Below are 57,671 nucleotides of genomic sequence, written 5' to 3' on the forward strand. Positions count from 1 at the left end.
CGAACAGCGACGATGCCTTTGATGGTTTGGCCCCCCAAACGGTATCCGTCGACAACGCGGACGACGATATAGCCGGGTTCACCATTGTGGAGGAGGGCGGTGCCACGGCCACCTCGGAGACGGGCACTACCGACACTTTCACGGTAGTCTTGGACACGCAGCCAGCGACAGACGTTGTTTTTGATATCTCTTCAGGAGATACCACCGAGGGAACGGTTTCACCTATAACCTTAACCTTTACAGCAGCCAATTGGGACACCCCACAGGCCGTTACAGTAACAGGGGTTGATGATTTTATTATAGATCAAACCGTAACTTACAATGTGTTAGTCAGTGTAAATAATGGTTCTAGTGACGACGCTTTCGATGGGTTGTCTGATAATGTTTCAGTTGAAAACACCGATGACGATATTGCCGGGTTTACCATAGTAGAGTCCGCAGGGAATACAGCAACCTCTGAGACAGGAACTACAGATAACTTTACGGTTGTGTTGAATAGGCAGCCTCCAATTAACGATGTGGTTTTGGATATTGTATCCGGAGATACTGGGGAGGCCACTGTATCACCATCTTCCCTTACATTCACAACAGGAAATTGGGATACACCACAAGAAGTGACTGTTACAGGTGTGGACGATGCCATTGTCGATGGTTCTCAAGCTTTTGATGTAACGGTAAGTGTTGATGTGCTGAACAGTGCGCTATCTTATATAGGTGTTTCACCACAACAAGTTTCTGTGGTAAACGCAGATAATGACAGTGCTTCGGTTACCATTGCAGATGCCAGCGGAAATGAAGATGATGGCCCCATTACAGTTTCTGCAACGTTAAACAACGAAGTCGCAGGTGGGTTTACAGTTAATGTTTCTTCAGCTGATGATACAGCGACAACCGCTAGTTCTGATTATACATCGGTCACCGAAACGTTAACATTTGCAGGGAATGTGGGCGAAGTACAGACTTTTGATGTTATTCCAACTGCTGATGCATTAATCGAAGTGGACGAAACCTTGGAAGTTTCAATGTCTGGTTTAGGTGGTACATCCTTTACTATTGATATTTCTGATACAGCTACCGTTACAATAATCAATGATGATTCCTGTGCCGCAGGCACGGATGCACCTGTTCTTAACGACACTGGCACCCAATTTTGTGTTGAAGCCTTCAATGATTTCACCCAAGACTTGAACGACTATGTAGATGTCACAGCACAACTGGTATGGAGTACCAATCCGGATACCAGTCAAACAGGCGATCATTTAGGATCCAGTGTGATTACGGGCAGCCAAGTGATCAATCAAAACACCTATTACGGATTTTACTACGATAGTTTAAACGATTGTGCAAGCCCAACGGTTGAAGTAATTCTATCGGTAAACGAAGAACCCAATCCTGGAACCACGACCGGGGTGTCTCGTTGTGCTGATTCCAATAATGGTAATACTATTCTTGATTTGGATGATCGATTATCAATAGATGCTGACCCGGGATTATGGACTTTGACCGATCCACAGCCTGGTTCTTCCATTACAATTGATGGTAGTAACATTGTCAATTTTGATGGCCAACCCGAAGGAGATTATATTTTTACTTATACGGCAACGGCACAAGGAACTTGTGCAGACCAAGCAGTGGAATTGGTGGTTACTGTTGACGATTGTTCCGGTCCTTGCGATGCTGGAGATACGGCTCCTACCTTTAACGGAGACGATACCACCATAGAATTTTGCGACGAAGTAAACACCGATTTGAACGGATTTGTTTCCAGTACTGCTCCGGCAGGGACAACCCTCATTTGGAGCACTAGTTCACAACCTTCGGAAACAGGGGCGCATCTAAATAGTGGCGATGTGGTGGAGCCGGGAACTTATTACGGTTTTTACTACGATGATGCGAACGATTGCGGTAGCCCTGTATTGGCCATTACCTTGGTACGTAACTTTACCCCGACCATTGACACAACCACCGGTGATTCCAGTTGTGGTTCGGCTGCCTTGACCTTAACGGCAAGTGCATCGGTAGTGGACGATAGTACAATTAGCTATAGATGGTATGATGCTCCAACAGGAGGAAACATTGTTGGTACAAGTGCTACATATACAACAAACACTTTGACCGAAACAACCTCTTTTTATGTTGCAGCTTCCGCCAACGGATGTGAATCCGAAAGAGTGGAAGTAGTTGCCACCATTACCGATACTCCAAACACAGGCACTGCAGCAAATACCACTGCCTGTAATGTAGCAGGTAACGGAGGACCCAATGTAATAGATCTGGATAATACCCTTACGGGAGCAGACCCTGGGACTTGGACCATAATTACGGACCCATCCAATGGGGATTTAAGCATTGGTTCAGAAAACAATGTGGATTTTGAAGGGTTGCCATCTGGTGTTTATGTGTTTGAATATACGACTACGGCAGAAGCTCCTTGCACACCAACATCGGTGCAAGTGACCATTTCGGTAAGTGATTGTACCGTGGATACTGACGGTGATGGTCTTACCGATGGAGAAGAAATTACCCTGGGCACCGACCCCAATGATCCCGATACGGATGGCGATGGCCTGACTGATGGCGAAGAAGTATTGGTAACGGATGATCCAGATACCGATGCCGTACCTGAAAATGCAACCGATCCTTTGGATGCTTGTGATCCTTTCTTGACCCCGGAATGTAATCCGGTGGATATAGATTTGGCGATTACTAAAGAAGTGAACGAAACGGAAGTGTTGTTGAACTCCAATATCACCTTTACCATTACTGTGGAAAATACCACCATGGATAGGGTGTTGGATATTGTGGTGAGCGACCTTTTGGGCAATGGGTTTGAATATGAATCCAGTACTCCTTCCAAAGGAAGTTATGATGAAACCACAGGAGAATGGATCATTGATGAACTTGATGCTGAAGAGGTGGTTAGCCTCGAGATTTCGGTATCAGTAAATGAATCTGGAACCTTGGAAAATACAGCGAGTCTTTTGTCCTCCTTTCCTAATGATGGATTTCCGGAAAACAATGCCGATACAGCGGAGGTCGTGGTTAACCGAAGCGGATGTGAAGACCCAGGAACCATTTGCACCATCTTTTCTCCCAATGGAGACGGACGCAACGATACATTGACCCTTGTGGACCACACAAGTTATCCAAATAATTCGTTCGAAGTTTTCGATCGCTACGGCAACAGTGTTTTCCAAATGAACGGGTACGACAGTTCGTGGGACGGAACAGGTAAGAACGGAGATTTGCCCAAAGGCACCTATTTCTATATTCTGGATCTTAATGGAGATGGAACGGATGTGGTAAAAGGGTGGATTCAAATTGTAAGGAACAACTAAGATGCCAAATAAAAAAACTTTGCCTATATATAGAATTTTGTTTCTTGGGTTGCTAATGACCGTGGGCTTTGCCCATGCCCAAAAAGAACCACAATATACCCAGTACATGTACAATATCGGTAGTTTTAACCCTGCCTACGTGGGTACTGTGGAGAGCCCGGAAATTATTGGATTGTACCGTGCACAATGGGTAGATATTCCGGGGGCGCCTACCACCATTCGCGGGGGTGCCAACATTCCTTTCAACAATGAGAAAATGGGATTGGGCATCAATATTGTGAACGATGTACTTGGACCATCCACACAAACCTATTTTGATGTTGCCTATTCCTACCAAATTCAATTGTCAGAAGAAACCAAGCTGTCCTTTGGAATTAATGCAGGAGGTTCGTCCTTGAATATTGATTATTCCAAAGGTACTTTTGAAGACCCATCGGACGGTTCCATCTTAGGAGGGAATTATAGTAATTTCTATCCGACTGTGGGTGCAGGACTTTTTATGTACCACAAAGAAGAATGGTATTTAGGGGCTTCTGTTCCCAATTTTTTGACTGATGAACTTTATAATGACGAAGTAGCCACCATTGTGGAAGATTATATGCAATTAAATGTTATTGGTGGATATGTGTTCGAGTTAGGTGAGCAAACCAAGTTTAAACCTGCCTTTTTGGTGAATTATCTACAGGGCTCTCCGGTAACGGTAAATCTATCCGCCAATTTTCAGTTTATCGATGCATTGACCGTTGGAGCTTCCTACAGATTGGATAATGCCGTAAGTGGACTGGCTGGATTTCAGATCTCCAATGGAATGTTTATCGGATATTCCTACGATTACAATACCAACAATTTAGGAGAGTTCAGTGGTGGTTCTCACGAGGCCATTCTAAAATTTTATATAGGAAGAGGCGGTTTTGGTTCTGGAAAGAATAAATCAAAGAACAAAAAATCAAATAATAAAGGAAAACAGATAGATTCCCCAAGATTTTTCTAACATGAACCAAACAAAAAAAATACATATAGCACTTTGGACAGCCTTACTGGCCGTGGTTTTCTGTTTCGCCCAAAAAAAGAAATCCGAAGGAGATGTTTTCTTTTTTCAATACGAATATCAAAAAGCGATCAATGCATACGAAAAGGAACTTTCTGAAGGTATTTTGACCAAACAACAATTCCTGAACCTTGCGGACGCCTATTTTGAAACCAACAGTTACGATAAGGCCTCGGAGGCCTATATGAAGATTTATGATCAGGACACTTTGATGGATTCGCACCATTACAATAAAATGTTGCAGAGCCTATCAAAAAGTCCGAATTTCGAAGGTAAAGGAGATTTTTTAGCCAATGTATCATCAAGTTTTCCAAAGGAACTTATGGAGAACATGGAGTTCAACAATCAGTTGTTGGAAAATGGTGCGGATAAGAATCAGTTGGATTATGAAATCTTTAATTTGGACGGGAATAGTCCCCAAACGGATTTTGCCCCCAGTTTTTACAATAATAAGCTGTTGTTTTCCAGCGGGCGTCAAGTCAACAAAAAATTACGCTACGAACCTGGCAACGAGGGATATTTCAATATTTATGAGGCTGATATCCAACCAACGGGCCAAATCGCCGCTTTGCAAACTTTTCAGGAATTGCAGGAGACGGATTATCACGAGGCTACACCTTCCTATTCGTCCAAACTAAATGGGGTGTTTTATGTGTTGTCCAACACCCAAGATGGGGAACTTGCCTTTGATGAAAATGGTAAAAACGCCCTGGCCATTGCAAAACAAACCATTGGAGGTTCCTACCAATTGTTGCTAAAGGATTTGAGTACCTCCTTTTATTATCCATTTTATGATGATACCAGCGGGAAACTCTACTTTTCTGCCGATTTTGAAGATGGCTACGGAGGAACGGATATTTATTTTGTGTACACGAACAACGGACAGGTAATGTCCGCCCCGATCAATTTAGGACCACGAATCAATTCGTCGGGCAACGAGATTGCCCCCTATATTTTCGAGAACAGCTTTTATTTTGCTTCGGATGTGTTTTATGGTCTCGGAGGAATGGATATTTACAAATCCAATATTGAAGGAGAAGGCTTTGGAATCCCTATTAATTTGGGAGCGCCCATTAATACCGAATTCGATGATTTTGGTTTGATCATTAGAAATGATGGAGATGGCCTCTTGGGGTATTTTGCATCGAACCGTGAAGGGGGTAAGGGAAAGGATGATATTTATGGCTTTAAGGTAGACGAAAAACCGGGGCTTAAAACCATTACCTTTAAAGGTACCGTTGTGAATGCGAGCAGTGCGTCCGAAATAGTTCCCAATACAAAAGTAAGTCTTTGGGATATGAACGGGGAAATGTTGGCCGAGACTACTTCGGATGAGGAAGGTCAATATAGGCTTGAAATCCCATACGAATCCGAGTTGATTCTGGATGCTACAAAAGAACGTTATTCAAGATATATTAAAAAATTCAGCCAAGATGAGCTGGATGCCTCACAAAACGGCACTTTTGATGTACCCATCTCTTTTTACAATGATTTAGTGGAAGAACGTGAAGGCCAGAAGGTGGTGAAGATGGACGATTTTTATTTTAAGACCAGTTCCACACAACTAACGGATGATATCAAAAACGAGCTTGCCAAAGTCATTGATTTTGTAAAAGCTTTTCCCCGTGCCCAACTCAGAATTGAAACGTATACGGACAGTAGGGGAGGGAGCAGTACCAATTTTCGACTGACCCAAGCCCGCTCCGATGCCATTAAAAAATACTTGGTGGAACAAGGGGTACCTGCAACCAATATTTTGTATTCCGTAGGTTATGGAGAGGATAAAATCTTGAACAATTGCACCAATGGCGTATTCTGTTTGGAAACACTGCACAAAAAAAACCAGCGTTCTTTGATTGTGGTCCTTAATGATAATGTGCTGTTTGATTAAACTATATTAAACCTTTTTCTATTTTGGAGGAATCATAGGCCAAAAGCCGTCAATTCGAGTAAAATTCCAAAGGAATTTTGTATCGAGAATAGGTTTTTGACTTGAAATTCTGGTTCTCGACCTGCCTGCTGGCAGGCAGGTACGATTTATCTTTGGTTTCGACTTTAGTTTATCCTGAGCATAGTCGAAGGGCTCAACCACCAAAAAATCACTCGAACTGACAGATTTCAATCATAATGCAGAATGGGTTATAGCAACAGCATCCAACAATAATAGAGCGCAAACAGTGAAAGGAAAATCATTCCGCAATAGGTAAGGATTTTAAGACCCATTTTTGGTCGATGCACCTTGGGAACATCTTTCCCGGTAACTGTCTTTAAATTCATCCACCCCAACAATGGAGCAAAAACAAAGGACACAAAAGTGGCCAGTGCCACGAGTTTGCCCATATTGGCACTGAACAGACTTATCACGATCCAATTGATCCAGGCCATTACAATAACCATCAGGGCGTAAGCATGTTTTTTGTTGTAGATGTTTTTCTTTGGATATAGTTTTTGTAGCACATCCAAGCTCACCCTGGAGACAGCATCGTGAGCCGTCATACAGGTGCTGAACATGGTGGCAAAGGCAGCTATCGCAATAAAAAAGTAGGCCCAACTTCCGATATGGGTTGTAAAGAGGTTTACCAACTGATCGGCAAAAACCACCCCGTTGCCACTGAGTTCTGTTCCCGTACCATACAGGGTCATCCAACCGATTATCATAAAGAATACAGCCAAAACGCCCGTTAAAATATAACCTACATTAAATTCTTGCAGGGCCAGTTTAAGCGAGGGTTTGTTTTTCATGGTCTTTAGGTTTTCCATGCTCCAAAGACTCACCCAGCCCGATGCCTCTACGGCCGTGGGCATCCATCCGACCAAGCCGATCAAAAACAAAATACCGACCTCATTAAAAATTTCGGGTCTCTGGTACGATTCGGTATTGGGTACGGGACCTTTTTGCAGCACCATCACCGTTGTGACCAATAAGGCAACAAAAAGAATAGATATCACTGCTTTCAGCGAGTGTTCCAAAAATTGGTATTTTCCTATGATCAACAGTAGGCTAATAAAAAGAAAGAGGCCAAATGAGATGGCCCCAGCTCCAACGGAGGTCACATCAAACAAATTCATAAACAAACCAGCCGTTACTACATAAAGCGCCGCTAAAATGGTAAAGGTGGAAATCAGGGTGATCAAGGCATATATCCACAAATAGGTTTTGCCCAAGTTGGCATAGCCCTGAACCAGGCTTTTTTCCGTAACTGTGGTATATCTGATGCCAAATTCGAAAAATGGGTACTTGAGCAGGTTCGCCAAAATAATGGGAATCACCATCACCCATCCGTATTGTGCCCCTGCCTTTGTGGATAGCACCAAATGTGAGGTGCCAATGGCCATACTGGCAAACAATAGTCCAGGGCCGAGTGCTTTTAACAGTGCCTTCATGAAGCTTGTTTGTTAATTTTCAGGCAGGAAGATATGTTTTTTTACTGAAAAATCTACAGATGATATGCAACACGGCTATGCGGAAATAGATTAAAGGGAAATGTCAGTTCGAGTTTTTCCTTTAGGAAAAATACCTGCCGGCAGGCAGGTCGAGAACAAATTTATTGTTGATGAAAAACCTATGTTCAATACTATTTTTTAAATATCCGCTATGCGTCAAAAAATTGACAACGTCACCCCCTGAACCTGTTTCAGGGTCACATAAGGATGCTCATATTCAGTGGGATGAGATACTGAAACAAGTTCAGTATGACACCAAAAATATTTACTCCTTCCCCAAAAGTGATTTTTGGAACAATTTAAAGATACGGGTGTACTCGTCCGTCCAACTGCTGGGCTCCACAAAACCGTGCCGCTCCACAGGATAAACAGCCATTTCCCAATTTTCTTTGCCGAGCTCTATCAAACGTTGCGATAGCCGAACCATATCCTGAAAATGCACATTGTCATCCACCATACCGTGCAGAATCAACAAGTCGCCTTGTAAACCATCGGCAAAATAGATGGGCGAACTGCGTTTGTACGCCAAACTATCCGTTGCCGGTGTATTCAAGATTCTAGCGGTATAGCCATGGTTGTATGAGGCCCAGTCGCCAACGGAACGTATCGCCCCTCCGGCACTAAAAGTCTCGGGAGCATTGAACATTCCCATTAAGGTAATAAATCCCCCGTAGGAACCACCGTAAACACCGATTTTATCTGCATCAATATCGTGTTCATCCATCAACATTTTGGCACCGTCCACTTGGTCGGATAAATCCTTGCCTCCCATATGACGGTAAATACCCGTGCGCCAATCTCTACCGTAACCAGCACTGCCACGGTAATCAATATCAAGAACGGTATAGCCATTGTCTACCAAAAGGTTGTGGAACATATACTCTCTAAAATAGGAACTCCACCACTTGTGCGCATTCTGAAGGTAACCTGCGCCGTGCACAAAAATCACAGCGGCCTTGTTTTTAACCGAAGCTTCGGGTTGATACAATCTGGCGTGGACTTCTGCGCCATCGGATGCGTTGAAGGTGATAATTTCCGGATCCTTCCAATCGTAGGCATTAAAGTCATCAGTATTGGAATTGGTAATTTGCTCTACTTTGGGGGTTCCACTAGTCTCAATAGGATTATCTTTAATGAACAATTCCGTAGGTTTGTTGGAGTAGGAGTAGAGTATTGCCATTTTATCCTCGCTTGGGGATAGCACCACGTCATTTCTACCGATCATGTCGGTCAATTTTTCCCATTTGCCACCTTTGAGTGGCATGCTATAAAATTGACGGTCACCAGGATGTGTTTTGTTGGAAGTAAAATACCATCTACTCTTATCCTTGGATAGAGCAACATCATAAATTTCAAATGCTCCGGAGGTCAAGGCTTTGACTTTTTTGTTGTTGATGTCCATGGTGTACAAATGGGAATACCCTGTTTTTTCAGACATAAACCAAATTTTCTTGTCATCGGGCATCCATCCCAAATCTCCCCCTCGGTAGCGGCCTATGCCTGGCCCTCCAATCCAAGCCTCATCATGTTGACGGTCCAATTGTTCCACAGTCCCGGTTTTAGGGTCCAGTAGCACAATCCATCTGTCCTTATAATCATTGGCCTGAATATCCAAAATGGCTTTACTGCCATCCGTGTTCCAAGTTGGACCATTGATATAACCGATGCGATCATCATTTTCATAGATTTTGTCCGGGTAGTCTTTGGTGTATTCTGGCACGTAATCCAATCCTTCCAGATTATCCAAAACCACGGGATAATTTTTACGGTTGTCCACATCATAAACAAACATTTCGTATTGTGTGGGTTCATCACCTACCTTGGAACGGGTATTTTGGTCTTCCGTATAGCCGGATTCCGTAACAAAATGAGGGACTATGGTTCCTTTGGTATCCGGTCTGTCCATCAGTATGTAGGTAACGTATGATCCAGAAGGATCCATTTCAAGGCCGATAACTTGTTTCCCGCCCGTTTCAATTTCCAAAGGTTCCAAGGCCTCCAGTTTTTTACTGATCTGCTCGCCAGCATCCTTTTTTGCCTTGCGCTCTTGCAATACATCAAAAATATCCAACTGATCTTGGTAGAGCCATTCATCCTTGGAATCGCGCTGCGGCTCACCGTTTTTGGATTTTACAAAGTGAGTTTTCTGTTCTATCAACCCCGAATCTATTTTCCAAGTATAAAGCGCTCCATCTTTCACAAAGGCAATGCTTTTTCCATCATCGGTAAAATGTGGATTGCTTTCCCTTTCTTGCGTTTTGGTTATGGGTCTGGATTGATAGGTGTCCGTCTCCAGCAGGAAGATATCTCCATTTTTGGAATATACGGCTTCCGTTTTTGCCTGGTTGTATGTTAATCTAGGTGAGGGAAGTGCGTTGGCCTCCAAAAAGCCCACTTTTTCAATGTTTTTACTGGCAACGGAGTAAGCATATAGCGAATCGCTCATTGTATTGTTCGGATTCCAATCAAAGTACAAGGTTTTTCCATCGGTGGACCAATAGGGGCTGCCCGGCCTATGCCCGACAAAGTCATCTCCCTGCATAATATCTTTGATTTTTAAGGTAGAGATGTTTCCCTTTTGAGCAAACAAAGTGTTCAAAGTGATAAGAAAAAGTACGAATGGCGTAAAAAATCTTCCCATAATTATCCCGAGGTTTAGGGGGTTCGTTCTTCAAATATCGGGTATTTTGATGAGTTTATATTATCAACTATTAAAATGAAAATTTGATAAAACTTCCTGTTTTTATTCATGGAAAAAGTATCTTTAAAACGCACTAGGTGCACAAAATATCAATTTATCCCTTTTCGATTATAGGGTAATGAGTTGATTTAAAGCAAAATAAAACTAAACCAAACTTATATCCATGCAGATTATAGAGAATTCCACGGTCTACGATGCCATTATTGTGGGCTCTGGAGCAGGTGGCGGTATGGCCGCCAAAGTGCTTTCGGAGTCTGGGTTAAAAGTAGCCGTAGTCGAGGCCGGTCCTTTTTATGATCCGGCCATGCCGGAACACCAGACCCAGTTGAAATGGCCCTACGAGAGCCCAAGGAGAGGTAAAAGCACAAAGTTCCGACCCTTTGGGGATTTTGATGCCGCTTACGGTGGTTGGGACATCGAAGGTGAGCCCTATACCCAAAAAAATGGGACCAAGTTTGAATGGTTCCGATCGAGGATGCTGGGTGGGCGTACCAACCACTGGGGAAGGATTTCACTCCGCTTTGGACCAAAGGACTTTAAGCATAAAGATGAGGACGGCCACGGCGACAACTGGCCTATCAGTTATGATGATGTGAAGCCATATTACGATAAGGTGGACAAGATGATCGGGGTTTTCGGCACCAACGAAGGCCTGCCCAATGATCCAGACGGGTTCTTTTTACCACCACCAAAGCCAAGGCTTCACGAGTTATTCTACATCAAAGGGGCGCGGAAGAGCAATATTCCGGTGTATCCCTCTCGGATGTCGATGCTCACCAAAAAAATAAACAACGATCGCGGTGTGTGCTTCTACTGTGGGCAATGTAATCGAGCCTGTCAGGTATATGCCGATTTCTCGTCAGGCACCTGTTTGATTTTCCCAGCGCAGAAAAATGGGGGCCAGATCGACCTTTTCGTGAACTGTATGGTTCGTGAAGTCACCACGGACGATGAAGGAAAGGCCACGGGCGTATCCTACATCAACAAGGAAGATAGAAAAGAATATAAGCTGAAGGGAAAAGTGGTGGTACTGGGAGCCTCTGCCTGTAGTTCGGCGCGAATCCTGTTGAACTCCAAGAGCAAGCAGCATCCCAACGGATTGGGCAATAGCAGCGACATTGTGGGCAGGTACCTGCACGATTCCACTGGAGCGGACAGGGCTGCTTTTATCCCTGATTTGATGAACCGCAAAGTATCCTATAACGAAGATGGAGTAGGAGGTATGCATGTGTATTCTCCTTGGTGGGGCGATAACTCCAAGTTGGATTTTCCAAGAGGTTACCATATTGAAGTATGGGGAGGTATGGGAATGCCCAGTTATGGATTTGGCTTTAACGTGAATGAGTTCAACAAGTTCTTTGGCACCAAAGTGGGCGGTTATGGCGATGTGCTCAGAAGCGATGCCAAAAAATACTATGGGGCCGTTGTTGGAATGGCGGGCCGAGGTGAATCCATCGCCCGAAAAGAGAATTACTGCGAGATAGACCCGACCACGGTAGACGAGTTCGGTATCCCCGTGCTGCGGTTCAACTACAAATGGAGCCAGTACGAAATCAACCAGGCCAAACATATGCAGGATACCTTTGAGGAAATCTTGGTTAATATGGGTGGTGAGTTTATGGGTGAAAAACCAGGTAAAGACATCAATTATGGTTTGCACAACCCTGGAAACATTATCCACGAGGTTGGAACAACTAGAATGGGAGATGACCCCAGGACATCCGTAACGAACAAATACCAGCAATTGCACGATGTTGACAATGTGTTCATCGTGGATGCTGGACCTTTCGTATCGCAGGCGGACAAGAACTGTACCTGGACAATTTTGGCACTCTCCATGAGGGCCTCGGAATATATTGTGGAGCAACTGAAACAACAAAACATTTAAGGACATGGACAGAAGAAAAAGTTTAAAATCGATAGTACTGGGTTCCGTGGCCGGTGGATTGGCCATACACGGATGCAAACCCGCTACGGAAGGGACGGAACTGGTGGAGGCACCGAAGATCACCTATCCTGGGCGGGTTCCTTTGGAATCTGAACTGATCAACGAACTACAGGACGAACAGTTTCTGAATTCCCATGAAGTGGAAACATTGACCGTTCTCTGCGACCTTATATTGCCCCCTTCAGAGGAATACAAAGGAGCATCCGATGCCGATGTGGTAGGCTTTATCGAGTTTATGTCCAAGGACGAGGAGACCTTACAGCCCGATATCCGTGGTGGTATTATGTGGCTGGACCACAAGAGCAACACGGAGTACGGAATGGAGTTTATAAAAGCTACCGAAGAACAGCAGAAGGCCATTTTGGACGGGATTGCTTATTACGACCCCGAGACTCCAAGCAATGAACGCCCCTTTGAGGTGAATTTCTTCTCTCTGGTTCGCAACCTTACTATGACTGGCTTTTATACTTCAAAAATTGGAATCGAGGAAATCGGTTATAAAGGCAACCAGCCCAATGTTTGGGATGGGGTCCCGGAAGATGTTTTGGAACAGCACGGCGTATCTTACGACGAGGAATGGCTGGCCAAATGTGTGGATCAAAGCAAACGAGGCGTAATTGCCGAATGGGATGAGGACGGAAACCTGCTCACGTAGGCTTAAAAAGTTGAATGTGAAAAGCCCATACTTTTGATATGGGCTTTTTTATTGGAGTTTAAAATGAAGTAAACCCTCAACCTATTTATTGTATTTCTTCCAAAAGGTATACATCTACCTCACCCATTACGGTAAGTTCATGTCCCGAATCGTTTTGGTCATCAGTTACCATAAACGAATAAGAAAAGGTAAGGTGGTTGGTCCCGGCATCAAAAGCCATGTCGGTGAACTCAAAATCGGAGACCCCTGCTCCGCCCGATTCAAAATAATCATTCATCACAAAGAATTTATTGTCTTCCCCAATTACGGTATAATCATTAAGTGTCATTGAGGCATTCAGAAATTCTTCATTTTCTTCACCTAAGTTGGCAAACGACAAGTAAAAGATCACAGCATTTGCATTATAAATATTCTCAGGAGCTGATATAAAACGTATCATCTTAAATCCATAAACCGTATTGTCGGGCAGTTGCTGGATAGTGACAGTGTTGAATCCTTCCTGAAATACTTCCCCGCCTAAGGGAGTGAACTTAAATGTAGAGGAATCTTCAAGGGCTACGCCGTCTGGTCTTGTGCCCTGTAAGTTCATGGTAATAAAACCATATTGTGTCATTTCATCAAAACCCTCGCCATCGGCCCCATCCTGACCATTTTGTCCATCGGCCCCATCTTGTCCGTTTATTCCATCGGCCCCATCAATGCCGTTTATACCATCTGTTCCGTCTTCTCCAGTGCAGGAAATTATGGAGATACTCAAGGCCAATAAGGCCAAACCGAATAATTTAGTGATTTTCATAGTTTTTTTAAAAATTATAGTTTAATAAGGTGTAAATGTATTGGTTATGGTAGTTTGAAGAGGGTAATGATTGACCTGTACCATGTTTCAATTGATGAATGGGTCTTTTGGGTTGACTTAAAATAAGCTGCAAGAGCAAATGGTCGAAAAAGTGTAAATATTATTTTTGTCAATATGATTATTTCAGCACATCAACCTAATGAAACTCTGGGGGCTATTTTTAAGGAATGTTATTACCTTCAATTGGATGCCAACGTCGAGCCTAGGCGTATTCCGGTCATTGATGATTGCTGTTATGACCTCGTGTTTTTTAAGGAGGCCTCGGGTGCTTTTTATTTTGGCGAGGACTCACGGAAAGTTGCTATTCGCAGCAAGGTTTTTACCATTCACCTTGTAACACCGCCCTATCGAATTGAAGCAGCGGATTCGCTTACTTTTTTCACTGTAAAGTTACAGCCTTGGGCCAACGCTCACTTCTTTTCATCTTTGCAAAAGTCGGGTGTTGTTGATATTGCTGATGTGCAGTTGCTGTCTTTTCATGAAAAAGTTTTTGAAACCGAAGGGGTGCCGGATAAGTTTTCGTTGGCCGAGCAATTTATGACGGACAAAATGGTTGAATTGACACCCTCGATGGAACTGGTGCGGGAACTATGCAATTATATTTATGAAAAACAAGGAAAAGTAACGGTGAACCAACTGAGTGAAGATTTCAACAAATCCAGACAGTATTTGGGGAAAGTCTTTAAAAAAGAAGTGATGTATCCACTTAAGAAATTCATTATCACGGTGCGCATATTGGACTTGGTCAGGTTCAGGGCCAAAAATCCCGATGTCTCCCTAACACAACTTAGCTACGATTATGGGTATTTTGATCAAGCGCATTTTATCAACGACTTTAAAAAGGTGTGTGGGGTAAAACCATTACAGTTTTTCAATAATTTGCCCGAGTTTCTGCTGCGCCATGCATGAGTTTCCATTTTTACAATTATTTCAAAGGAGAATAGGCCTTCTTTGCACAAACTAATTGATTATGCGGAATTATTTGATTGTTTTGATGGTGCTTCTGTCCACAAGCTGCCTTGAGGACAGGAAAAGGGATGTGCAGCTTTCATCGAAAATGGAAGCGGTAAAGGATTCTGTGGACACCTATTTTACCAAACTTACGGAGTTGCAAGAATTCAACGGGGTTGTGCTTGCTTATCAAAAAGATACCTTGCTCCTAAAAAAAGCCTATAATTTGAATGATGACCCCCAAAGTTCAACTTACATTACCGATAGCACACAGTTTGATATCCATTCCGTTTCCAAATTGATGACCTATTATTTAGTGGCCAAATTGGAGCAGGAAAAGAAGCTTTCCGTAGAACAAACCTTAATCAATTATTTTGAAGATTTTCCCAAGGGGAAAGCGATTACGTTACAAATGTTGTTGGAACATCGTTCTGGGCTGCCCAGGGAATTGTCGGGTTTAGGAGAGCAGGAATACGATTTAACTTCAGATGAAATTGTTGATCTGGCCAAAAAAGAGAATCTTTTGTTTGCACCAGGGACCAATGCCCAGTATTCCAACGTAGGCTATGAGATATTGTACAACATTGTTTCCAAAGCCTATGATAAAGCATTTGCGCAATGTGTAGTGGATGAAATTTTTGACCCCTTGGACATGGATTCCAGCGGGGCGCATTTTTTTGTTAAGCAGGACAGGGTGAAAAATATGGCCCAAAATCATGTGCTTAAAGACAGTCTGGTATGGAAGGTAGACAATATTCAGCAAGATGAATTCCGAACGGCACGGCTGTTTTCAACCGTTGATGATTTAAAAAAGTTTCTCGACCATATAAAACAGGAGCCTTATGCGTCATATTTAAAGAACGAGGAAGGAATCATTGCTAAAGATGGTGGGTCCAAAGGTGTCCGCGCCCAAGTTTATAGTGATTTGGAGAACGACTTTGATTTTGTACTCTTGACCAATTATGATGAAATGCCCTTTTTTGATACGATTGATGATATGGTGCGGCTTTTAAAATCCGAACCAGTGGAATATCCGAAGGAAATCAACAGAAAAGCCATCACCTTGGATACAGAAGTGCTTCAGCGGTATGAGGGTTCTTATATGTTTGCCGATTTTGATGGATTGGTGTTGGAGGTAAAGGCCAAAGACAATCATCTTGTCATTTTTCAAGAAGGAGAAAAAATAGGGGAGCTACAAGCAGAAACTCCGACCGTATTTTTTGAAAACCCAAAGGCGGCCGAATCTTTTGAGTTCATTAAAAATGAATCTGGCACTTACGATGCATTGATGGGTTGGAAAGGTATAGTTGTGGAGGGAAAGCGGAATTAAATTGGTGGATAGAAAGTAAAAAGCCCTTAAAAAAGGGCTTTTTGTTGTACTCGAGGCGGGACTTGAACCCGCACGGGCAATAATGCCCACAGGATTTTAAGTCCGGCGTGTCTACCAATTCCACCACTCGAGCAGGACTTTTATGTAAAAAAAAACTCCACCCGTGGTGACTGAGCGGAGTCGAAGTCGAGCGAAAAACGGGATTCGAACCCGCGACCTCCACCTTGGCAAGGTGATGCTCTACCAGCTGAGCTATTTTCGCATTTTAAAGAACGCTGCACTTTGCCCAAGCGCGGATGCAAATTTATAATATTTCTTTTAAAATGAAAGAATTTTTTTAGGAAGAAGCCTTTTTCTTTTTGCCCAAGAGTCGTTTAATCTCGTTAAGCTTCATCAATGCCTCTACAGGGGTCAGTGTATCAATGTCCAAGTGCAATATTTCTTCTTTGATTTCTTCTAACAAAGGATCGTCCAAATTGAAAAAACTTAGCTGCATTTCATTTTGGGAGGCCTGTAACTTGTCGCTTACCTCCTCGCTGGAGTGCGATTTTTCCAATTTTTTAAGGATTTTGTTCGCTTTTTGAATCACCTGTTGCGGCATACCTGCCATTTTAGCCACATGGATTCCAAAACTGTGTTCGCTGCCACCCGGCACCAACTTGCGCAAGAAAATAACATTGTTCTCCAATTCCTTTACGGAAACATTGTAGTTTTTGATTCGGCCAAAGGTATTGGTCATATCATTGAGCTCGTGGTAGTGCGTAGCGAACAATGTCTTTGCCTTGGCAGGGTGTTCGTGCAGATATTCGGAAATGGCCCATGCAATAGAAATACCATCATAAGTGCTGGTACCACGGCCAATCTCGTCCAATAAAACTAAGCTGCGCTCCGAGAGGTTGTTCAAAATGGAAGCCGTTTCGTTCATTTCAACCATAAAGGTCGATTCGCCCATCGAAATATTATCACTGGCCCCGACACGCGTGAATATTTTGTCCACGACACCCAAATTAGCTTCCGATGCGGGCACAAAGCTTCCCATCTGCGCTAGCAATACAATAAGTGCGGTTTGCCGTAACAAAGCCGATTTACCACTCATGTTCGGGCCCGTGATCATGATGATTTGCTGTTCTTCACGATTGAGCAGCACATCGTTCGTTACATAGGCATCACCAATGGGCAATTGCTTTTCAATAACGGGGTGCCTTCCTTCTTTAATGTCAATATCGGTGGAATCATTAACCACAGGCGCCACATAGTTGTTCTCTTGGGCCAGTTGGGCAAAACCGCAAAGGCAGTCCAATTGTGCGATAAGTTGAGCGTTCAACTGAACGGGAGCAATGTATTCCTGCATCCAGACCAACAATTGCTCAAACAGTTGTTGTTCCAGTTGGTAAATACGTTCTTCAGCGCCTAGAATCTTGGATTCGTATTCCTTTAGCTCCTCTGTAATGTAGCGTTCCGCATTGACTAGGGTCTGTTTGCGTGTCCAACTTTGGGGGACTTTGTCCTTGTGCGTGTTTCGAACCTCAATGTAGTAGCCAAAAACGTTATTGGATGCAATTTTTAGCGAAGTGATGCCCGTTTCCCTGGTTTCGCGCTCCAGCATTTTGTCCAGATAGTCCTTACCGGAAAAAGCAAGGCCGCGTAATTCATCCAGTTCTTCGGAATAGCCTTTTGCAATGGTATTGCCTTTGGCTATGTTCACTGGGGCCTCTTCGTTGAGCATTTCTTTGATTTTTGAGCGTAGTGCTTCACAATCGTTCAAACGTTCCCCAATATTTTTGAGGGAATCGTTGGTGCTGTTTTGGGCCAATTGTTTGATGGGAACCACCGCTTCAAGGGAATTTTTGAGTTGAACCACTTCTTTGGGGTTGATTTTACCTGTGGCCAATTTAGAGATCAATCGCTCCAAATCCCCCATTTGTTTGATATGGCCCTGAATCTTGTTCAGTTGTTCATCTTCATCTTTTAAATAAGCGACCACTTGATGCCGTTGCTGTATTTTTTCCACATTTTTTAAGGGAAGTGCCAACCATCTTTTCAGCAGTCGGCCTCCCATTGGGGAAATCGTCTTGTCTATAATGTCCAATAAAGTCACCGCATTCTGGTGCGAAGAATTATAGAGTTCAAGATTCCGTATGGTAAAACGGTCCATCCACACGTATTCCTCCTCGGCAATACGCTGTATTTTGTTGATGTGCTGTAATCGACTATGTTGCGTTTCGGACAGATAGTGCAGTACTGCACCCGAAGCAATAATCCCGTGGTTGAGATGGTCGATGCCAAAACCCTTTAGGGTTGTTGTCCCAAAATGATGGTTTAGGCTCTCCTGTGCATAATCTTCTTGAAAAATCCAATCCTCCAAAAAGAAACTATGAAATTGATTGCCAAAACATTCCACAAAATCCTTTTTATGGTTTTTGGAGATCAAGACCTCATTTGGCGAAAAATTTTGAAGCAATTTATCCACCTGTTCAACCGATCCTTGCGAAGTCAGGTATTCCCCTGTGGAAATATCCAAAAAGGAAACTCCCAATTTGTTGCGTCCAAAATGTACCGCGCACAAAAAATTGTTGCTCTTGGCGTTTAGGATATCATCGTTTAGGGCGACACCTGGCGTTACCAATTCTGTCACCCCTCGTTTTACAATGCTTTTGGTCTGTTTGGGGTCTTCCAATTGGTCGCAAATGGCTACACGCTGTCCAGCTTTCACCAATTTAGGTAAATAGGTGTTCAGGGAATGGTGGGGAAACCCTGCCAATTCGGTTTTATCCCCTCCATTGTTTCTGTGGGTAAGGATAATGCCCAATATTTTGGCAGCCTTTACCGCATCTTCCCCAAAGGTCTCGTAAAAGTCGCCCACACGGAACAGCAACAAGGCATCAGGGTGTTTCACCTTAATGGTATTGTACTGCTGCATCAACGGAGTTACTTTCTTCTTCTTGGCTGCCAAAGCGATTTAATTCTGTTACTTTTGCCCTGTTCGGGTAGGGGTTTATTAAAAGACTCGATGTCATATCGAGCGCAGTCGAGATGTTTTTGTTGAACTTTCTACTGTGCCCAAGGTGACAAAAACTATTGCTAAGAGTTTTGTCAAACAAACGCCTTAACGTTTATCTGTTGTTGAAACGAATATATTGTTTTCATCAGCCATCAAAAATTTTTGTTGATATTTTCACCCCAATGTTTAAAAAATGAGTCGAAAACTGAAAAATAGTGAGCTGGACCGATTGGATGTGACCGGTTTTAAGGATGCGGAAAAATCTCCTATCATCATCATTTTGGACAATGTTCGTAGCTTGAACAATATTGGTTCCGTATTCCGAACGGCCGATGCATTTTTAATTCAGAAAATCTATCTCTGCGGCATTACGGCAACCCCACCCCACAAGGACATTCGAAAAACAGCTTTGGGTGCTACCGAAAGTGTGGATTGGGAATATCGCAAGGATACTCTGGAATTGGTGGATGAGCTAAAACAAAGCGATGTGAAAATAGTTTCGGTGGAACAGGCCGAAAATGCCGTAATGCTCAATGAATATAGAGTGGATTCGGAAGAAACCACTGCTTTGATCTTTGGAAACGAGGTGAAAGGGGTTTCCCAAGACGTTGTGAATGCTAGTGATACCGTCTTGGAAATTCCACAGTTCGGAACCAAACATTCCTTGAATATTTCGGTAAGCACTGGCGTAGTGGTGTGGGACATTTGGTCTAAACAAAATGCCCTAAAATAAAAAGGCCCTGAAAAACAGGGCCATATGTAAAGTCTGAGTTAGTTAGTTTCTCGAATTGAGGCTGCTAATAAAATAAAACCATTCGTTATATGCAAACATTTTCCAAAAATTCTCTTAAATGTTTAACGAAAGTATATGGTCTTCCAGCTTTTCCAAAATGAATTCGTAATCGGCCGGGTTGTGCACGAAATCCAGTTCACCCATATCAATAATTATATTGTTCTGATTGGGGTTGCCCTTAATAAAATCAAGGTACCCCCTGTTAATTTTTTCTAGGTAGGCAGGATCGATGTTCTGTTCATAATCACGCCCTCTTTTTTTTATGTTTGCCAACAACCGTTCGGTATTTTGATAGAGAAAGAGGTAAATTTCAGGTTTCCTAACCTCCTTGTACATAAAACTAAAGACCTTTCGGTATAGATTGTACTCCTCTTTTTGCAAGGTAACCTTAGCGAAAATCAATGATTTAAAGATGTCGTAATCACTAACCATAAAATTTTTGAAAAGGTCAAATTGCGAGGTGTCGTCCATAAATTGTTGGTACCTATCCGCCAAAAAGGACATTTCCAAAGGAAACGCATAGCGTGCCTGGTCCTCATAAAACTTGGGGAGAAAAGGATTGTCCGCAAAACGTTCCAATACTAGTTTGGCATTAAAGTCGTTGGCGATCATTTTGGACAAGGTGGTTTTTCCAGCGCCAATATTGCCCTCTATAGCAATGAGCTGTAATTGCGAAAACAGTCCCGACCTATCTTTAAAAAGACGGTGCTTGGTCTTTGAAAGTTTACTCTTGTCCCTACATTCCTGCAACAGATTGCGTGTGTCTTTGTAGAGCACGGGATGGTAAAATTGTGGTGCAATATCTCCCAAAGGCTTCAAAACAAAGTTTCTGTGCTGCATTTGTGGGTGGGGAATCACCAAATCATCATCATTGATGACTTCTGTACCATAATAAATGATGTCGATGTCCAAGGTTCTAGAGCTGTAGCCCGCATTGGAACGAATCCTACCGAAATCCACTTCAATTTGTAAGAGGGTGTCCAGTAACTCTTTTGGTTCCAGCGGCGTTAGTAGCGATAGAACAATATTTAGAAAATCATCACCTTCAAACCCAAATGCTGGATTTTCATATACCGCAGAAATATCCAGGATTTTACCCGCCTTTTGCTGAATATGGAAAATGGCTTTTTGGAGGTTCGCAAGACGATTTCCCAAATTACTGCCCAATGAAAGATATACCTTTTGTTTTCTGCCCATAATCGAAGAAACAAAGTAAACAAAACATTACAACAATGGTTATCTTTGGACTATATTAAATTTTACCTAATGAAGTTTTTAAGAAACCTACTTGCCTCAATTCTGGGGAGCTTGGTAGCATTTATGATTGTTGTGGGGATGTTCTTCATATTTATGGCCCTTGTCGGAAGTGTGGACAATGGTGTCGTGGTAAAAAAGAACTCCATACTCGAACTCAGATTTGTTGCCCCAATTTTGGATTACACCGGAAAAGATGACACCGACCCTTTTGCTGCCCTATGGACCGAGGAACTTGGCTTGGATGAGATTTTACATGCCATAGAAGTGGCCAAGGACGACGATAACATTCAGGGTATTAGTTTGACCACGGGTTTTTTACAGGCCGGCGTGGCTCAGACCAGAGAAATTAGAAAAGCCCTTATTGATTTTAAATCGAGCGGTAAATTTGTGATGGCGCACGCCGATGTGTATGCTCAAAGAGATTATTATTTGGCGACCGCTGCGGATGAGGTTTACTTAAATCCGGTTGGTGTGGTCGACTTTAAGGGATTGGCCACCGAAGTGCTTTTTTACAAGGAACTTCAAGAAAAATCGGGGATTAAAATGGAAGTTATACGCCACGGGAAGTATAAAAGTGCAGTGGAGCCATTTCTTTCAGATACCATGAGCGATGAAAATCGTACGCAAATCAAGGAATTGATTACTTCTATTTGGAGCGTTATTGTTGATGATATTGCTGAATCCAGAAACATTACGCCACAAAATCTGAACATTATTGCTGACACCTTAGGGGGAAGAACACCGGAATATGCCGTAGCTTCAGGTCTATTGGATGGCACATTGCATTATGATGAATATGTAAGTTTGTTGAAGGAAAAGATAGGAGTTGCCGAGGATGATGATTTAAACTATGTGAAGCTAGAGGATTATATTCAAATTGCCGGCAAAAAAAGAATACGGACAGGAGCCAATAAAGTTGCCGTTATTTATGCCCAAGGAGAGATTCTTGGTGGCGAGGGCGGAAAAGATTATATAGGACAAGGACTTATTGTGGATGCTTTGCACAAAGCGGTAGACAACGAAAGTGTAAAAGCCATTGTGCTTCGAGTGGATTCCCCTGGGGGCAGTGCCTTGGTCTCCGATATTATTTGGAGAGAAATGCAACTGGCGAAAGAGGAAAAACCTTTGGTGGTTTCCTTTGGAAACATCGCCGCTTCGGGAGGATATTACATCGGTGTTGGTGGCGATAAGATTTTTGCCGAACCTACTACAATTACTGGGTCCATAGGTGTTTTTGGAACCATTCCCAACGTGCATCAATTGGCCGAGAACATAGGTGTAAATGCCGAACAGGTAGGCACCAATAAAAATTCTGTGGATTATTCATTTTTTGAACCCATGACGGACTCTTTCCGCAATGTGATGCAAGAAAGTATTGAGGAAACCTACGATACCTTTTTAGACCGAGTCTCCAAAGGACGAAATATGCCTGTGGAACGAGTTAACGAAATTGCCCAGGGCAGGGTTTGGAGCGGTGTAGATGCACAAGCACTTGGTCTGGTGGATGAGCTCGGCAATTTAGATGATGCCATTGTGGCCGCGGCCGATATGGCCGGATTGGAAGATTACGGTATTCGTAAATATCCCAAATACAAATCAGGTTTTGATCAGTTTATGGAAGACCTTGGAGGGGTGAAGGCCAAAATAGGAGAATCCATTATAAAAGAAGAAATTGGCACGGAGGCCTATGATATTTTAAAAGAGTTCAAGCAATTTACCAAACAAGAGGGGGTACAGGCAAAGATGCCTTTCAGTTTAAAAATAAAATAAGTCGATTATAATAGTTCTTCAATGAACTTTTAAACCGTATATGACGCAAAAGGACAAGAAGTTAGCATTTTCCATATATCTGTATCTCGGAGCACTGTTCATTACCTCTTTGGTGGTGTCCAACCTGATTTTCCAAAAGTTTTTCTCTTGGAGCCCTTTTGGAGATGTTACCGTTTTTGGAGCACCGCTTTTTGAACTTTCGGTGGGTATTTTACCGTACCCCATCACTTTTTTGATTACCGATTTGGTATCCGAGATTTACGGGCAAAAAAAAGCAAACCAAGTGGTTACCGCCGGTATTTTTGCTTCGTTTTTCTCTATGGGCATCATTTTATTGGCCAATTATTCCACCGCTATCCCCACCTCGCCAGTGGATGATGGTACGTTCACTACCGTTTTTGGTTTGTCGCCACTTGGAGTATTGGCTTCCATGCTGGCTTATTTGGGCGCTCAATACATCGATATCACCATTTATCACTTTTGGAAACGGCTGACCAATGGAAGAATGCTCTGGCTTAGGAACAACTTTTCAACCTTTTCATCACAGTTTATAGACACCTTTACCGTTGTAGGATTGCTCTGCATTTTTGGCGTATTGCCTTGGGACAAGTTCTACGGATTGCTGATCAGTGGCGTGATTTTCAAAATAATGATTGCCCTCCTCGACACCCCTTTGCTCTATTTTTTCGTATATATTATGCGAAAAAGATTTAACTTAAAAATAGGGGAAGAAATTTCGTTGGATTAACGCTTCTCCTTTAATTTGTTGTAAAACAACCATATATGAAGAAAAAAGTCCTGAAAATTACCGGAATAACCCTACTTGTCCTACTAGCAATCATAATTGCCTTACCACTGTTTCTTCAAGGTAAAATTGAAGAAATCATCAAAACAAAAGTCAATAATAGCATCAATGCCACTTTGGATTTTGAGGATGTAGACCTAAGCTTGCTCAAAAGCTTTCCCTATGCCAACGTTGGACTTACCAATTTATCCTTGGTCAACAAAGCTCCGTTTGAAGGCGATACCTTGTTCGCATCCTCCGAAATTGAACTCTCTATGTCCATAAAGGAACTGTTCAAGTCGGCAGATGAACCCATTGTTATCAAAACCTTGAATATTGATGGTGCACTATTGCACATAAAAGCAGATACGGAAGGCAACGCCAACTACGATATTGCCAAAGAAAGCGAAACAACAACTTCCGCAGCATCGGAAGAATCCAGTAGTAACTTTACCCTGAACATGGATTCTTATGCCATCACCAATTCCGAAATCATTTATGAGGATATGGCGAGTGGAATGGTCTTGGACATATCTGAGATGAACCATTCGGGAACCGGAGACCTTTCTTTGGAAAAATCAGAATTAAAAACCCTGACGGATGCCTTCGTGTCTTTTGAGATGGATAGCACTAAATACCTTAACAAGAACAAAATCAACCTAGATGCACTCATAGGAATTGATTTAAAAGAAAACAAATACACCTTTTTAGAGAACAAAGCCATAATCAACCAATTGCCCTTGGTTTTCGATGGTTTTGTGAAGGTCAACGAAGACAATCAAGAAGTGGACATTACCTTTAAAACGCCATCTTCGGACTTTAAAAACTTTTTGGCGGTGATTCCCGAAGCCTATGCGGCCAACATTGAAAACGTACAGACTACGGGAAACTTTGAAGTGAACGGTGAGTTTAAGGGTGTGGTTGATGATGAGCATATCCCTACCTTCAAAATAGCGATCAATTCCGAAAATGCCTCTTTCAAGTATCCCGAATTGCCCAAATCGGTGCGCAATGTGTATATCGATACGGAAATCAACAACGAAACAGGAATTACGGAGGATACCTATGTGAACATCAACAGGTTGTCCTTTCTAATTGATGAGGACAAGTTCAACCTGAACGCCAAAATCAGGGAATTGATGGGCAACACCAAGGTAAACGCCCATATGGACGGACGCATCAATTTGGCTAATATTTCCCAAGCCTATCCTATGCCTGCTGATTATAACCTTAAGGGAATTTTAAACGCGGATATTACCACCGCTTTTGATATGGAATCTTTGGAAAACAAGCGATACCAGAACACCAAAACAACGGGAAAGGCATCCGTATCTGGTTTTGAATATGCTTCGGAGGAACTTAAAAACCCTGTGGCCATAACCAAGGCAGCAGTTTCCTTTAATCCCAATACGGTAACTCTGGATTCATTTAATGGTAAAACGGGAAATACGGATTTTAACGCCAAAGGAACCCTGACCAATTTGTTGGGCTTTATGTTCAATGATGAAAATATTGAAGGGAACTTTACTTTGAATTCCAATCAATTCGCTTTGAACGATTTTATGGTTGAGGAGACCGAGGAGGCGGAAACAGAAGAGTCAGGTGGAGAATCTGGCTCAACAACAGGGGAGGAGCGCATCAAAATACCCTCATTTTTGGATTGTACCATTGAAGCTTCGGCCAATACGGTGGTTTATGATAACCTTAATCTGAAAAATGTAAAAGGAACTTTGATCATTAAAGACGAAACGGCCACGGTAAAAAATCTTACCTCCAACCTGTTCGGCGGTACATTGGGACTGTCTGGTTCTGTGTCCACTAAACAAAAGAATTCCACTTTTGATATGAATCTGGGAATGAACAATTTCAACATTGCAGAATCTTTTGCCGGATTGGAGCTGTTTAAGGTGTTGACGCCTTTGGCAACTGCCATACAAGGAAAGCTCAATTCGGATATAAAAATTTCGGGCAACCTTAAGGATGATTTGACGCCGAACCTGTCCACTATTTCCGGTAGCTTGTTGGCAGAGCTCCTGAATCCAACCGTTGATGCCCAAAAAGCACCTTTAGTTTCAGCTTTGGACAGTAAGCTTAGTTTTTTAAACACCAAGGAAATCAATTTGGATGGACTTAAGACAGCATTGACTTTTGATAACGGCTCCGTTAAAGTGAAGCCATTTACCTTAAATTATAAGGATATCGCCATTGATGTGAACGGAAGCCACTCCTTTGATAAACAAATGGACTATTCGGCAACCTTGAATGTTCCTGCGAAATATTTAGGAACGGAGGTAAATCAATTAATTGCCCAATTGAACGATGAAAGTGTGGGAGAGGTAACAGTTCCCGTAACCGCAAATATTGGAGGTAATTTTACCAGCCCATCCGTGAGTACGGATTTAACATCCAGTGTAAAAACATTGACCACTAAGTTGGTGGAAATGCAAAAGCAAAAACTGGTGAACCAAGGGAAAGATGAAGTCAAAAATATGTTGTCCGATGCCTTTAAAAAAGATAAATCCGATACCACCTCGACCAAGTCCGATGATGTAAAAGAAGCTATTGGTAATCTTTTGGGTGGCGGCAAAGACACGATTGCTACGGATAGTACAAAGGCCAAAAAGAATGATGATGTTGAAAAAGCCGCAAAATCCATTTTGGGCGGACTGCTCGGCAAAAAGAAAAAGGATAGCGTAAACTAAAACGAGGAAACTGGCTAAAATGCGAGTTTTCGTCAACCTGAACTTGATTCAGGTTCTCATAATAATTTGTTTGCCATTATGATGAGATTCTGAAATACCTTGCCTACCGGCAGGCAGGAATTCAGAATGACTCATTCCTTTACTTGTTAGACAGCTTTTTTATTCCTTTATTTCGGTATCGATGGTTTTCAGAATCTCATCTATACTTTGCATTAAAGGATTGTAATGCGTTGTCTCCGTTTTTATACTTGTTAGGATGAACATGAGCATATTGTTCTCAAACTCTTTTGATAATAGCAGATTACGGTTGCTAGTTTGTTCAGAACTTTCAGGAAGCCCCAGTTCGCTAGAAACACCGGTCAGGTCGTAAATGGTTTTGATACTATTCATGTCGCTACGAAACATATCAATAATTTTGTCCCTTTCCGTATCAAGCATAATTTCCTGTTTAGATACATCCTCCATGAAAGAAATCCAATTGGTTAGCAAAATCCGCAAGTGTGGGTTAGATATGTCCTTTAAACTTCCTGAATTGATCATTTCTTCCAATAGGGAATTGTTGGGATTGAAAGATATATCAAATGCAAAGGCATTATACAGCAAATTGGCAAGCTCCTGCTCGTTCGGCAAAGCCTCTGTGTTTTGCATGTAGATTACAATTTTTTTGGCATCCTCATAACTTTGTTTGTTGAAAGAGATGAGTTCTTTTAATTTAATTTGGCTGGTTTCGAACTCATCCCTAAGCCCTGTAAGATAGATTTGTTCCTTATCCTTTTTTATGCTGAGCTCGTTGGCATTGTTTATGGCCAGTGCAATAAGGATGCCGATAACCACCAAAACAATTTCGCCCAAGGCGTACAAAATGTAATTGCTGACTTTTTTCTCCGCAATCAATTCCTTTCTGATTTTTCTGAAAAATTTAAGCATGGTCTGGTTAAAAGTAATCTAATCTACAAAAATGTTGGGTATTAATTATAACCCATGGCTACTGCCACAATGATGGTGACTGCACCGATCAAAAGCATCAACGAGGTAGGTTTAAGGGCCGATTTAAACCATTTATTATATGGGATTTTGGCGATGGCTATTATAGCCATTAGTGCACCATTGGTCGGTACGATCATATCTGGCATTATAGCTCCATATTGATAGGCCAGGACACAAATTTGTCTTGATAGTCCAATTAAATCCGAAAGGGGAACCAATATGGGAAGGGTCAATATCGCCTGTCCGGAATAGCTGGGAACTGGAAAGTGCAATAGGGTGTGTGAGACCATCATCAGCACTCCCGATACGGCAGGAGAAAAATTTTGCAATGGGCCAAAAAGCCCATAAACAATGGTGTCCATAATCATTCCATCTTCCAAAAGGATGGATATACTGTTGGCCAAACCTATGATGACACAGGCAAAAACCATTTCTTTCATCCCGGCGACATAGATTTCACCAGTTTTGTTCCACCCCATTTTCGCTATCAGACCAGAAAGGATGCCCAGTGCAAAAAAGCAGCCAGACATTTCGCTAAAGCCCCAATCAAACTGTATGATTCCAAAAATTACAATGGAAAACGTAAGCCCCAACAACACTAAAATTATTTTACTGCTTTGGGTCATGGAAACGTTTTGGTCGGGCATTTGGATTTTATCAATTCTGTTTCTGTTGGCATAGTACAGTAGATAAACTACCCAAACAACAAAGGCAACCAATAAGGTGGTTAGCCGTAAAGAGCTGCCCGACAGCAATGGCAGTGCAGCTTCTTTTTGAGCGATAATAACCCCAAAGGGGTTAGATGGGCTAAAAGAGCTTCCAATAACGGTGGAGCCGTAGCTGGCAAAAATCATAGTAAAGGCATTGTAGCCCAAACTTTTTCCAAATAAGAGCAGAATTGGAATCAGGGCGACTACTTCTTCTTGCAGACCAATAGTTGCGCCACCCGCTGTAAAAAGTGCGGCTATGATTATCAGGGCCAAACTTTCCTTTCCCTTTAGGGAAGAAACCAATTTTACCAATCCCTGGTTAAAGGCCTCTGTTTTCTCAATGATGTAAAAACAACCCCCGATCAACAGTATGAGAACAATAAGGTCTGCTCTTTCCGAAATTCCTATGGGAATGGAAACAAGCAGGTCAAAAAAGGATGGACTAACCGTGTCTATTTGCTCGTACGAGTTGTTGACCACGCGGGTGATACCACTTCCCTCATCTACGATTCTTACGTAAGATCCTTGAGGGATAATATAGGTGAGTATCCAGGCAAACAGGATGACCCCAATTAGGATTACGAAGGCATTCGGGAAGTTTTTCATCCGGTTTGGTTTTTGGTTGGTTGAATGTTGGCAAAGCTCTATGGCCTTGCAGTATGTTAAAAAGGCTTGGTGGGCCTTACTTTATTCCTATCCCTACATAATATCCTTCACTTCCTCTAACATTGAATACCGTATTGTCCTCAAAAATAAGGTACTGCCCCTTAATGCCTTTGAGTACGCCCTTATAGCTTGGAGTTTTGCTCAAATTGAGACTTTTCACTTTTTCGGGGTATTGCAACACGGGAAACTCGAGATTGGTCTCCTCTCTATCATCCAAAAAATAATCAATTGCTTCATCAGGGATGCTTGACTTGAGCTTGTTCCGCCATTCGACCAAGTCCTCATCCTTGATGTCGTTTTGCAGCATTTTTCTCCAGCTGGTCTTATCGCTGACAAACTCTTTTAGTGCTACTTCGGTAATTCCTGCCAAATAACGATTGGGAACCTCCACGATTTCGATGGCCTCGTGCGCTCCTTGATCTATCCAACGGGTAGGCACTTGCGATTTTCTTGTAACCCCAACTTTAATACTACTGGAATTGGCCAAATACACAATATGTGGCTGTAGCTGCATCTTTTTTTCAAACTCAAGGTCACGATCTTCTTTGTCCAAATGCGCCGTGCTCAGCTCGGGTTTCATGATCCAATCACCTGCAAGGGGTGTTTCAAAAAAACAGGATTTACAAAATCCTTGTCGATAAATAGGTCTGTCCTCTCCGCAATTCAAACATTGATATTTTATAAAATCAATCTTAAGCTCCTTGTTCAGTGATTGGTTCATATTGATAAAGTCGTTCTTGAAAACCAAAAAATATTGAATAGGGTTGCCAATTTCCGTTCGCATCTTTTTAAGGACTCCTTCGTATAGCATAAAAATGAATGTGTTTATCTTATTTGAAAATGAGTTTTAGAAAAGCTATTTTAGCAGTTGTGCCAACTATAAATTCTTTGGTTAAAGATACCTAAAATGCCAATACCTTTATTCAATTCCATTGCTTCTTGGTTATTGAGAAAGCGCTATCATCAGATAGAACTTTTTTTAAAGTATCCTTTGGATGTACAGGATGAGGTATTACGCCAGCTTGTGGACTTTTCCAAGGACACCATGATCGGAAAACAGTATGGTTTCCAAGACCTTCCCAAGTACGATGAATTTAGGAATAGGGTACCCATCGTGACCTACGAAGATGTTGCTCCACTTATTGAACGCACACGCAGGGGCGAACAAAATCTATTTTGGCCCACTAGCATAAAATGGTTTGCAAAAAGCAGTGGTACTACCAATGCGAAGAGTAAGTTTATTCCGGTAAGTACCGAAGCTTTGGAGGACTGTCATTACAAATCCAGCAAGGATTTGTTGTGTTTGTATTTGAACAATAATGAAAACTCCCAGTTGTTCACAGGTAAGAGCCTACGGTTAGGGGGGAGCAAAGAACTTTACGAGGATAATGGAACTTTTTTTGGTGACCTTTCGGCCATATTGATCGATAATATGCCGCTTTGGGCCGAGTATAGCAGTACGCCCAGTAACAAGGTTTCTTTAATGACCGAATGGGAATCAAAATTGGAAGCCATAATCGAAGAAAGCATTAGAGAGAATGTGACCAGTTTGGCCGGTGTACCGTCTTGGATGTTGGTTTTGCTCAATCAGGTGTTGGAGAAAACAGGAAAAAACCATCTGTTCGAAATATGGGAAAACCTGGAGGTTTATTTTCATGGAGGAGTAAGCTTTACGCCCTACAAGAACCAGTATAAAAAATTGTTGCCCCGCAAAAAGTTCAACTATTACGAAACCTATAATGCTTCCGAAGGATTCTTTGGTATCCAGGACCAAAATAATTCTGATGAGCTTTTGTTGATGTTGGACTATGGTATCTTTTATGAGTTTATCCCTATGGGCATCAACGGAGAAGGGGAGCAGGCTATTCCGCTCTGGGAGGTTCAGTTGGGTGTTAACTATGCAATGGTGATTACTACCAATGCGGGATTATGGCGGTATAAAATTGGCGATACCGTTCGATTTACCTGTAAAAACCCTTATCGTATCAAGATTACGGGCCGTACCAAACATCATATTAATGTATTTGGCGAAGAACTGATCATAGAGAATGCCGAGGAAGCTCTAAAACAGGTTTGCGAAAAGACGCAAGCGGAGATTATGGACTATACCGCGGCACCCATTTTTATGACCGAAAAGGAGAAAGGAGCGCACGAATGGATCATCGAATTTAGAAAGCCACCAGAAGATATTGGATATTTTACCGAAATGCTGGACAATGCTTTAAAAGCGCTTAACTCTGATTATGAGGCCAAACGGTATAATAACATTACCCTAAAAATGCCCAAAGTACACGTGGCACGTGAGAATTTGTTCCATCATTGGCTTAAGTCACAAAACAAATTGGGCGGGCAACACAAGATTCCCAGACTCTCGAACCAACGGGATTGTATCGAGGAATTACTGCAAATGAATATGCCATAGGGCAGAAAATCACTAAAAATTAAAGTTTATCGAAAGTTTACGAAAACGTTTTCGTAGATTTGAACGGTTCATCGTAGAAACATTTCTTTTGAACAAATAAAAGAGGATTTACTGCGTTAATTAATGAAATTTCCCCTCAACAATCTATTGTTAAACACAAAACCATTGAAATCATGGCAGAAAGACTTATTGTAATCTCAGATAAGTGGGGTGCAAAAAAAGGACTTTGGATAGCTTCTTATTTTGGATACTTGCAACAATACTACGATATTGTTTTTTACGATTGTCAGCAATTGGGGAATGTGGATGTTTCCATATTTTCTGAGGAAAACATTGACAAAGCCTTTAGAGAAGAGGGAATTGAAAGGGCAGTTGCCAACCTTCTGAAAAAAGAATCCAAACCAGCCCATTACTTGGCTTTTGGTACTGGAGCAACAATTGCTTACAAAGCCTTGTTGAAAGGCTTGCCCACAAAATCGGTAACAGCCATTTCCCCTGTTGGAATTGACACTGAAAATCAAATGGCTCCTGCGGATGTGCAATTGATTTACGGTGAGTGCGATACATCCAAACCCGGAATAAAGTGGGCCAAAAGTGTTGGAGCCGATTTAAGAGTCGTACCTAATTTTGGACATACCCTGTATTCAGATGAAAAAATTATCTCCGAAGTAAGTTTGGAACTGTTGGAAAAAGCAACAAAAAAAGCAATCTAATTAAGAGACTGCTTTTAGTTTTTTTACGGTTTCGTACGAGAGCTTTTTCTCGGCATACCCTTTAGTCACCTTAAACTCTGTTTCTTCACTGCTTGGCAGGGAGAACATGGCATCGGTGAACACGGCTTCGCATAAAGAGCGCAGACCACGGGCGCCAAGTTTGTATTCTACCGCCTTTTCCACAATATAGTCCAATGCTTGATCGGTAATGGAGAATTCAATATCGTCCATTGCAAACAGTTTTTCGTACTGTTTAATAATGGCATTTTTTGGCTCTGTTAGGATGGCTCTAAGCGTTTTAGCATCCAAAGGATTCATATGGGTGAGCACAGGAAGTCTTCCAATAATCTCAGGGATAAGCCCAAATTCCTTAAGGTCTTTTGGAATAATGTATTTAAGGATATTTTCTTGATCCAAGCTTTCCTCAGCTTTGGAAGCACTGTACCCAACGGCTTGCATGTTCAAGCGTTTGGTGATGATACGCTCGATACCATCAAAAGCACCGCCTGCAACAAATAGAATGTTTTCGGTATTGACCTCGATGAATTTTTGATCAGGGTGTTTACGTCCACCTTTAGGTGGAACATTTACCGTGGTTCCTTCCAAGAGTTTCAAAAGCCCTTGCTGAACACCTTCACCGGATACATCGCGGGTAATGGATGGATTATCGCTTTTACGTGCGATTTTATCTATTTCATCAATAAAAACAATACCTCTTTCAGCTTTTTCCAAGTTGTAATCGGCTGCTTGAAGCAAACGGGTCAAAATACTTTCCACATCTTCGCCCACGTAACCCGCTTCTGTCAAAACGGTGGCATCCACGATGGCCAAAGGCACGTTCAACATTCTGGCAATGGTCTTGGCGATAAGGGTTTTCCCCGTACCGGTTTGTCCGACCATTACGATGTTACTTTTTTGGATTTCGATATCCTCTTCTTTGCCCTTGGGTTGCAATAGTCTTTTGTAGTGGTTGTATACCGCTACAGACATTACTTTTTTGGTCCTTTCTTGTCCAATCACATAAGTATCCAAGAAATCGTGGATTTCCATCGGCTTTTTCAAAACCAGCTCGGAGGAAAGATCTTGATTTTTGGTTTGTTTGGACTCTTCGGCTACAATGCTATGGGCCTGTTCTATGCATCTGTCGCAAATGTGCGCATCAAGACCGGCAATCAATAGATTGGTTTCCGGCTTTTTTCTACCACAAAAAGAACATTCCAAATTTTCCTTTGCCATAAAATTTTAATCTTCAACCAACAATAACGTAAAAAAAATAGATTTGTTCTACTGTAAGTGGTTGTTTTATAATCAATTGGTTTGGGTTACGATTTCTCCCTCATTAAGATTTCGTCAATCATTCCGTATTCTTTTGCTTCTGGAGCTTTCATCCAGTAATCACGATCACTGTCTTCGTAGACCTTCTCAAAAGATTGCCCGGAATGCTTTGAAATAATTTCGTAAAGCTCATTTTTGATCTTTAGCACTTCTTGGGCAGCAATCTCTATATCGCTGGCCTGACCTTGTGCTCCAGACAATGGTTGATGGATCATTACCCTGGAATGGGGCAATCCACTTCGTTTGCCTTCGTGTCCCGCACAAAGCAGCACAGCTGCCATGGAGGCGGCAATGCCCGTACAAATTGTGGCCACATCCGGTTTTATAAATTGCATGGTGTCATAAATGCCCAAACCGGCATATACACTCCCTCCCGGGGAGTTGATATAGATTTGAATGTCCTTGGAGGCATCGGCGCTTTCCAAAAAAAGCAATTGTGCCTGTACAATATTGGCCACCTGATCATTGATTCCCGTTCCCATAAAAATAATCCTGTCCATCATCAATCGGGAGAAAACATCCATGGCAACTGCGTTCATTTGCCTTTCCTCGATAATGTTCGGCGTCATGTTCATAGGGTACATGGTACTCATGAGTTTATCATAGTACATGCTGTTTATGCCATGATGTTGGGTAGCGTATTTTTTAAATTCTTTTCCGTAATCCATAGGATCTTGCTCGATTTATCTTAAAAAAAAGGTGCCGAAAAATTGGCTTTCCGGCACCGTAAAGATACTTAATTTTCTTTTAGCGAAGCCTTAGCTGTATGCTTCCTTGATGAAGTCATCATAAGATACTTCCTTCACCTTAAGGTTGGCCTTTTCTTTGTAAAGGTCCAAAAGTTTTTGGCTCATCAATTGTTCGGACAATCTTTTTACTTCGTCTTGATTGCCCATAATCCTGGCGGCAACACTTTCCAATTCTTCATCTTTGGGGTCCATATGGCCGTATTGTGCCATTTGTGATTTGATGAATCCTTTGGCAAATTCCTTCAGCTCATCAAACTGAACTTGAAGCTCGTTTTCTTGGATAATTTTACCCTCGATCAATTGGTAGCGAAGTCCTTTTTCTGATTTTTCGAATTCTTCCTTGGCTTCATCTTCGGTCAATGGGTTTTCTCCGCTGATCTGAATCCATTTTTTTAAAAATTCGGCGGGAAGCTCGAATTTGGTTTCATCGATCAATTTTTCGGTGATGTCGTTCAACAATTTTTGATCGGATTGTTGTTCGAATTGTTTTTCAGAATCTTCTTTGATCCTATCTTTCAATTCTTTCTCCGAGGTCACTTTGCCTTCACCGAACAATTTATCAAAAAGTTCCTGGTCCAAAGCAGCTGGCTCTCTTTCGTTGATTTCCTCTATAGTAAAGGTGATGTCGATTTTAAGACCGTCTGCTTTATCTTTTGGAATGCCCAAAGCATTGGGCAGTAAGTAATCTTCTTTAAAAAGTCCTTTGGTGGAAAGGGTAACGGTGTCTCCCACTTTTTTCCCGACAAGTGCATCAACAGCTTTTTTGCTCTTGATTTTGTCCATCTCAATAGTGGTCTTATGGTCGATTTCCTCTTCTTCGTTGGCAAAGAAACCGGTAATTTCATCATTTTTGCCCACTTCGGTCTTGGAAATCAATTTTCCGTATTGCTTTTGAATACGGTCCACTTGCTCCTCAATCATTTTTTTGTCGGCAACAATTTTATATTGGGTCACCGCTTTTTTGGTCTTTAGGTTGACGTCAAAGCTCGGTGCCAATCCCAATTCAAATTCAAAATCGAGATTGTCCTTGTCCCAGTCAAAATCATCTTGTTGTTTTGGAAGTGGATTTCCCAGAACATCCAATTTTTCTTCAGTAAGGTATTTGTTCAGATTGTCTTGAAGCAGTTTGTTCACTTCATCCACCAAAACAGCTTTTCCATACTGCTTTTTGATAAGTCCCATGGGAACCTGTCCTTTTCTAAAGCCCGGGATGTTGGCCTGTTTTCTATAATCCTTTAGGATTTTTTCTACTTTGTCCTGATAGTCTTCTTTGCTTATGGCAACCTTTACAACTGCGTTAAGATCATCAATCTGCTCTTTGGATATATTCATTTCCTACCTAATTTGCTTTCTAAAAATGGGATGCAAAAGTAATGCTTTTTTGTGTTGTCACCAAGTTTTTAAACCGTTGACTTTCAAACAAAATGAATTCTATTGATCTTCTTTTAAAACGGATTGCAAAATCGCCTGTAAAAATGATAGCAAAAGACTAAAAATAATGGCCCACCAAAAACTGGTCACATAGAAACCATCAATCAAATTAGCGGCCAATAGTATAATGATTGCATTAATGACCAAAAGGAACAGTCCCAGTGTGAGTATGGTTATTGGCAATGTAAAGATGACCAATATGGGTTTTACCAGGAAATTAAGAATGCTGAGTACTACGGCTACAATGATGGCGGTTAGCATAGAATCTACCCCTACCCCGGGCAATACGTAGCTCAGGATTACAACTGCAATGGCATTCAGCAATAGTCTTAGAATGAGTTTCATAGGTTGTGTAGTGTTTTAGTGAATAAAAAAAGGCACCGAATTTCGGTGCCTTTAAGATAAAGAAAATAATGTTTGTTTAGTCAATATACAATCCGGTGTAATTCAAAGGGTTTACATCGGGAAGATTAGAATTGTATTTAGTGTTGATCGCGGCTACAAAGGCATTCGCAACAATGGCATAACCTCTTGGCGATGGGTGAACACCGTCCAGTGAAAATCCTCCACCAGTGGCAAAGGTGGCATCCACAACACTTCCATCGGCTTGCTGGAATCCATTTTCTTTTAACTCGTTCAACAATGCATTGGCATCTACAAAGGCAAGATCGTAAGCTGTTGCCAAACCTGCAATGGTCTGGTTGTAGGACATTAATGCAGTTTCCACGGTGGCTTGTTCTTCAGGTGTCAGCACCCATTGGTCGGCTAAAGGAACGGCGACTCCATTAATGGAGGTTGGGTTGTTTGGGTCGGCTAGGGTGCCTATAAAACTTCTTGAAGTTAGTACCATGAGGTCTTCTTCTGTGGCTTGTCTCATATTGGTCAAAGCAGGGTTGAAGCCTGTTAAATCGGTTAAATCTTCATCCATGATTACTACTGCATTACCTTCACCAGGGGAGAATGAAATGGTACGCTTTGCCAATTCCTCTTCGGTAATTAGATTCAATTGTTGTAATTGGGCCAAACCTGCATTATAGGCACCATACGCTTCGGCACTGTTCAAAAATCCTGCAGTGGCTTCATCCAAAGGAATGGGATTGTGTGGCACCGTGGTGAAATAAGGTATGTCTGTTACATTGGGCAAATTGGCAATTACACCATCAGCCCCGTTTGCGGTCATGGCTTGTAGCATGGCGTCCAAAGAGCCTGCAAAAACATTAGGGTCCGTAATATCGTTTCTGGAATAGGTGCTAGGGTCTAAATTACCAGTTTGGTCAACTCCTGTCCCACCTCCGGTGGCGTAAATAAGGATGTCGTTTGCTCCTGTCCACAAGGTGAAAAAGGTTGCACCCTGAGCAGCTGCATCACCGATCACTGTTGCGGATTCGGATGAGGAAAATCTTGCGAAATATGGGTTGGCGGTTCCCATGGCAACGCCTGTTACGCTACCATATCCAGGGGCCAATAGTTCATAGCTTTTGGAGCCGGGAACACCCATATTATTGTAAGTTCCAGTTAGTTTGTTTGAAACTTCAGTGGAACCTTGACCAACAACTTCGACGGGAGCCGGGCTTTCGCCCAAAAAGGATAAAATCAATCTATTGCCAGCTATAGGGTTTCCCCCAAGTGTCATTCCTCCTAAATTATCTGCCATAAGAGGGATTTCAAAACTTCCGCCTCCCGCTAAGGCAAAATTACCTGCCAACATATTTGGAAAAGATGCTAATTGTCCATCTTCAAACAAGGCGTTGTCGGAGAAACCTGCGGTCAATGAGTTGCCGATGGCAACATAATTCGTAAAATCTGCTGTCCCGGAAGTATATTCAACGGGAGTTGGGTCTGGTGCGTCGATCGGGGTATCATCTTCACATGCAATCAAGAATAAGCCTAGAAATGGGAGAAAGGCATCAAACTTTTTCATATCAAATAATCTGTTTCAGTTAGTTTATGTTAATCGTTTTGGTAACAACCAGAATTAACCAAATCTATATCAAATTTGCCATACAGACAATTAAATGGGCAAAAAAATTATGCATGCATAATAAAAAGGGGTGAATTTTAAGAATTCAGAAAGTTGAAACTCTTTTCGTAAAACTGTTTTGGATTTTCGGCATGCAGCCAATGTCCGGCTTTATCAATGGTTTCAATTTCGGCGTTGGGAAAGTGTCTCTTGATTTCGGCCGAGTCCGTGGGTTGGATATATTCCGAACGGTCGCCGCGCAAAAATAGGGTAGGTCCATCATAAATGGCATTGGGGGTTATATTTTCACCAATTTCCTCCATTCGGTCCTTGAGCACGTCAAAATTGAAACGGAAGCCCAGTTTTTCCTTTTCTACCCAATACAGGTTTTTGAGCAAAAACTGTCTAATTCCTTTTTCTTTGATGTGTTTGGACAACTCATCGTCCGCATCCCTACGATCGGATATTTTATCAAAATCCAAATGAGAGAGCCCGTTGAAAATAAAATCGTGATGGGGAGGATAATACTTCGGTGCTATATCGGCAACGATTAATTTGAGTACTCTTTCTGGATGTGTAGTGGCCAGTTGCATGGCTGTTTTGCCTCCCATGGAATGCCCCATCACATAGGCAGATTCCATGTGGTGATGATTCATATAGTCGATGACATCATCGCTCAATATATCATAGTTGAACTCGTCGGAATGAAAACTTTTTCCATGGTTCCGTTGGTCTATCAAATGGACTTCAAAGCCATTTTCGGAATATTGGGAGCCAAGGGTTTTCCAGTTGTCCGACATGCCCAAAAAACCATGTAGGATTATAAAAGGTTGTCCTTTGCCCAATATTTTTGAATGTAATATTTCCATTATTTTAATCGATGTAAATACATGTTTACCACATTTTCAAGACCCAGATAGAGGGATTCGCAGATTAAGGCGTGCCCGATGGATACCTCTAAAAGATGTGGAACATGCTCTTTAAAGAATTTGATGTTGTCCAAATTAAGGTCGTGCCCTGCGTTTAGGCCAAGACCAACTTCGTGTGCCATTTTGGCCGCTTCAATAAAGGGGGCAATGCCACTTTCTCCATTGCCTTTGGCAAATTCATGGGCAAAACTTTCGGTGTAGAGTTCCACGCGGTCCGTACCCGTTTCCGCAGCTCCTTTCACCATTGCTATATCGGGGTCCACAAAAATGGAGGTGCGGATGCCGTTTTCTTTGAAGGTCTTGATGACATCAACTAGGAAATCTCTGTGCTTTATGGTATCCCAACCCGCATTGGAGGTAATGGCATCTTCGGCATCGGGCACCAAAGTAACCTGAGTGGGCTTTACTTCGAGGACTAAAGCAATAAATTTTGGAATTGGGTTCCCTTCGATATTGTACTCTGTGGTGACCACTTTTTTTAAATCCCGGGCATCTTGATAGCGAATGTGACGTTCATCGGGTCTTGGATGGATGGTGATGCCCTCTGCGCCAAAAGATTCAATGTCCTTGGTCGAAGTAATCAAATTGGGAACATTGCCCCCTCTAGAATTTCGTAATGTTGCGAGTTTATTTATGTTGACACTCAACTTTGTCATGGAGTTATTATTTAGATTGTCAAAAATAAGAATTCGGCATACCTTTTGCCATTTTAAATTAGTATTTTGCACCTAATAGAAGTGTTATGCAGATTCAAGACAAAATAATCAATACAGTTCCCGTTTTTGAAGTGTCGGAAACTTTGAAAGATGTGATTGCGTTTTTCGAGGAAACCACATACTCCCATGTTGGGGTGATCGAGAACGGAACATACTTGGGGTTGCTTTCCGAAAACGACCTTCCTTGTTTTGAGCCCGAAAAAACAATCGACAATTTCAGGTTTGAAATGGAAGATTTTTTTGTGAGGAAAGAAACCGCTTGGTTGGACGTTTTGGAAATGTTCTCGAGAAATGAGGCCAATGTACTGCCCGTTTTGGATGAAGACCGTGTAATTATTGGGTATTACGACCTTGAAGATGTTGTGGATGTGTTGATAGACACTCCTTTCTTTAGAGAGCCGGGCGCCATTTTGGTGGTGTCCATCGGAATTAAGGACTATTCCTTTAGTGAGATTGCACAAATTGTGGAAGGCAACAATGCCCGATTGTTGGGAGCCTTTATTACTGACTCTGAGAACGATATTGTTGAAATTACTTTAAAAGTAGGCACACAAAGTTTGAATGAAGTAGCGCAAACTTTTAGAAGGTACAACTACACCATTGTATTCGGAAACAGCGACGACCAGTTCTTGGAAGATTTAAAACAGCGTTCCGACTATTTAGAAAAATATCTTAACGTATAGTATGAAGGTAGCGATATATGGTCAATCTTTTCAAGAAGAGGACCAGCTTTGTGTAGAGCAACTTTTGGACGAATTGAAGAAGTTGGATGCAGCCATTTATGTGGAGGAAAATTTCAATAAGTTGGTGACCACAATTACCCAAGAACAAGTAAAAGGAACGTTTACCCAATCCAAAGGATTGGATTCTTCTTTCGATATGTTCGTGAGTTTTGGTGGCGATGGCACCATGTTGCGCGCCGTCACCTATATCAAGGACTTTGGCATTCCCATTGTAGGCGTCAATACAGGGCGTTTGGGATTCTTGTCCACCTTTAAAAAAGAAAATGTACGCAAGTTGGTCACCGAATTCGAAGCCGGTCACTATACCCTAGAAGAACGCAGCCTGGTGGAAGTGGAGCTCAACTCCGAACTGGACGAGTTCAATGGGCTCAATTTTGCCTTGAACGAAATAACTGTCAGCCGTAAGGATACTACTTCGATGATTACGGTGGAAACTTGGCTGGATGATGAGTATTTGACCTCTTACTGGTCCGATGGACTTATTGTGTCCACACCTACGGGCTCAACAGGGTATTCCTTGAGCTGTGGCGGCCCGGTAATCGCCCCTTCGGCAAAATCCTTGGTACTTACCCCCATTGCGCCGCACAATCTCAATGCACGTCCTTTGGTGATTTCTGATGATACACAGATAAGGTTAAAGGTTTCCGGTAGGGAAGAAACCCATTTGGTGTCTTTGGATTCGCGAATTGCCGATATTTCCAACGGTAAGGAAATTCGAATCAAAAAAGCTGATTTTACAATCAAAATGATTGAATATAATACCGAAAGTTTTTTAAAAACATTGCGGAATAAATTACTATGGGGCGAGGATAGGCGCAATTGATTAAATCAAAAACAATAAAAGGAACGAAAAACTGTTTAACAAGGGAGGGCAACTTTAAATATAAATCTATAGATCTTCCTTTACTCTTAATTCTTCAAACTTTTTGGATAGTATGCGGATAGTTTTGGCTGTTTTTCTATGCTGTGTGATCAAGGTAAGTGCGCAGACCTACGAGATAGGTGTATTTGTCGGGGGCGCCAATATGATAGGTGATGTGGGAAGGACCAATTATATCCTGCCTTCAGGACCCGCTTTTGGAGGAATCTTTAAATGGAACAAAGGAAAACGCTACGCGTGGAGGGGAAGTGTCCTCTATGGCAAAGTGACCGCCGATGATGGCAAATCAAATATGCAATCCAGACAACAAAGGGGCTATAAGGTGGACAATTCCATTTTGGAGTTCTCGGCAGGACTGGAAATTAACTTTGTGGAATACAATCTTCATAAGCTCGGACCCGCCTTCACGCCTTACTTATACACAGGTGTAACTTACTTTCGATACGATTTTAATTATATTGATGCCCTTCAGATGCAGGATATTAACCAAAAAGAAGGTAGTTTTGCAATTCCAATGACGGTTGGGGCTAAGTATCGTTTAAATCAATTTTTGATTCTTGGGGCCGAAATTGGGGCCAGATATACTTTTACGGACAATTTGGACGCGAGTAACCCAGAAGGTTCCAATTTTGAGCAATTCCGATTCGGAAATATATTGAGCGACGACTGGTACGTCTTTTCAGGTATAACATTAACTTATACCTTTGGACGCAAACCCTGCCAGGATTGTTTTCAATAAAATGCACACACTAGAGGACGTAGACAAAGAGAAACTACCTAAGCACATTGCCATTATTATGGACGGTAATGGTAGGTGGGCGAAACAGCGTGGTAAAATGCGTATGTTCGGACACGAAAACGGGGTGGATTCGGTAAAAAAAACCGTAGAAAGTTGTGCCAAGCTGCAAATACCGTTTTTAACCCTATATGCCTTTTCCACAGAAAATTGGAATCGTCCAAAAAACGAGGTGGATACCCTAATGAGACTTTTGGTCAATGCCCTGAAAAGGGAATTAAAGACCTTGAACAAACACGACATAAGGTTAAAGGCCATTGGAAAAATAGAAACATTGCCCACAAAAGTCCATAAAGAGCTGAGCGAGGTGATGTCCAAAACAGCAAATAATTCGGGGATGACCCTCACCCTGGCATTGAGCTATGGCTCACGGGAAGAGATTAAAACCGCGGTTCAAGAGATTGCATTCAAAGTTAAAAATAACATAATTTCCCCCGAAAATATTGATGAAACAGTTATAAATACACATCTTTACGCGCATTTTTTGCCCGATGTTGACCTGCTCATCCGCACAAGTGGTGAATGCAGGATAAGTAATTTTTTACTTTGGCAGATTGCATACGCCGAATTATATTTTATTGATGTATTTTGGCCCGATTTTAAAGAGAACCATTTGGTAGAGGCCATATTAAGTTACCAAAATAGAGAACGACGATTTGGAAAAACGAGCGAACAACTTAACTAAGGGTATTACAAATTTCATCCTTTCAACCCTTATTATCCCATTATTTTTATTTTCATCCCACGGTATTGCCCAGGAGACCGATTTTGAAGAAGGCAAACAGTATATTTTGGGAGGTTTGACCGTAACGGGACTGCAAAGCTATAACGAGCAGACCGTAAAGAGCTATACAGGTTTGAGAGTTGGGCAGCCCATTAAGGTGCCTGGCGATGAAATAAGTGCCGTGATCAAAAAGTTGTGGAACCTCGATCTGTTCAGCAATGTAGAAATGTTCTATACCAATATAGAGGACGATCAGATATTTTTGGAGTTAAACATTACGGAGCGTCCTACCCTGAGCAACGTCACGGTCTACGGTATAAAAAAGAGAAAGGTGTCAGATATCCTTGACGATACCGACCTTAAAAAAGGCAAGAAAATTACAGAGAGTTTAATTGCCAACACCAAGAATTACCTTCAGAACAAGTACAAAAAGCAAGGATTCTTGAATGCCAAGGTCAGTATTGCCACATCTGCCGATACCACGGGTACCAATACGCAGAACATGGTCATCAATGTGAATAAGGGCGATAAGGTTAAAATTAAGGATATCAACTTTGTCGGTAACGAAAAACTTTCCAACAAAAGGCTTCGAAAATCACTAAAAAATACGAAGAAGAAAAAGTTCTTTAGGTTTTGGAAAAAATCAAAATACATTGAAGCCGATTACCAAGAAGATCTTGATAATTTAATCGATACCTATGCAGAACGAGGTTACAGGGATGCACGGATACTGTCCGATACCTTTGTGAAATTGGATGAAAAAAATATTGAGTTGACCGTTGAGGTCGAAGAAGGTAACAGGTACTATTTTGGTGAAATTGATTTTGTTGGAAACTCCGTGTATACCGATAGAATGTTGAGCCAAGCGCTTGGCATCAAGAAAGGTGATACATATAACGGGGTATTGTTAAAAGAGCGCATAGCAGACGATTCCGACCCAGATGCACAGGATTTGACAAATCTCTATCAGAACAATGGTTATTTGTTCTCCAGCATTAACCCGGTTGAGGTTTCCGCCGTAAACGATACCATTGATTTTGAAATACGAATCATTGAGGGCAAGGAGACTTTCTTGGATCACGTGACCGTTTCCGGTAACGATAAGACGAACGACCATGTAATCTATAGGGAGATTCGAACCAGGCCAGGGCAAAAATATAGTAAGTCCAATATCGTAAGAACCATCAGGGAACTGGGGCAACTTGGATTCTTTGATGCCGAGCAAATCGTTCCGGATATCATTAACCCAGACCCTAACGCCGGTACCGTAGATGTAAACTATAGTCTGGTGGAATCGGGCTCCAGCCAAATTGAACTGCAAGGTGGTTTCGGAGGTGGAGGTTTTATAGGTACGTTGGGACTTTCATTCAGTAACTTCTCCATAAAGAACCTTTTCAACAAAGAAGCCTATAAACCGGTACCCATGGGTGATGGGCAAACCTTCTCCCTGCGATTACAGGCAAGTAGGACCTTCCGTGTATATAGTTTGAATTTTGCGGAACCTTGGTTAGGGGGTAAAAAACCCGTAAGGTTTAATTTGTCCCTATCAAGAACACAGCAGTTTGCCACCGGTTTTGATCAAAATGGTAGATTGGATGTTGATAAATCCAGAGGGTTTGCCATTACGGGGATTACAGCTGGTTTGGCAAAAAGGGTACAGTGGCCAGATGACTACTTTACCTTGTCACATTCGGTAAGTTACCAGTTGTACGACTTTAACGATTATAGAAGTGGGATCTTTAACTTTGGGAATGGTAGTTCCAACTCTCTAAGTTACACCTTTGGATTGTCGAGAAGTTCCCAGGGACCAAGTAGAATTTTCCCAATGACAGGGTCTAACTTTGAGTTCACGGCAAAGCTTACACCTCCTTATTCGCTTTTTAGTAGCAAAGATTTCGGACAGATAAAAGAAGATATAGATGCGACGACCGAAAGACTTATCGAAATTGGCGATCCTTCTACAGTAGAGGAGCAACTCGAGGCCCAACAGCTGAGCAACGATTTGGAGCGTTTGGAAGAAGAAAGGTTCAAACTATTGGAATACTACAAGATCAAGTTCAAAGGCGATTGGTATACCACCCTAGTGGATAAACTCGTACTTCGAACCAATGCAGAATTTGGATTCTTGGGCGCTTATAACCACGATATAGGAAACGTTCCCTTTGAACGTTTTTATGTTGGGGGAGACGGGCTCGGAAACTTTACTCTGGATGGTAGGGATGTCGTACAGCTCCGTGGTTACGACAACCAATCCATCACACCTTATGATGTTAACCCTGTTACGGGAAGGTTGGAGCAAGATGGAGGAACTATTTACAATAAGTTTTCTTTGGAGCTTCGATATCCACTTACGTTAAAGCCATCTGCATCCATTTATGCACTGTCTTTTTTGGAGGCAGGTAACGCCTTCAACAATTTTAATGATTATAATCCGTTTGAGTTAAAAAGATCTGCCGGAGTGGGGCTACGTATTTTTATGCCGGCATTCGGACTCTTGGGAATTGATTTTGGTTATGGCTTCGATCCCGATGCCCGTCCAGGATCCGTGGGACCAAGCGGCTGGCAAACACACTTCATCATCGGGCAGCAGTTTTAATTTATGAAAACAACGTGTTTTGCTAATTTGTAAATGGTTCATTTTAAATAAATTAGTAATTTTGGCACGATATTTTCTATGTAAAATGCGGAATCAAAGATGAATACCAAAGTTCTTTTATTGGCAGTTGTTTTAATGTCGTCCTTTTATGGGTTCTCCCAAAGAGGAGTTCGGATAGGATATGTAGATATGGAATACATCCTTGAAAATGTAGAGGAGTATAGGGATGCCACCGAACAATTGGACGCCAAGGCCCAAAAGTGGAAGCAGGAAATCGAACTGAAGCAAAGTGTCATTGATCAAATGAAAAAAGATTTAATGGCGGAAAAAGTGCTTTTGACCGATGAGCTTATTTTGGAGCGGGAAGAAGAAATCCAGATTCTCGAAAAAGAAATGCTGGATTATCAACAAGACCGATTTGGGCCGCAAGGAGATTTAGTGCTGCAAAAACAACTTTTAATACAGCCTATTCAGGATCAGGTTTTCAACGAAGTACAAAAAATCGGAACCAATAAAAGATACGATTTTATTTTTGATAAATCCGCAGATGTTGTAATGTTGTACTCCGAAAAAAGACACGATATCAGTGACTTGGTTTTAAGGGAAATAGGGCGAACCAGAAAAATTAGTGCATCCAACAAAAAACAAGAGCAGCAAAGCCGCTTGGAGCAGTTCCAAGAAGAAGAGGACGAAATCAGTGACGCACTAAAAGAGCGGCAGGAACAAGCCGCAGATGCAGCGGAGGAGAGAGAGAAGGCAGCCGAAGAACGAAGAGCCCAAAAACTAAAGGAACGCGAAGAGCGTAAAAAAGCATACGAAGAACGAAGAAAAAAATTATTGGAAGAGCGCGAAGCCCAGCGGAAAGCCAAACTGGAAGAGCGAAAAAAAGCGCAAGAACAACAAAAGGATTCAATAGGATAGTTTATATTGAAACACTAAATTTAAAGTCAAAAAAGTAACGTTGAGAATCATGAAAAATGTAAAAAGGATTGCTGTAGCCCTAGTATTGTTTGTTGCGGCTACGGGTTTTGTAAACGCGCAGAGCAAGATTGCACACATTAATGTACAGCAACTATTGTCTGAAATGCCGGAGATGAAGGCTGCACAAGCTGAATTGAAGAAATTACAAGAAACCTACAGGGCAGACATTCAAAGCTCTATGACAGAGCTTCAAAACAAGTATACCCAATACCAGAACGAAGCCACTTCCAAAACAAGGGAGGAAAACGAGCAAAGAGCGGTAGAGCTTCAAGGGTTCGAACAAAACATTCAAGAAGCTGAGCAAGCTGCCATGCAAGAAATGCAGAAAAAGCAGCAAGAGCTGTTTGCACCAATTTCCGATAAAGCAAAAGCAGCCATCGAAAAAGTAGCGGCGGCCAAAGGGTATGATTACGTAATCGATGCCAGCCCAGGGTTGAGCCTGATCGTATCCAAAGGACCGGACCTTTTGCAAGAAGTAAAGCAAGAGTTGGGTTTCTAAACCGTGATTTTACAAGATTCAAAAAAACCGCTTTAATTAAAGCGGTTTTTTTATGCCATAAAAATTTAAGACGTTATTTTTAATCATGCCAAAACCGATAGGAATTTTCGACTCAGGCGTAGGGGGCACTTCCATTTGGAAAGAGGTAACAAAGATGCTTCCCAACGAAAGAACCATTTATTTGGCCGATAGCGCCAATGCTCCCTATGGTGAAAAATCAAAAGAAGAGATTCTAAGGCTAAGTATCAAGAATACGGAGTATTTACTGGGTCAAGGCTGTAAAATTGTTCTGGTGGCCTGTAATACCGCCACAACAAACGCCATAGATTATCTTCGTTCCCACTACAATGTTCCCTTTATTGGAATAGAGCCCGCCATAAAACCTGCGGCCCTTCATACCAAAACCAAAAAAGTGGGGGTTTTGGCCACCAAGGGGACACTCTCCAGCAGTTTGTTTCACAATACTTCCAAACTCTTCGCGGAAGGAATCACCGTGCTGGAACAAGAGGGTAAAGGGCTGGTGGAGCTCATAGAGGCTGGTAAAATACAATCCAAAGAAATGAAAACGCTCCTAAGGGGCTTTTTGCAGCCCATGCTCGATCAAAACATAGATTGTTTGGTGCTTGGTTGCACCCATTACCCGTACTTGATGCCAGTGCTTAAGGATATATTGCCAGAGCATATCAACATCATAGATTCAGGCGAAGCCGTAGCACGTCAAACCAAGGCCGTTTTGGAGCAACACCAACTACTTTCAGATTTTGATGGTGACCCAGAGCATATCTTTTACACCAATGCCGATGTTGAGGTTCTAAAAGATTTGGTTGACCGACCGACTGCTCAAGTTGCCTACCTGGATTTCTAATAGAATGAAACTGTCATTCCCGTGAAACGGGAATCCAAACAAGCTTACTTTCTTCGGTAGGTTAAATACGTAAATGCATATTTGTGCCTATCATCCTTTGGATGATATTCCTCGTTTACCAATTCCCATTGGTCCTTATCAATTTCAGGAAAAAAAGCATCGGCCTCAAAAGTGCCATGTACCCGTGTGAGCTCTATGTCCGTGGCAATGGCCATGGATTGTTTATAAATTTTACCACCACCAATAATAAAAGCCGTTTCATTGTCATCCACTAAACCAATGGCTTCACCAATGGAGTGCACAATGGTGCAAGGGAATTTGGGTGTATAATCTTCATCTCGGGTAATGGCAATGTGCGTTCGGTTCGGCAAAGGTTTGGGAAAGCTCTCTAAGGTCTTTCTGCCCATGATTATTTTGTGCCCGGAGGTCATATTTTTAAAACGCTTAAAATCGTCCGGTAAATGCCAAACCAAGTCGTTGTCCTTGCCCAAGGCATTGTTTTCGCCCGCGGCCGCAATAATGATCAATCGCTTCACTGATCTTTTTTTTTATTGATTTTGGAAAGCGGAAAGTCTGTTTCTATTTCCTTTTGGATTTCGCCGATACGTTTCTTTTGAAGATTTACCAATCGTTCCCGCTGCTGGCGCTCCCAATTTTGGCCCATAAACTTGTAGGTTACAAAAACATTGAAGGTGTGCAGGGTAAGTATAAAAGACCATGCGCAAACAATCCAAATGGACCAATCGTAAGGCTCACCGTATTTGAGGACCTTATTGGCCAGAATCATAAAAATACTGCCGATCAAAAAAATCACACAGTGGATGAACAACCTTTTCTTTTGTTTGATGCGTTTATGGGCATACTCCAAAAGTTCGTGTTGCTCCAAATCTATTTCCGGCTTCTTCTTTTTACCAAATGACAACATGGAATGGCTATCTTTATCAACAAAGATAACTGAATTGTATCCAAAAATCCCGACATGCAAAACTTAAGAAAAAAATTCCCTGTTCTTAACCAATGTGTTTATGCCAATACCGCCTCCGCAGGCCTGTTGAGCGAAGATTTGATGGAATGGCGACAAGGGCACGACCTCGATTACCTGATCGGTGGCAGCGAAATGAAAATGAAGGGTTTTGCCCACATGCCCGAAATCAAGAAAACCGTTGGGAAATTTTTCAATTGTAAACCGGAAAATGTAGCCTTGGTCCCGAATTTTAGTTTGGGGTTCAATCTGTTATTGGAAGGGTTGCCAAAGGATAAAAAAGTGTTGCTCGTAAATAAAGATTACCCAAGTGTGAATTGGCCATTCGAGACCCGAAATTTTAAGCGGGATTATGTGGATGCGGACGAGCACATGGAGGAAAGCATACATTCCAAAGTCAAAAAGGGCGATGTGGATATTCTTGCATTCAGTTTGGTGCAATGGGTGGATGGCGTTCGTATTGACTTTGATTTTCTGAAAGATCTAAAAAAAGAGTTTCCCAACCTGGTGATTTTGGCCGACGGCACCCAATATTGCGGCACAGAACCTTTTGATTTTAAAGATTCTGGTATCGATATTTTGGGAACCAGTGCCTATAAATGGATGTTGGCAGGGTACGGCAATGGCTTTTTCCTGGTGAAAGACGAAGTGATGGATAAGTTTGAGCTTCGTGGGATAGGAAACGGTTCCGTGGATAACGATGCATCCAAACGCAACAGCATAACCTTTTGTAAATTCTTGGAGCCGGGGCATTTGGATTCCTTCAACTTTGGAAGCTTGGAGTTCGCGGTTAATTTTTTGGATGAAATAGGTATGGAAGACGTACAGGCACAGTTGCAAAAACTGTCCAAAAAGGCCATGTCCGTCTTTTCCGATCTTGATCTTTTGGAACCAGCCATCATCAAAAGAAAGCAACATAGTACCATTTTCAATATTAAGGGCAATGAAAAACTTTTCAATAAATTATCAGAAGAAAACGTAGTGGCATCCGCTAGGGGAGGTGGCATCCGTTTAAGCTTTCATTTGTACAATACCGAAGACGAGATCGAGGCCATTGCAAAAATATTGCGGTCCTGAATGATCTGAATCATTTTTCAGGAAATATCAGTGCTTATTTTTGTAAAAGTAATCCTATTGTTAGGGGCATTTTATCAATTTGATAAATCGTACGTAACTTATTGTAAGTAAGAGGTTTTATCTGTTGCTTTGTCCCTAAATTAAAATTATTGATACCATGGCGATTAAGAAACAATACCTAAAGAGCAAGCCTGTTTGCAAGGTGACTTTTTCAGTTCCTGCGGAAGAGGCAAAAACAGTTGCGGTAGTTGGAGATTTCAATAAATGGAACCCTAAAAAAAGCAGCTTAAAGAAATTGAAGAACGGAACCTTTAAAGGGACGTTTGAGCTACCTGTGGAGAACAGCTACGAGTTCAGATATTTGATAGACGGTAATTACACCAACGACTCCGAGGCCGATCGCTTCCAGTGGAACGACTACGCGGGAACCGAAAACGCCGTTTTGGAAGTATAAAACATTGGGTACACCATCGGTTAGGTTAGCCCCAAAACTGATGGTGATTTTCTCTCAACTTAGCCGTCAAATTTTGTGACTTGTATTCGTTGGTTCGAGTAATTTTTTGGTTGAGCGAAGTCGAAACCAAAGCAAACCGTATCGAGCGCCACAAAGTCGATTCTCGATAGAAATATCTTTGGAACTTTATTGAATTGACGGTTTTTAGAATTCGATTTTACTCCGTAATCAATCCTCTACCAAAGAAATGCTGAGTCGGCCATATTGTTCTGTAGTATCATTGGCATCGATTTGATAGGTATAATAACCAGCACCGACAATAGGGAAAATAGCTTTTTCATAGCATAACAGTTTTCTGATTATCCGTTTAATGTCATAATGGGTTTTTTTGGCGTCATGTTGAACTTGTTTCAACATCTCATCCTGCTAAATATGAGCATCTTTATGTGAGCCTGAATCAAGTTCAGGGTGACGTTAGTGATATTATTACCCATTACGGACATCCAAAAAGTTTTTATAAGACTGTCACGTGGTACATGGGTTGCTTATAATAGCATGTATTCGACTTCTCTTATTGCTCAACTGTCTTGTTTAGATATTTTAACCCTTCGTAAATTGCTGGAAGTGGAACAGAACGATGGTCCTCTTTTTCAAAATAGTCCTGTTTTATCTTTAGTTTTTCACCCCAACGCTCCTGCAAAAATGCTATGAAGCTATCATGTCGCTTTTTGTTTCGCTCATAATTGGCTTTTCCTTGGTTAGCGGTCGCTAAATACAATTTTTTGCCGATAGAAGCCTGTGTTGTTCTCCTTACTTTTTCAAGCATAACAGTTTCGTCCCACCAAATACTGGGGTCTATGGCTAAATAGGTGTCAAACAGCTTGGTTTTGTCCAAATAGGCGTTAATGGTCAACAAACCTCCAAGGGAATGGCCGATTAAGGTTCGGTGTGAAGTTGTTCGGTATTTGTCATCCAAGAACGGAATCAATTCTTTTTCAATAAAATTGAGGAAATTTTTGCCTCCGCCCATTGTGTTTGGCCGCTTCGTCTTTAGTTTGGTAACTGTAAAATCCCTTTCGCGGTCTACATTTTCTATAGCAACCACAATAGTTTCTGGCATCAAATAGTTTCGATTGGTACGTGAACCCATAAAACCTACAATGGCAGAAGTGGTTTTAAAGTGAACAAATCCATCCAATAAAATAATTATCGGATAAGTTGAATTGGCTTTGGATGGGTCTTGATAAGAATCGGGCAAGCTTACTAATAGTTTGCGATCCTCATTGAGGATCTGCGAGTGTATCGATAAAGTGTTGCCCAGTTCAATAGTGTTTCCGTCTTGACTAAATAAGAGTTGGGTTGGACCGAGAAGAACACAAAAAAGGGAGGCGAAGAAATATTTCATTGTTCATCAATTAATGGACGAAATGTTATCGTAAATGTGATGCTGAAACAAGTTCAGCATTATGGTTTACTCCGTCCAGTAATCCACAACAGTTACATCTGCAATGTGAGGACCTGCAATATCCCCAAAAGCCACATGGTCTGGGTGGGTAAGATAAGTGTCTCGGTCTTCTTCGCTGGCAAAGGTCAAGAAATAGCAATGCGTGAGTCCTTTGTTCAAATTCTCCGGGCTGTTGTTGGTGCCCCATTCATAGCCTTTAATTTCAGAAATTTTTGATGGCAATGCGTTAAAGGCTTCTTCCACTTGTTGTACCTCCTCCTCGGACGAAGTGTCTTTAAATTTGAACAATACTACGTGGCGCAATTGAGGCCCCGTTACTTCTTCTTTTTTTTCCACAGTTTCTTCTTCCTGTTTTTCGGTGGTTTCCTTTTTGGGTTGCTCGCCACAACTGGCAAATAACAATGCGGCAAATAGGGTGATGGCAGTGGTTTTCATGGGAATTATTTGTTTATACTGATTTGAATCAAATGTACAATTTTACTGATTAGAATTGTTTCTGCTTGTATATCAACTATTTTACCGTCACCCTGAACTTGTTTCAGGGTCTCATATGTTTTTTTCATGATTGATGGTATGCTGAAACCAGTTCAGCATGACGCATAAATATTTTTATGTGGAGGAAGGAGCCTGTTGTTGGTGCGAGCGTCACGCTCGTTCCACCCACTTAACATTTTGACTACTGTACTCGGCACGAGCCAAGAGGCTCGCGCTAGCGGGGCTTTCTACATCTATTATCTCTAATGCTGAAATCTGTTTTCATTATGATATTTTAGAAATTCAATATCAGGTAGAAATTTTGATGGTAAGAAAATATCTTTGTTCTCGTATTGAAAAAAGTATTTTTCAAGAGAGTCTGATTTTTTGCCTTTTAAAAGCACATTTGAAATTTTAATCTTGTAATCTGGTGTTATTGTAATTAGCCCATTTTCAAAAGCTTTATCATGTAAAGCATTGATAGCAATACCATTTCTTGGATTTAATCTATTTTGTTCGTCTTGACTCCAAGGTTTAATATGTCCAGCAACTAATAATTCACTTTGTTTAATTCCAGTTATACAACAAGTACTATTGTATGAGGCTAAAATAGAGCTCCTGAAAAATGATTGATTGACTCTGATTTTTACAACTCTTTCTCTTTCTTTTCCTTTAGGTAAACTTTTAGTGTCAATGTGATTTAACTCTTCAATAGGTTTGTCTTCAAATTTTGATAATAATTTTTCACTTTCAAATGGAAGCTCCTCCCAATTATTATAAAATTCATTCCAAATTGCCTCATCAAGTTTACTGGAATTGGATGCTCCTTTGATTCCCCTAGCTTGTAGGCTTGGGTCGAGACTTGCAAAATTCACTAATTTATACGCTACTGCATTTGGTGTTCTTCCAATTAATTCGGCTATATGTATAACTTCAGGATTTGTTCTATGTAATCTACCGAAAGGTAACTTGCAATAAAGATTTATTGCTAAAATCAATTCCTCCCTCGTCCATAATTTTTGTCCCTTTTTCATTGACTATCTTTTTGAGTGACAAATTTACACTCACACATGTGCGATAAGCATTTATGGATTTGTGTTTGTTCAATGGTGTGCGATAAATCTAAAACTATTTCTGTTCTATTCCCACAACTTGGACAAGTCAAAGGTTGGTCATTGTAGGTTATTATTTCATTAAAATTTAACATATTTTCTTTTTATAGACTCCTACAAATTAGCCATAAAAGATAATTATCTTTCCAAATTAACTATAACTAGTTTTTGTAGGTATTTAAGAAATATATATGCGCTCAATATAAATTGAAACTATTTATAGTCTCAAACCGCAACCACCCCCTTAATATGCGGATGCGGGTCGTAGTTCAAGAGCTCAAAATCCTCAAAGGTAAAAGAGAAAATGTCCTTTACTTCGGGGTTCAGTTGCATAGTGGGCAAGGGTCGTGGGTCACGGCTCAATTGTAGTTCCACCTGCTCCATATGGTTGTTGTAAATGTGGGCATCACCAAAGGTGTGGATAAACTCTCCCGGCTGGTAACCACAAACTTGTGCCATCATTAAGGTGAACAAGGCGTAAGACGCAATATTAAACGGTACGCCCAAAAAGATGTCCGCACTACGTTGGTACAGTTGGCAGGAAAGTTTGCCATCCGCAACATAAAACTGAAAAAAGGCATGGCAGGGTGGGAGAGCGGCCTTTCCGTTGGCCACATTTTCCGCAAAAGATACCGAAGTGTCCGGCATTACGCTGGGATTCCATGCAGAAACCAACATTCTACGACTGTTCGGATTGCTCTTTAAAGTCTCGACCACTTCTTTGATCTGATCGATTTCCTCGCTGTTCCAATTGCGCCATTGGTGTCCGTACACTGGGCCCAAATCACCGTTTTCATCGGCCCACTCGTTCCAAATACGTACGCCATTCTCTTGCAGATAGGCCACATTGGTATCCCCCTTTAAAAACCACAAAAGTTCGTGGATAATGGATTTGAGGTGCAATTTTTTGGTGGTCACCATGGGGAAACCCTCGGAGAGGTCGAACCGCATTTGATACCCAAAAACGCTCAAGGTTCCTGTTCCAGTACGGTCGCCTTTTTGGTTCCCGTGCTCCAATACGTGTTTAAGAAGATCGTGGTACTGTTTCATGCTGTCTGTTCCGTTACTAATGTCATTTCGAGTGGTTTCAGCTTGCTGAAGCCGTATCGAGAAATCAGTTTTCGGTACAAAATCCATTTTCAGAATTTCACTCAAACTGACGTCTTTTTATATTTTTTGAATGTTTTCTTATGTCATTTCGAACGAATGAAATGAGGAGAAATCCAAGATATCTCGACGCCCCTTCGACTGCGCTCAGGGTAACAGCTCGATATGACAAAAAATCAATCCATCGAAATTACTCTAATGGGTAGGTTTTTAAAACTAAAATCCAAAAGACTTATGAAAAGTTTATTAACTGGTTTGAGGTCATTGTGATGGGGGGTTGATGATAAAATATGAAGGATGTGTGTAAAGCAGTTGGTACGAAATATGTCAACTCGAGTGATTTTTCGAGTGCAAACGTAGAAAAATTGTATCGAGAGTCGGTTTTTCATTCATTTAATGCTTGTTCTCGATACTTTTTCTTTGAAAAAACTCGAACTGACGCTCTATTCTTCAATCAAATTATCCCAAAATCATCCCGGCAATGGTAGCGGACAATAAGGAAGCCAGCGATCCGCCTAAAACAGCTTTCATTCCAAAAGAGGATAACACCTTACGCTGACCCGGGGCCAAAGAGCCAATACCACCAATTTGAATGCCGATGGATGCGAAGTTTGCAAAACCACAGAGCATATACGTGGCCATAATCACGGATTTGTTGTAATAAAGATTAGGCATAGTTGCTGTATTTTTTAAAAGGGCAAGTTGTTCGTAGGCAATAAACTCGCTTGCGACAAGCTTAATTCCAAGAAGTTGTCCCATAAATAGCAGGTCTTCATTACCAACACCAATTAACCACATTAAAGGGGCGAATATGGTTCCTAAAATGGCTTCTAATGATAATTTATCGTAAGGTGTATTGTTGGCAATCCAATTATTTAAAGAGCCTATTTCACCAATAAGTTCAAAGCCACCATTAATCATAGCAATAAATGCCACGAATATTAAAAGCATAGCGCCAACATTGACTGCCAACTTTACTCCTTCCGTTGTCCCGTTGGAAATTGCATCCAGCACATTGCTTCCAAATTTGCTTTCTGAGATTTTGATGTCTTTATTAATTGACTCAGTTTGTGGGTGCAATATTTTTGAAATGACAATGGCGCCCGGTGCTGCCATTACCGAAGCAGCAATTAAATGCCGTGCAAATTCAATACGCAATGCCTCGTCCGACCCACCTAAAAATCCAATATAGGCCGCCAAAACACCTCCCGCCACGGTGGCCATGCCGCCGATCATCACCAAAAGAATTTCAGATTTGTTCATTTTCTCCAAATAGGCTTTGATGAGCAAAGGTGCCTCTGTTTGTCCTAAGAAAATATTACCAGCTATTGATAAGCTCTCTGCTCCTGAAATACCCAAAGATTTGGTTAGCAACCATGCCAAGGTTTTGACAACTCTTTGTATGATACCAAAATAATAAAGAACAGAGGTCAAGGCCGAAAAGAACACAATTGTGGGTAAAATCTGAAAAGCAAAAATGTAACCGATGTTTGGATTGGATAAGTCTATGAGGTTTCCAAACATAAACTCACTACCAGCCAAAGTGAAATTTAAAATTTCATTAAAAAATTTACCTAATAAATCAAATATTAATTGAATAGAAGGAACTTTTAAAATTCCAATTGCCAATAGGAGTTGAAGAGCTAATCCAATCCCGACCGTTTTCCAGTTGATGGCCCTGCGGTTGGAGCTGAACAAAAATGAAATAAAGACAAGTACAGCCATACCCAAAGCACCCCGTAACAAGGTATTGATGGTAAAACCTTGGTTGGGAATGATTTCCGCCGCTTCGTGTTGGGCTATGTTCTCCGTAAGAGTGGAGCCGATGGCAACGTTAAGGGAATCTGTGGGCAATGAATTTTGGCCAAAAGCGACCGAACAAAGGAGTAAAAGTATCAGTAAACTCTTGGTTTTTTTCGCCATGTACGTGATTGTTTATTTGCGCTTGGAAATCTCATCCCTCAATTTGGCCGCCTTTTCGTAGTCTTCGCTGGCCACAGCCTTATCTAATTCTTTATGGAGTTCTTGTAGGGACATTTCTCGGTATCCATGGGTGTCGGAACCGGATTCCAATTCCACCGCTTCGCCTTCTTGAAGGATTTCATCCACCATGATGCTGTCGTCATCATCTTCCTCCTCTTTCTCTTTGGAAGAGAACTTTAAGAAGATCCCTGCTTTGTCCAAAATGGTCTTGTATGTAAAAATGGGAGCATCGAACCGTAATGCAAGCGCAATGGCATCGCTGGTGCGAGCATCGATAATTTCCTCTTCGTTATCACGCTCACATATTATACTGGAATAAAAAACACCATCCACCAATTTATGGATAATCACCTGCTTGACTACTATTTTGAACCTGTCCGCAAAGTTTTTGAACAAGTCATGGGTCAAAGGTCTAGGCGGTTTTATCTCTTTTTCCAAAGCAATGGCAATGGACTGTGCTTCAAATGCGCCTATAACAATGGGAAGTTTTCTGTCTCCCTCCTCTTCATTTAAAATAAGGGCGTACGCGCCATTCTGTGTTTGGCTGTATGAAATCCCCTTTATTTTTAATCGTACTAAACTCATATATCTCCTCCTAAAGCAAAAGGGCTGTTCAAATAAGTGGCTTTGCCAGTTATCCGAACAGCCCCTTGCAATGGGCAAATTAACAAAATTTAAGCGTTTTGGGCTTTAAATTCTTTTAATTTTTCGATGAGTTCGGGCACCACCTCGAAGGCGTCCCCAACTATTCCGTAATCCGCTGCCTTAAAGAAAGGTGCTTCGGGGTCGTTGTTGATGACCACTTTTACCTTAGAAGCATTTATCCCTGCCAAATGTTGAATGGCTCCAGAAATGCCGATGGCGATGTATAGATTACTGGCCACGGGCTTACCGGTTTGCCCTACGTGTTCGCCATGTGGGCGCCATCCCATATCGGAAACGGGCTTGGAACAAGCGGTTGCAGCTCCCAATACATCGGCCAATTCTTCAACCATACCCCAGTTTTCGGGACCTTTGAGTCCACGACCTCCAGAAACCACGATATCGGCATCGGCGATGGTAGCTTTTCCGACCACTCTATCCACTTCCATCGATTTTACCGCAAAGGCATCGTCACCCAAGGATGCGCTAAAGTCTTCCACGGAAGCTGAAATGTTGTTTTCGACAACACCAAAGGCATTGCTGGAAACTCCTATTACTTTAACGTCAGAAGAAATCTCTGTCATGGCAAAACCTTTGTTACTGAACGCGGTGCGTTTCACCACGAAAGGTGAGGTGCTTTCCGGTGCGGAAACCACATTGGGCACATACCCCGCAGTTAATTTTGCCGCAAGGATGGGCGCCAAAAACTTGCTGTCCGCGCTGGAGCTCAACACAATTACTTTTGCGTCTTCTGCTTTGGCTGCCTGTGTCAACACATCGGCATAAGCTTTGGCATTGAAAGTAGCCAAGGAATCATCTGAGACTTTTAAAACCTTGGAAACCCCGTAGGTTCCCAATGAAGCATCGTCCTCTGCATTAAAAGAGACGGCTGTAACGGTTGTGCCTAAATCTTGGGCCACTTTATGGGCATAAGAGGCCACTTCGAAGGCATTTTTTTTGAATTTTCCCTTGAGGGATTCTGTATATACTAGTACTGACATAAAAATTTCTTTAAATTTTTTCCTGAACTTGGTTCAGGAACTTTATGACTTATGAATAGTTTCCGAAACAATCCCGATAACTATGGGGACGGAA

The 57,671-nt window shown here is 41.8% G+C and carries 48 protein-coding genes and 2 tRNA genes; 23 read left to right on the forward strand and 27 right to left on the reverse strand.

Annotated features, from left to right (window positions below; all coding sequences use genetic code 11):
* The 3 genes from J4E06_RS15700 to J4E06_RS15710 form a co-directional block, all read left to right on the forward strand.
* A partial coding sequence (locus J4E06_RS15700) for a T9SS type B sorting domain-containing protein (RefSeq protein WP_349524940.1) occupies positions 1–3,338 on the forward strand: 3,338 nt, incomplete at its 5' end.
* A 19-nt stretch (positions 3,339–3,357) separates the two neighbouring features.
* Positions 3,358–4,329, forward strand: coding sequence for a PorP/SprF family type IX secretion system membrane protein (locus tag J4E06_RS15705; protein WP_349524941.1), 972 nt, complete (start codon positions 3,358–3,360; stop codon positions 4,327–4,329).
* A gap of 1 nt (position 4,330) precedes the next feature.
* On the forward strand, positions 4,331–6,277 hold the full coding sequence (locus tag J4E06_RS15710) for an OmpA family protein (protein ID WP_349524942.1): 1,947 nt from the start codon (positions 4,331–4,333) through the stop codon (positions 6,275–6,277).
* A 248-nt stretch (positions 6,278–6,525) separates the two neighbouring features.
* Here the strand turns inward: J4E06_RS15710 and J4E06_RS15715 are convergent, their stop codons facing one another.
* The gene (locus J4E06_RS15715) at positions 6,526–7,770 is read right to left on the reverse strand and encodes an NRAMP family divalent metal transporter (RefSeq protein WP_349524943.1); all 1,245 of its coding nucleotides are present in this window, start codon (positions 7,768–7,770) and stop codon (positions 6,526–6,528) included.
* A 325-nt stretch (positions 7,771–8,095) separates the two neighbouring features.
* Positions 8,096–10,471, reverse strand: a complete 2,376-nt coding sequence (locus tag J4E06_RS15720; protein WP_349524944.1) for a prolyl oligopeptidase family serine peptidase — start codon at positions 10,469–10,471, stop codon at positions 8,096–8,098.
* Between the two features lie 223 nt (positions 10,472–10,694).
* On the opposite strand from J4E06_RS15720, the gene J4E06_RS15725 reads away from it, so the two are divergent.
* Positions 10,695–12,419: a GMC oxidoreductase gene (locus J4E06_RS15725; protein ID WP_349524945.1), complete on the forward strand. Its 1,725-nt coding sequence runs from the start codon at positions 10,695–10,697 to the stop codon at positions 12,417–12,419.
* A gap of 4 nt (positions 12,420–12,423) precedes the next feature.
* Positions 12,424–13,134 carry a gluconate 2-dehydrogenase subunit 3 family protein gene (locus J4E06_RS15730; protein WP_349524946.1) on the forward strand — a complete coding sequence of 237 codons (711 nt, stop codon included), beginning with the start codon at positions 12,424–12,426 and terminating at the stop codon, positions 13,132–13,134.
* 85 nt (positions 13,135–13,219) lie between these two features.
* Here the strand turns inward: J4E06_RS15730 and J4E06_RS15735 are convergent, their stop codons facing one another.
* A complete protein-coding gene (locus J4E06_RS15735; RefSeq protein WP_349524947.1) occupies positions 13,220–13,930 on the reverse strand; it encodes a hypothetical protein in 711 nt (236 codons plus the stop codon).
* A 174-nt stretch (positions 13,931–14,104) separates the two neighbouring features.
* Between J4E06_RS15735 and J4E06_RS15740 the strand changes: the two genes are divergently transcribed.
* The gene (locus J4E06_RS15740) at positions 14,105–14,899 is read left to right on the forward strand and encodes a helix-turn-helix transcriptional regulator (RefSeq protein ID WP_349524948.1); all 795 of its coding nucleotides are present in this window, start codon (positions 14,105–14,107) and stop codon (positions 14,897–14,899) included.
* Between the two features lie 61 nt (positions 14,900–14,960).
* Positions 14,961–16,271: a serine hydrolase domain-containing protein gene (locus J4E06_RS15745; RefSeq protein ID WP_349524949.1), complete on the forward strand. Its 1,311-nt coding sequence runs from the start codon at positions 14,961–14,963 to the stop codon at positions 16,269–16,271.
* 47 nt (positions 16,272–16,318) lie between these two features.
* On the opposite strand, the gene J4E06_RS15750 is transcribed toward J4E06_RS15745, so the two are convergent.
* The 3 genes from J4E06_RS15750 to mutS form a co-directional block, all read right to left on the reverse strand.
* Positions 16,319–16,404, reverse strand: a tRNA-Leu gene (locus J4E06_RS15750).
* A gap of 56 nt (positions 16,405–16,460) precedes the next feature.
* Positions 16,461–16,533, reverse strand: a tRNA-Gly gene (locus tag J4E06_RS15755).
* Between the two features lie 75 nt (positions 16,534–16,608).
* Positions 16,609–19,224 (reverse strand): DNA mismatch repair protein MutS, encoded by a 2,616-nt coding sequence (gene mutS / locus J4E06_RS15760; protein WP_349524950.1) that lies wholly within the window; start codon positions 19,222–19,224, stop codon positions 16,609–16,611.
* 241 nt (positions 19,225–19,465) lie between these two features.
* Between mutS and J4E06_RS15765 the strand changes: the two genes are divergently transcribed.
* Positions 19,466–20,005, forward strand: a complete 540-nt coding sequence (locus J4E06_RS15765) for an RNA methyltransferase (protein WP_349524951.1) — start codon at positions 19,466–19,468, stop codon at positions 20,003–20,005.
* Positions 20,006–20,119: 114 nt separating this feature from the next.
* Here J4E06_RS15765 and folK read toward each other — a convergent pair whose 3' ends face one another.
* Positions 20,120–21,262 carry a 2-amino-4-hydroxy-6-hydroxymethyldihydropteridine diphosphokinase gene (folK, locus tag J4E06_RS15770; protein WP_349524952.1) on the reverse strand — a complete coding sequence of 381 codons (1,143 nt, stop codon included), beginning with the start codon at positions 21,260–21,262 and terminating at the stop codon, positions 20,120–20,122.
* A 69-nt stretch (positions 21,263–21,331) separates the two neighbouring features.
* Here folK and sppA point away from each other — a divergent pair, with 69 nt between their 5' ends.
* From sppA to J4E06_RS15785, 3 genes are read left to right on the forward strand one after another with little or no spacing between them, the layout of a single operon-like run.
* Positions 21,332–23,092 carry a signal peptide peptidase SppA gene (gene sppA, locus J4E06_RS15775; RefSeq protein WP_349524953.1) on the forward strand — a complete coding sequence of 587 codons (1,761 nt, stop codon included), beginning with the start codon at positions 21,332–21,334 and terminating at the stop codon, positions 23,090–23,092.
* Positions 23,093–23,132: 40 nt separating this feature from the next.
* Positions 23,133–23,840, forward strand: coding sequence for a queuosine precursor transporter (locus J4E06_RS15780; protein WP_349524954.1), 708 nt, complete (start codon positions 23,133–23,135; stop codon positions 23,838–23,840).
* Between the two features lie 35 nt (positions 23,841–23,875).
* Entirely contained in the window at positions 23,876–26,578 is a 2,703-nt protein-coding gene (locus tag J4E06_RS15785) for an AsmA-like C-terminal region-containing protein (RefSeq protein ID WP_349524955.1), read from the forward strand.
* 159 nt (positions 26,579–26,737) lie between these two features.
* On the opposite strand, the gene J4E06_RS15790 is transcribed toward J4E06_RS15785, so the two are convergent.
* The 3 genes from J4E06_RS15790 to J4E06_RS15800 all read right to left on the reverse strand — a co-directional run bounded on the left by J4E06_RS15790 (position 26,738) and on the right by J4E06_RS15800 (position 29,752).
* A complete protein-coding gene (locus J4E06_RS15790) occupies positions 26,738–27,505 on the reverse strand; it encodes a DUF6090 family protein (protein WP_349524956.1) in 768 nt (255 codons plus the stop codon).
* A gap of 41 nt (positions 27,506–27,546) precedes the next feature.
* Positions 27,547–28,881 (reverse strand): YfcC family protein, encoded by a 1,335-nt coding sequence (locus J4E06_RS15795; protein ID WP_349524957.1) that lies wholly within the window; start codon positions 28,879–28,881, stop codon positions 27,547–27,549.
* 76 nt (positions 28,882–28,957) lie between these two features.
* Positions 28,958–29,752 carry a DUF2797 domain-containing protein gene (locus tag J4E06_RS15800; protein ID WP_349524958.1) on the reverse strand — a complete coding sequence of 265 codons (795 nt, stop codon included), beginning with the start codon at positions 29,750–29,752 and terminating at the stop codon, positions 28,958–28,960.
* Positions 29,753–29,848: 96 nt separating this feature from the next.
* Here J4E06_RS15800 and J4E06_RS15805 point away from each other — a divergent pair, with 96 nt between their 5' ends.
* On the forward strand, positions 29,849–31,363 hold the full coding sequence (locus J4E06_RS15805) for a GH3 auxin-responsive promoter family protein (RefSeq protein ID WP_349524959.1): 1,515 nt from the start codon (positions 29,849–29,851) through the stop codon (positions 31,361–31,363).
* Between the two features lie 173 nt (positions 31,364–31,536).
* Complete coding sequence (locus J4E06_RS15810) at positions 31,537–32,076, forward strand: hypothetical protein (protein WP_349524960.1); 540 nt, start codon at positions 31,537–31,539, stop codon at positions 32,074–32,076.
* Here the strand turns inward: J4E06_RS15810 and clpX are convergent, their stop codons facing one another.
* The 7 genes from clpX to J4E06_RS15845 form a co-directional block, all read right to left on the reverse strand.
* Entirely contained in the window at positions 32,077–33,312 is a 1,236-nt protein-coding gene (gene clpX, locus J4E06_RS15815) for an ATP-dependent Clp protease ATP-binding subunit ClpX (protein WP_349524961.1), read from the reverse strand.
* 86 nt (positions 33,313–33,398) lie between these two features.
* Positions 33,399–34,079 (reverse strand): ATP-dependent Clp endopeptidase proteolytic subunit ClpP, encoded by a 681-nt coding sequence (gene clpP / locus J4E06_RS15820; RefSeq protein ID WP_349524962.1) that lies wholly within the window; start codon positions 34,077–34,079, stop codon positions 33,399–33,401.
* Between the two features lie 90 nt (positions 34,080–34,169).
* A complete protein-coding gene (gene tig, locus J4E06_RS15825; protein WP_349524963.1) occupies positions 34,170–35,492 on the reverse strand; it encodes a trigger factor in 1,323 nt (440 codons plus the stop codon).
* A gap of 99 nt (positions 35,493–35,591) precedes the next feature.
* A complete protein-coding gene (locus J4E06_RS15830) occupies positions 35,592–35,936 on the reverse strand; it encodes a phage holin family protein (protein WP_349524964.1) in 345 nt (114 codons plus the stop codon).
* Positions 35,937–36,012: 76 nt separating this feature from the next.
* Positions 36,013–37,512 (reverse strand): G-D-S-L family lipolytic protein, encoded by a 1,500-nt coding sequence (locus J4E06_RS15835; RefSeq protein ID WP_349524966.1) that lies wholly within the window; start codon positions 37,510–37,512, stop codon positions 36,013–36,015.
* Between the two features lie 137 nt (positions 37,513–37,649).
* A complete protein-coding gene (locus tag J4E06_RS15840; protein WP_349524967.1) occupies positions 37,650–38,420 on the reverse strand; it encodes an alpha/beta fold hydrolase in 771 nt (256 codons plus the stop codon).
* Positions 38,420–39,136, reverse strand: coding sequence for a pyridoxine 5'-phosphate synthase (locus J4E06_RS15845; protein WP_349524970.1), 717 nt, complete (start codon positions 39,134–39,136; stop codon positions 38,420–38,422). Before J4E06_RS15845 ends, J4E06_RS15840 begins: the two co-directional genes overlap by 1 nt.
* An 86-nt stretch (positions 39,137–39,222) precedes the next feature.
* On the opposite strand from J4E06_RS15845, the gene J4E06_RS15850 reads away from it, so the two are divergent.
* From J4E06_RS15850 to murI, 8 genes are all read left to right on the forward strand, one after another.
* On the forward strand, positions 39,223–39,879 hold the full coding sequence (locus J4E06_RS15850) for a CBS domain-containing protein (RefSeq protein WP_349524971.1): 657 nt from the start codon (positions 39,223–39,225) through the stop codon (positions 39,877–39,879).
* A 1-nt stretch (position 39,880) separates the two neighbouring features.
* A complete protein-coding gene (locus J4E06_RS15855; protein WP_349524972.1) occupies positions 39,881–40,762 on the forward strand; it encodes an NAD kinase in 882 nt (293 codons plus the stop codon).
* A gap of 112 nt (positions 40,763–40,874) precedes the next feature.
* Positions 40,875–41,558: a type IX secretion system protein PorG gene (gene porG / locus J4E06_RS15860; protein WP_349524973.1), complete on the forward strand. Its 684-nt coding sequence runs from the start codon at positions 40,875–40,877 to the stop codon at positions 41,556–41,558.
* Between the two features lies 1 nt (position 41,559).
* Entirely contained in the window at positions 41,560–42,300 is a 741-nt protein-coding gene (gene uppS / locus J4E06_RS15865) for an undecaprenyl pyrophosphate synthase (protein ID WP_349524974.1), read from the forward strand.
* Positions 42,272–44,935 carry a BamA/OMP85 family outer membrane protein gene (locus J4E06_RS15870; protein WP_349524975.1) on the forward strand — a complete coding sequence of 888 codons (2,664 nt, stop codon included), beginning with the start codon at positions 42,272–42,274 and terminating at the stop codon, positions 44,933–44,935. The genes uppS and J4E06_RS15870 overlap by 29 nt, the downstream gene beginning before the upstream one ends.
* A 99-nt stretch (positions 44,936–45,034) precedes the next feature.
* Positions 45,035–45,856 carry an OmpH/Skp family outer membrane protein gene (locus J4E06_RS15875; RefSeq protein WP_349524976.1) on the forward strand — a complete coding sequence of 274 codons (822 nt, stop codon included), beginning with the start codon at positions 45,035–45,037 and terminating at the stop codon, positions 45,854–45,856.
* 49 nt (positions 45,857–45,905) lie between these two features.
* Positions 45,906–46,415: an OmpH/Skp family outer membrane protein gene (locus tag J4E06_RS15880; protein ID WP_349524977.1), complete on the forward strand. Its 510-nt coding sequence runs from the start codon at positions 45,906–45,908 to the stop codon at positions 46,413–46,415.
* 85 nt (positions 46,416–46,500) lie between these two features.
* The gene (gene murI / locus J4E06_RS15885; RefSeq protein WP_349524978.1) at positions 46,501–47,280 is read left to right on the forward strand and encodes a glutamate racemase; all 780 of its coding nucleotides are present in this window, start codon (positions 46,501–46,503) and stop codon (positions 47,278–47,280) included.
* 44 nt (positions 47,281–47,324) lie between these two features.
* On the opposite strand, the gene J4E06_RS15890 is transcribed toward murI, so the two are convergent.
* Positions 47,325–47,816: a dihydrofolate reductase gene (locus tag J4E06_RS15890; RefSeq protein ID WP_349524979.1), complete on the reverse strand. Its 492-nt coding sequence runs from the start codon at positions 47,814–47,816 to the stop codon at positions 47,325–47,327.
* The gene (locus J4E06_RS15895) at positions 47,813–48,205 is read right to left on the reverse strand and encodes a 2TM domain-containing protein (protein ID WP_349524980.1); all 393 of its coding nucleotides are present in this window, start codon (positions 48,203–48,205) and stop codon (positions 47,813–47,815) included. Before J4E06_RS15895 ends, J4E06_RS15890 begins: the two co-directional genes overlap by 4 nt.
* Before the next feature lie 54 nt (positions 48,206–48,259).
* On the opposite strand from J4E06_RS15895, the gene J4E06_RS15900 reads away from it, so the two are divergent.
* Positions 48,260–49,339 (forward strand): aminotransferase class V-fold PLP-dependent enzyme, encoded by a 1,080-nt coding sequence (locus J4E06_RS15900; RefSeq protein WP_349524981.1) that lies wholly within the window; start codon positions 48,260–48,262, stop codon positions 49,337–49,339.
* A gap of 157 nt (positions 49,340–49,496) precedes the next feature.
* Positions 49,497–49,793 carry an isoamylase early set domain-containing protein gene (locus J4E06_RS15905; protein WP_349524982.1) on the forward strand — a complete coding sequence of 99 codons (297 nt, stop codon included), beginning with the start codon at positions 49,497–49,499 and terminating at the stop codon, positions 49,791–49,793.
* 228 nt (positions 49,794–50,021) lie between these two features.
* Here the strand turns inward: J4E06_RS15905 and J4E06_RS15910 are convergent, their stop codons facing one another.
* From J4E06_RS15910 to J4E06_RS15945, 8 genes are all read right to left on the reverse strand, one after another.
* The gene (locus tag J4E06_RS15910) at positions 50,022–50,210 is read right to left on the reverse strand and encodes a hypothetical protein (RefSeq protein WP_349524983.1); all 189 of its coding nucleotides are present in this window, start codon (positions 50,208–50,210) and stop codon (positions 50,022–50,024) included.
* A 154-nt stretch (positions 50,211–50,364) separates the two neighbouring features.
* The gene (locus J4E06_RS15915) at positions 50,365–51,198 is read right to left on the reverse strand and encodes an alpha/beta hydrolase (protein WP_349524984.1); all 834 of its coding nucleotides are present in this window, start codon (positions 51,196–51,198) and stop codon (positions 50,365–50,367) included.
* Between the two features lie 66 nt (positions 51,199–51,264).
* Positions 51,265–51,693 (reverse strand): Dabb family protein, encoded by a 429-nt coding sequence (locus J4E06_RS15920; RefSeq protein WP_349524985.1) that lies wholly within the window; start codon positions 51,691–51,693, stop codon positions 51,265–51,267.
* A 302-nt stretch (positions 51,694–51,995) separates the two neighbouring features.
* Positions 51,996–52,766, reverse strand: coding sequence for an HNH endonuclease (locus J4E06_RS15925; protein ID WP_349524986.1), 771 nt, complete (start codon positions 52,764–52,766; stop codon positions 51,996–51,998).
* 303 nt (positions 52,767–53,069) lie between these two features.
* A complete protein-coding gene (locus tag J4E06_RS15930) occupies positions 53,070–53,894 on the reverse strand; it encodes a thymidylate synthase (RefSeq protein WP_349525024.1) in 825 nt (274 codons plus the stop codon).
* A 516-nt stretch (positions 53,895–54,410) separates the two neighbouring features.
* Entirely contained in the window at positions 54,411–55,874 is a 1,464-nt protein-coding gene (locus J4E06_RS15935; protein ID WP_349524987.1) for a NupC/NupG family nucleoside CNT transporter, read from the reverse strand.
* A 12-nt stretch (positions 55,875–55,886) separates the two neighbouring features.
* Positions 55,887–56,519, reverse strand: coding sequence for a bifunctional nuclease family protein (locus J4E06_RS15940; protein ID WP_349524988.1), 633 nt, complete (start codon positions 56,517–56,519; stop codon positions 55,887–55,889).
* Between the two features lie 89 nt (positions 56,520–56,608).
* Positions 56,609–57,577, reverse strand: a complete 969-nt coding sequence (locus tag J4E06_RS15945) for an electron transfer flavoprotein subunit alpha/FixB family protein (RefSeq protein WP_349524989.1) — start codon at positions 57,575–57,577, stop codon at positions 56,609–56,611.
* Positions 57,578–57,671 lie beyond the last annotated feature (94 nt).

Source organism: Allomuricauda sp. NFXS6 (assembly GCF_040148835.1).
Taxonomy (GTDB): domain Bacteria; phylum Bacteroidota; class Bacteroidia; order Flavobacteriales; family Flavobacteriaceae; genus Flagellimonas.

What these genes read in the sequence shown, in the direction of transcription:
- J4E06_RS15710 (WP_349524942.1), top strand. Translation starts at nt 4,331, where the DNA reads ATGAACCAAACAAAAAAAATACATATAGCACTTTGGACAGCCTTACTG.
- J4E06_RS15715 (WP_349524943.1), bottom strand. Translation starts at nt 7,770, where the DNA reads ATGAAGGCACTGTTAAAAGCACTCGGCCCTGGACTATTGTTTGCCAGT.
- J4E06_RS15720 (WP_349524944.1), bottom strand. Translation starts at nt 10,471, where the DNA reads ATGGGAAGATTTTTTACGCCATTCGTACTTTTTCTTATCACTTTGAAC.
- J4E06_RS15725 (WP_349524945.1), top strand. Translation starts at nt 10,695, where the DNA reads ATGCAGATTATAGAGAATTCCACGGTCTACGATGCCATTATTGTGGGC.
- J4E06_RS15730 (WP_349524946.1), top strand. Translation starts at nt 12,424, where the DNA reads ATGGACAGAAGAAAAAGTTTAAAATCGATAGTACTGGGTTCCGTGGCC.
- J4E06_RS15735 (WP_349524947.1), bottom strand. Translation starts at nt 13,930, where the DNA reads ATGAAAATCACTAAATTATTCGGTTTGGCCTTATTGGCCTTGAGTATC.
- J4E06_RS15740 (WP_349524948.1), top strand. Translation starts at nt 14,105, where the DNA reads ATGATTATTTCAGCACATCAACCTAATGAAACTCTGGGGGCTATTTTT.
- J4E06_RS15745 (WP_349524949.1), top strand. Translation starts at nt 14,961, where the DNA reads ATGCGGAATTATTTGATTGTTTTGATGGTGCTTCTGTCCACAAGCTGC.
- J4E06_RS15765 (WP_349524951.1), top strand. Translation starts at nt 19,466, where the DNA reads ATGAGTCGAAAACTGAAAAATAGTGAGCTGGACCGATTGGATGTGACC.
- folK (WP_349524952.1), bottom strand. Translation starts at nt 21,262, where the DNA reads ATGGGCAGAAAACAAAAGGTATATCTTTCATTGGGCAGTAATTTGGGA.
- sppA (WP_349524953.1), top strand. Translation starts at nt 21,332, where the DNA reads ATGAAGTTTTTAAGAAACCTACTTGCCTCAATTCTGGGGAGCTTGGTA.
- J4E06_RS15780 (WP_349524954.1), top strand. Translation starts at nt 23,133, where the DNA reads ATGACGCAAAAGGACAAGAAGTTAGCATTTTCCATATATCTGTATCTC.
- J4E06_RS15785 (WP_349524955.1), top strand. Translation starts at nt 23,876, where the DNA reads ATGAAGAAAAAAGTCCTGAAAATTACCGGAATAACCCTACTTGTCCTA.
- J4E06_RS15790 (WP_349524956.1), bottom strand. Translation starts at nt 27,505, where the DNA reads ATGCTTAAATTTTTCAGAAAAATCAGAAAGGAATTGATTGCGGAGAAA.
- J4E06_RS15795 (WP_349524957.1), bottom strand. Translation starts at nt 28,881, where the DNA reads ATGAAAAACTTCCCGAATGCCTTCGTAATCCTAATTGGGGTCATCCTG.
- J4E06_RS15800 (WP_349524958.1), bottom strand. Translation starts at nt 29,752, where the DNA reads ATGCTATACGAAGGAGTCCTTAAAAAGATGCGAACGGAAATTGGCAAC.
- J4E06_RS15805 (WP_349524959.1), top strand. Translation starts at nt 29,849, where the DNA reads ATGCCAATACCTTTATTCAATTCCATTGCTTCTTGGTTATTGAGAAAG.
- J4E06_RS15810 (WP_349524960.1), top strand. Translation starts at nt 31,537, where the DNA reads ATGGCAGAAAGACTTATTGTAATCTCAGATAAGTGGGGTGCAAAAAAA.
- clpX (WP_349524961.1), bottom strand. Translation starts at nt 33,312, where the DNA reads ATGGCAAAGGAAAATTTGGAATGTTCTTTTTGTGGTAGAAAAAAGCCG.
- clpP (WP_349524962.1), bottom strand. Translation starts at nt 34,079, where the DNA reads ATGGATTACGGAAAAGAATTTAAAAAATACGCTACCCAACATCATGGC.
- tig (WP_349524963.1), bottom strand. Translation starts at nt 35,492, where the DNA reads ATGAATATATCCAAAGAGCAGATTGATGATCTTAACGCAGTTGTAAAG.
- J4E06_RS15830 (WP_349524964.1), bottom strand. Translation starts at nt 35,936, where the DNA reads ATGAAACTCATTCTAAGACTATTGCTGAATGCCATTGCAGTTGTAATC.
- J4E06_RS15835 (WP_349524966.1), bottom strand. Translation starts at nt 37,512, where the DNA reads ATGAAAAAGTTTGATGCCTTTCTCCCATTTCTAGGCTTATTCTTGATT.
- J4E06_RS15840 (WP_349524967.1), bottom strand. Translation starts at nt 38,420, where the DNA reads ATGGAAATATTACATTCAAAAATATTGGGCAAAGGACAACCTTTTATA.
- J4E06_RS15845 (WP_349524970.1), bottom strand. Translation starts at nt 39,136, where the DNA reads ATGACAAAGTTGAGTGTCAACATAAATAAACTCGCAACATTACGAAAT.
- J4E06_RS15850 (WP_349524971.1), top strand. Translation starts at nt 39,223, where the DNA reads ATGCAGATTCAAGACAAAATAATCAATACAGTTCCCGTTTTTGAAGTG.
- J4E06_RS15855 (WP_349524972.1), top strand. Translation starts at nt 39,881, where the DNA reads ATGAAGGTAGCGATATATGGTCAATCTTTTCAAGAAGAGGACCAGCTT.
- porG (WP_349524973.1), top strand. Translation starts at nt 40,875, where the DNA reads ATGCGGATAGTTTTGGCTGTTTTTCTATGCTGTGTGATCAAGGTAAGT.
- uppS (WP_349524974.1), top strand. Translation starts at nt 41,560, where the DNA reads ATGCACACACTAGAGGACGTAGACAAAGAGAAACTACCTAAGCACATT.
- J4E06_RS15875 (WP_349524976.1), top strand. Translation starts at nt 45,035, where the DNA reads ATGAATACCAAAGTTCTTTTATTGGCAGTTGTTTTAATGTCGTCCTTT.
- J4E06_RS15880 (WP_349524977.1), top strand. Translation starts at nt 45,906, where the DNA reads ATGAAAAATGTAAAAAGGATTGCTGTAGCCCTAGTATTGTTTGTTGCG.
- murI (WP_349524978.1), top strand. Translation starts at nt 46,501, where the DNA reads ATGCCAAAACCGATAGGAATTTTCGACTCAGGCGTAGGGGGCACTTCC.
- J4E06_RS15895 (WP_349524980.1), bottom strand. Translation starts at nt 48,205, where the DNA reads ATGTTGTCATTTGGTAAAAAGAAGAAGCCGGAAATAGATTTGGAGCAA.
- J4E06_RS15900 (WP_349524981.1), top strand. Translation starts at nt 48,260, where the DNA reads ATGCAAAACTTAAGAAAAAAATTCCCTGTTCTTAACCAATGTGTTTAT.
- J4E06_RS15905 (WP_349524982.1), top strand. Translation starts at nt 49,497, where the DNA reads ATGGCGATTAAGAAACAATACCTAAAGAGCAAGCCTGTTTGCAAGGTG.
- J4E06_RS15910 (WP_349524983.1), bottom strand. Translation starts at nt 50,210, where the DNA reads ATGTTGAAACAAGTTCAACATGACGCCAAAAAAACCCATTATGACATT.
- J4E06_RS15915 (WP_349524984.1), bottom strand. Translation starts at nt 51,198, where the DNA reads ATGAAATATTTCTTCGCCTCCCTTTTTTGTGTTCTTCTCGGTCCAACC.
- J4E06_RS15920 (WP_349524985.1), bottom strand. Translation starts at nt 51,693, where the DNA reads ATGAAAACCACTGCCATCACCCTATTTGCCGCATTGTTATTTGCCAGT.
- J4E06_RS15925 (WP_349524986.1), bottom strand. Translation starts at nt 52,766, where the DNA reads ATGAAAAAGGGACAAAAATTATGGACGAGGGAGGAATTGATTTTAGCA.
- J4E06_RS15930 (WP_349525024.1), bottom strand. Translation starts at nt 53,894, where the DNA reads ATGAAACAGTACCACGATCTTCTTAAACACGTATTGGAGCACGGGAAC.
- J4E06_RS15935 (WP_349524987.1), bottom strand. Translation starts at nt 55,874, where the DNA reads ATGGCGAAAAAAACCAAGAGTTTACTGATACTTTTACTCCTTTGTTCG.
- J4E06_RS15940 (WP_349524988.1), bottom strand. Translation starts at nt 56,519, where the DNA reads ATGAGTTTAGTACGATTAAAAATAAAGGGGATTTCATACAGCCAAACA.
- J4E06_RS15945 (WP_349524989.1), bottom strand. Translation starts at nt 57,577, where the DNA reads ATGTCAGTACTAGTATATACAGAATCCCTCAAGGGAAAATTCAAAAAA.